Annotated in this window: 51 protein-coding genes (1 of these 51 running past the window's edge); 29 read left to right on the top strand and 22 right to left on the bottom strand. The window is 57.0% G+C overall.

Features of this window, described 5'->3' with window-relative positions:
- Both L8H52_RS21175 and L8H52_RS21170 read left to right on the top strand, forming a co-directional pair.
- On the top strand, positions 1–341 hold the end of the coding sequence (locus L8H52_RS21175; RefSeq protein ID WP_242208598.1) for an acyltransferase. It extends 706 nt beyond the left edge of the window; the window shows 341 of its 1,047 coding nt (coding positions 707–1,047); the start codon falls outside the window, past its left edge; the stop codon is at positions 339–341.
- A 110-nt stretch (positions 342–451) separates the two neighbouring features.
- Complete coding sequence (locus L8H52_RS21170; protein ID WP_242208597.1) at positions 452–1,579, top strand: GDSL-type esterase/lipase family protein; 1,128 nt, start codon at positions 452–454, stop codon at positions 1,577–1,579.
- Positions 1,580–1,702: 123 nt separating this feature from the next.
- Here the strand turns inward: L8H52_RS21170 and L8H52_RS21165 are convergent, their stop codons facing one another.
- Both L8H52_RS21165 and galU read right to left on the bottom strand, forming a co-directional pair.
- The gene (locus L8H52_RS21165) at positions 1,703–2,107 is read right to left on the bottom strand and encodes a mannose-1-phosphate guanylyltransferase (RefSeq protein WP_242208596.1); all 405 of its coding nucleotides are present in this window, start codon (positions 2,105–2,107) and stop codon (positions 1,703–1,705) included.
- A gap of 29 nt (positions 2,108–2,136) precedes the next feature.
- Positions 2,137–2,970 (bottom strand): UTP--glucose-1-phosphate uridylyltransferase GalU, encoded by an 834-nt coding sequence (gene galU / locus L8H52_RS21160; RefSeq protein WP_007910549.1) that lies wholly within the window; start codon positions 2,968–2,970, stop codon positions 2,137–2,139.
- 390 nt (positions 2,971–3,360) lie between these two features.
- On the opposite strand from galU, the gene galE reads away from it, so the two are divergent.
- The 6 genes from galE (at position 3,361) to L8H52_RS21130 (ending at position 9,560) form a co-directional block, all read left to right on the top strand.
- A complete protein-coding gene (gene galE / locus L8H52_RS21155; protein ID WP_242208595.1) occupies positions 3,361–4,377 on the top strand; it encodes a UDP-glucose 4-epimerase GalE in 1,017 nt (338 codons plus the stop codon).
- A gap of 230 nt (positions 4,378–4,607) precedes the next feature.
- Positions 4,608–4,844: a hypothetical protein gene (locus tag L8H52_RS21150; protein WP_007910552.1), complete on the top strand. Its 237-nt coding sequence runs from the start codon at positions 4,608–4,610 to the stop codon at positions 4,842–4,844.
- A gap of 144 nt (positions 4,845–4,988) precedes the next feature.
- Complete coding sequence (locus tag L8H52_RS21145; RefSeq protein WP_242208594.1) at positions 4,989–6,050, top strand: polysaccharide biosynthesis/export family protein; 1,062 nt, start codon at positions 4,989–4,991, stop codon at positions 6,048–6,050.
- Between the two features lie 11 nt (positions 6,051–6,061).
- Positions 6,062–6,727, top strand: coding sequence for a YjbF family lipoprotein (locus L8H52_RS21140; RefSeq protein WP_242208593.1), 666 nt, complete (start codon positions 6,062–6,064; stop codon positions 6,725–6,727).
- The gene (locus tag L8H52_RS21135) at positions 6,727–7,485 is read left to right on the top strand and encodes a capsule biosynthesis GfcC family protein (RefSeq protein ID WP_242208592.1); all 759 of its coding nucleotides are present in this window, start codon (positions 6,727–6,729) and stop codon (positions 7,483–7,485) included. Before L8H52_RS21140 ends, L8H52_RS21135 begins: the two co-directional genes overlap by 1 nt.
- Positions 7,482–9,560, top strand: a complete 2,079-nt coding sequence (locus tag L8H52_RS21130; protein ID WP_242208591.1) for a YjbH domain-containing protein — start codon at positions 7,482–7,484, stop codon at positions 9,558–9,560. The genes L8H52_RS21135 and L8H52_RS21130 overlap by 4 nt, the downstream gene beginning before the upstream one ends.
- Positions 9,561–10,689: 1,129 nt before the next feature.
- On the opposite strand, the gene L8H52_RS21125 is transcribed toward L8H52_RS21130, so the two are convergent.
- The 3 genes from L8H52_RS21125 to L8H52_RS21115 form a co-directional block, all read right to left on the bottom strand.
- Entirely contained in the window at positions 10,690–12,084 is a 1,395-nt protein-coding gene (locus L8H52_RS21125) for an undecaprenyl-phosphate glucose phosphotransferase (RefSeq protein WP_242208590.1), read from the bottom strand.
- 392 nt (positions 12,085–12,476) lie between these two features.
- Entirely contained in the window at positions 12,477–13,109 is a 633-nt protein-coding gene (locus tag L8H52_RS21120; protein WP_242208589.1) for a helix-turn-helix domain-containing protein, read from the bottom strand.
- A gap of 279 nt (positions 13,110–13,388) precedes the next feature.
- Complete coding sequence (locus tag L8H52_RS21115) at positions 13,389–14,129, bottom strand: winged helix-turn-helix domain-containing protein (protein WP_242208588.1); 741 nt, start codon at positions 14,127–14,129, stop codon at positions 13,389–13,391.
- 503 nt (positions 14,130–14,632) lie between these two features.
- Here L8H52_RS21115 and L8H52_RS21110 point away from each other — a divergent pair.
- Positions 14,633–15,466, top strand: coding sequence for an undecaprenyl-diphosphate phosphatase (locus L8H52_RS21110; protein WP_242208587.1), 834 nt, complete (start codon positions 14,633–14,635; stop codon positions 15,464–15,466).
- Here the strand turns inward: L8H52_RS21110 and L8H52_RS21105 are convergent, their stop codons facing one another.
- Positions 15,467–15,886 carry a DUF2388 domain-containing protein gene (locus tag L8H52_RS21105; protein WP_242208586.1) on the bottom strand — a complete coding sequence of 140 codons (420 nt, stop codon included), beginning with the start codon at positions 15,884–15,886 and terminating at the stop codon, positions 15,467–15,469.
- 26 nt (positions 15,887–15,912) lie between these two features.
- Positions 15,913–16,908, bottom strand: a complete 996-nt coding sequence (gene dusA / locus L8H52_RS21100; protein ID WP_242208585.1) for a tRNA dihydrouridine(20/20a) synthase DusA — start codon at positions 16,906–16,908, stop codon at positions 15,913–15,915.
- Between the two features lie 374 nt (positions 16,909–17,282).
- On the opposite strand from dusA, the gene L8H52_RS21095 reads away from it, so the two are divergent.
- Positions 17,283–18,386, top strand: a complete 1,104-nt coding sequence (locus L8H52_RS21095; protein ID WP_242208584.1) for a hypothetical protein — start codon at positions 17,283–17,285, stop codon at positions 18,384–18,386.
- A gap of 230 nt (positions 18,387–18,616) precedes the next feature.
- On the opposite strand, the gene L8H52_RS21090 is transcribed toward L8H52_RS21095, so the two are convergent.
- Entirely contained in the window at positions 18,617–21,067 is a 2,451-nt protein-coding gene (locus tag L8H52_RS21090; RefSeq protein ID WP_242208583.1) for an NERD domain-containing protein/DEAD/DEAH box helicase, read from the bottom strand.
- A gap of 680 nt (positions 21,068–21,747) precedes the next feature.
- Between L8H52_RS21090 and L8H52_RS21085 the strand changes: the two genes are divergently transcribed.
- Positions 21,748–22,110, top strand: a complete 363-nt coding sequence (locus L8H52_RS21085) for a DUF6124 family protein (protein WP_242208582.1) — start codon at positions 21,748–21,750, stop codon at positions 22,108–22,110.
- 108 nt (positions 22,111–22,218) lie between these two features.
- On the opposite strand, the gene L8H52_RS21080 is transcribed toward L8H52_RS21085, so the two are convergent.
- On the bottom strand, positions 22,219–22,623 hold the full coding sequence (locus L8H52_RS21080; RefSeq protein ID WP_242208581.1) for a hypothetical protein: 405 nt from the start codon (positions 22,621–22,623) through the stop codon (positions 22,219–22,221).
- Between the two features lie 638 nt (positions 22,624–23,261).
- Between L8H52_RS21080 and L8H52_RS21075 the strand changes: the two genes are divergently transcribed.
- The 4 genes from L8H52_RS21075 to lepB all read left to right on the top strand — a co-directional run bounded on the left by L8H52_RS21075 (position 23,262) and on the right by lepB (position 26,411).
- Positions 23,262–24,095, top strand: coding sequence for a hypothetical protein (locus L8H52_RS21075; protein ID WP_242208580.1), 834 nt, complete (start codon positions 23,262–23,264; stop codon positions 24,093–24,095).
- A 519-nt stretch (positions 24,096–24,614) separates the two neighbouring features.
- Positions 24,615–24,977 (top strand): DUF6124 family protein, encoded by a 363-nt coding sequence (locus tag L8H52_RS21070; RefSeq protein ID WP_242208579.1) that lies wholly within the window; start codon positions 24,615–24,617, stop codon positions 24,975–24,977.
- A 201-nt stretch (positions 24,978–25,178) separates the two neighbouring features.
- Positions 25,179–25,532 carry a hypothetical protein gene (locus L8H52_RS21065; protein WP_242208578.1) on the top strand — a complete coding sequence of 118 codons (354 nt, stop codon included), beginning with the start codon at positions 25,179–25,181 and terminating at the stop codon, positions 25,530–25,532.
- 81 nt (positions 25,533–25,613) lie between these two features.
- The gene (gene lepB / locus L8H52_RS21060) at positions 25,614–26,411 is read left to right on the top strand and encodes a signal peptidase I (protein WP_242208577.1); all 798 of its coding nucleotides are present in this window, start codon (positions 25,614–25,616) and stop codon (positions 26,409–26,411) included.
- Positions 26,412–26,454: 43 nt separating this feature from the next.
- Here lepB and L8H52_RS21055 read toward each other — a convergent pair whose 3' ends face one another.
- From L8H52_RS21055 to L8H52_RS21045, 3 genes are all read right to left on the bottom strand, one after another.
- A complete protein-coding gene (locus L8H52_RS21055; RefSeq protein ID WP_242208576.1) occupies positions 26,455–27,870 on the bottom strand; it encodes an amino acid permease in 1,416 nt (471 codons plus the stop codon).
- Between the two features lie 125 nt (positions 27,871–27,995).
- Complete coding sequence (locus tag L8H52_RS21050) at positions 27,996–29,048, bottom strand: ornithine cyclodeaminase (RefSeq protein ID WP_242208575.1); 1,053 nt, start codon at positions 29,046–29,048, stop codon at positions 27,996–27,998.
- A 51-nt stretch (positions 29,049–29,099) separates the two neighbouring features.
- The gene (locus tag L8H52_RS21045) at positions 29,100–30,134 is read right to left on the bottom strand and encodes a histone deacetylase family protein (protein ID WP_242208574.1); all 1,035 of its coding nucleotides are present in this window, start codon (positions 30,132–30,134) and stop codon (positions 29,100–29,102) included.
- 119 nt (positions 30,135–30,253) lie between these two features.
- Here L8H52_RS21045 and L8H52_RS21040 point away from each other — a divergent pair, with 119 nt between their 5' ends.
- A complete protein-coding gene (locus tag L8H52_RS21040; protein WP_093433799.1) occupies positions 30,254–30,754 on the top strand; it encodes an Lrp/AsnC family transcriptional regulator in 501 nt (166 codons plus the stop codon).
- Between the two features lie 119 nt (positions 30,755–30,873).
- Positions 30,874–31,086, top strand: coding sequence for a hypothetical protein (locus tag L8H52_RS21035; protein WP_242208573.1), 213 nt, complete (start codon positions 30,874–30,876; stop codon positions 31,084–31,086).
- Between the two features lie 3 nt (positions 31,087–31,089).
- On the opposite strand, the gene L8H52_RS21030 is transcribed toward L8H52_RS21035, so the two are convergent.
- From L8H52_RS21030 to L8H52_RS21005, 6 genes are all read right to left on the bottom strand, one after another.
- Complete coding sequence (locus L8H52_RS21030) at positions 31,090–31,881, bottom strand: transporter substrate-binding domain-containing protein (RefSeq protein ID WP_242208572.1); 792 nt, start codon at positions 31,879–31,881, stop codon at positions 31,090–31,092.
- Between the two features lie 59 nt (positions 31,882–31,940).
- Positions 31,941–32,810: a copper homeostasis membrane protein CopD gene (gene copD, locus L8H52_RS21025; protein WP_242208571.1), complete on the bottom strand. Its 870-nt coding sequence runs from the start codon at positions 32,808–32,810 to the stop codon at positions 31,941–31,943.
- 3 nt (positions 32,811–32,813) lie between these two features.
- A complete protein-coding gene (gene copC / locus L8H52_RS21020) occupies positions 32,814–33,188 on the bottom strand; it encodes a copper homeostasis periplasmic binding protein CopC (RefSeq protein WP_242208570.1) in 375 nt (124 codons plus the stop codon).
- Between the two features lie 31 nt (positions 33,189–33,219).
- The gene (locus L8H52_RS21015) at positions 33,220–34,089 is read right to left on the bottom strand and encodes a copper resistance protein B (RefSeq protein WP_242208569.1); all 870 of its coding nucleotides are present in this window, start codon (positions 34,087–34,089) and stop codon (positions 33,220–33,222) included.
- Between the two features lie 11 nt (positions 34,090–34,100).
- Positions 34,101–35,798, bottom strand: a complete 1,698-nt coding sequence (locus L8H52_RS21010; RefSeq protein WP_242208568.1) for a copper resistance system multicopper oxidase — start codon at positions 35,796–35,798, stop codon at positions 34,101–34,103.
- A gap of 102 nt (positions 35,799–35,900) precedes the next feature.
- On the bottom strand, positions 35,901–36,371 hold the full coding sequence (locus L8H52_RS21005; protein ID WP_242208567.1) for a hypothetical protein: 471 nt from the start codon (positions 36,369–36,371) through the stop codon (positions 35,901–35,903).
- Between the two features lie 164 nt (positions 36,372–36,535).
- Here L8H52_RS21005 and L8H52_RS21000 point away from each other — a divergent pair, with 164 nt between their 5' ends.
- The 5 genes from L8H52_RS21000 to L8H52_RS20980 all read left to right on the top strand — a co-directional run bounded on the left by L8H52_RS21000 (position 36,536) and on the right by L8H52_RS20980 (position 40,995).
- The gene (locus L8H52_RS21000) at positions 36,536–37,201 is read left to right on the top strand and encodes a ribonuclease T2 (RefSeq protein ID WP_242208566.1); all 666 of its coding nucleotides are present in this window, start codon (positions 36,536–36,538) and stop codon (positions 37,199–37,201) included.
- A gap of 135 nt (positions 37,202–37,336) precedes the next feature.
- Positions 37,337–37,834 (top strand): PAAR domain-containing protein, encoded by a 498-nt coding sequence (locus L8H52_RS20995; protein WP_242208565.1) that lies wholly within the window; start codon positions 37,337–37,339, stop codon positions 37,832–37,834.
- Between the two features lie 3 nt (positions 37,835–37,837).
- The gene (locus tag L8H52_RS20990; protein WP_242208564.1) at positions 37,838–38,566 is read left to right on the top strand and encodes an alpha/beta hydrolase; all 729 of its coding nucleotides are present in this window, start codon (positions 37,838–37,840) and stop codon (positions 38,564–38,566) included.
- The gene (locus L8H52_RS20985) at positions 38,566–39,087 is read left to right on the top strand and encodes a hypothetical protein (RefSeq protein ID WP_242208563.1); all 522 of its coding nucleotides are present in this window, start codon (positions 38,566–38,568) and stop codon (positions 39,085–39,087) included. Before L8H52_RS20990 ends, L8H52_RS20985 begins: the two co-directional genes overlap by 1 nt.
- 336 nt (positions 39,088–39,423) lie before the next feature.
- On the top strand, positions 39,424–40,995 hold the full coding sequence (locus tag L8H52_RS20980) for a GGDEF domain-containing protein (RefSeq protein WP_242208562.1): 1,572 nt from the start codon (positions 39,424–39,426) through the stop codon (positions 40,993–40,995).
- 144 nt (positions 40,996–41,139) lie between these two features.
- On the opposite strand, the gene L8H52_RS20975 is transcribed toward L8H52_RS20980, so the two are convergent.
- On the bottom strand, positions 41,140–41,463 hold the full coding sequence (locus L8H52_RS20975; protein ID WP_242208561.1) for a hypothetical protein: 324 nt from the start codon (positions 41,461–41,463) through the stop codon (positions 41,140–41,142).
- 186 nt (positions 41,464–41,649) lie between these two features.
- Between L8H52_RS20975 and L8H52_RS20970 the strand changes: the two genes are divergently transcribed.
- Complete coding sequence (locus L8H52_RS20970; protein WP_242208560.1) at positions 41,650–42,090, top strand: carboxymuconolactone decarboxylase family protein; 441 nt, start codon at positions 41,650–41,652, stop codon at positions 42,088–42,090.
- A gap of 138 nt (positions 42,091–42,228) precedes the next feature.
- On the opposite strand, the gene L8H52_RS20965 is transcribed toward L8H52_RS20970, so the two are convergent.
- On the bottom strand, positions 42,229–43,821 hold the full coding sequence (locus tag L8H52_RS20965; protein ID WP_242208559.1) for a DHA2 family efflux MFS transporter permease subunit: 1,593 nt from the start codon (positions 43,819–43,821) through the stop codon (positions 42,229–42,231).
- Entirely contained in the window at positions 43,818–44,927 is a 1,110-nt protein-coding gene (locus L8H52_RS20960) for an HlyD family secretion protein (protein ID WP_242208558.1), read from the bottom strand. Before L8H52_RS20960 ends, L8H52_RS20965 begins: the two co-directional genes overlap by 4 nt.
- A gap of 251 nt (positions 44,928–45,178) precedes the next feature.
- Here L8H52_RS20960 and L8H52_RS20955 point away from each other — a divergent pair, with 251 nt between their 5' ends.
- The 6 genes from L8H52_RS20955 (at position 45,179) to L8H52_RS20930 (ending at position 56,202) form a co-directional block, all read left to right on the top strand.
- Positions 45,179–46,906: a ShlB/FhaC/HecB family hemolysin secretion/activation protein gene (locus L8H52_RS20955; RefSeq protein WP_242208557.1), complete on the top strand. Its 1,728-nt coding sequence runs from the start codon at positions 45,179–45,181 to the stop codon at positions 46,904–46,906.
- Positions 46,907–47,003: 97 nt separating this feature from the next.
- Positions 47,004–51,473 (top strand): hemagglutinin repeat-containing protein, encoded by a 4,470-nt coding sequence (locus L8H52_RS20950; RefSeq protein ID WP_242208556.1) that lies wholly within the window; start codon positions 47,004–47,006, stop codon positions 51,471–51,473.
- Between the two features lie 205 nt (positions 51,474–51,678).
- Positions 51,679–52,056, top strand: a complete 378-nt coding sequence (locus L8H52_RS20945; RefSeq protein WP_242208555.1) for a c-type cytochrome — start codon at positions 51,679–51,681, stop codon at positions 52,054–52,056.
- A 105-nt stretch (positions 52,057–52,161) separates the two neighbouring features.
- On the top strand, positions 52,162–52,653 hold the full coding sequence (locus tag L8H52_RS20940; protein WP_242208554.1) for a sigma-70 family RNA polymerase sigma factor: 492 nt from the start codon (positions 52,162–52,164) through the stop codon (positions 52,651–52,653).
- 40 nt (positions 52,654–52,693) lie between these two features.
- Positions 52,694–53,677 (top strand): FecR family protein, encoded by a 984-nt coding sequence (locus L8H52_RS20935; protein ID WP_242208553.1) that lies wholly within the window; start codon positions 52,694–52,696, stop codon positions 53,675–53,677.
- A gap of 98 nt (positions 53,678–53,775) precedes the next feature.
- Positions 53,776–56,202, top strand: a complete 2,427-nt coding sequence (locus L8H52_RS20930) for a TonB-dependent receptor (RefSeq protein WP_242208552.1) — start codon at positions 53,776–53,778, stop codon at positions 56,200–56,202.
- A gap of 84 nt (positions 56,203–56,286) precedes the next feature.
- Here the strand turns inward: L8H52_RS20930 and L8H52_RS20925 are convergent, their stop codons facing one another.
- Positions 56,287–57,438, bottom strand: coding sequence for an MFS transporter (locus tag L8H52_RS20925; RefSeq protein ID WP_242208551.1), 1,152 nt, complete (start codon positions 57,436–57,438; stop codon positions 56,287–56,289).
- Positions 57,439–57,671 lie beyond the last annotated feature (233 nt).

Here is a 57,671-nt window from a genome sequence, read left to right as displayed (position 1 = left end):
GTCTGATCGGTCTGACTGTGGGTTGTGTGTCTTGTATCGCGTTGCTGTCGAGTGACATGCGCTCGAAGGCGCTGACCTGGTTGGGCGGTTATTCCTATGCGATTTTCCTGTTTCATGTGTTATTCGCGGCGACGTCGCGGTTTGTGCTGGGGCGGTTGGGGGTGAAGGATGAGAGCTTGCTGGTGCTCGGTGGGTTGAGCTTTGGCTTGCTCGGGCCGGTGGTGTTGTCGATGGTTTTCAGTCGGTTCAATTTCACCTCGGTGTTGTTTCTTGGTGAGCGGGCGGCGAAGAAGAAACCATTGGTGCCCGTCACTCCGGTGGTGCAAACCCACAGCAGCTAAGAGCTTCGCGAGCAGGCTCGCTCCCACAGGGATGGTGTGACTTGCAGAGATCCACTGTGGGAGCGAGCCTGCTCGCGAAGGGGCCATTCCAGACTGAAGGAAATTTTTGCATGTTGGCAGTAGATGACGCGCAACCCGTCGCAGCGTCGGTGGTTCAGGTGGGCGATGCCCGTGAGCGTTTTGCGCAGTGGCGTGAAGGCAAGGCCGGCAAGGTCTTGTCGGTCTCGGTGATCGGCGACAGCTACAGCGCCGGGCAGGATTTCTACCTGAACAAACTGGTGCAACGCGTGGCCGGGGAAGCGGGGTTTGCCGGGCCGGGTTACGTCGGTTTCAACCACGGTGCAGCACTGGGCGGCACACATTTCAAATACACCCGCAGCAGTGACAAATACTTCGGCGGTGACTGGAAGGTTTCAGACCTGGGACAGGCGAGTCCGGACAGTCGCACGGTGACAGGCCGGCCCGGTGCATGGTTGCAAGTGGATGCGAGTCCGACGCCGCGCATCGATACCGCTGTCACTCAGGCGAAACTGCTTTATCTGGGCAACGGCGAATCCAGCGAGATCCGCTATCGCTGGGCGCCCGGGCAAGACTGGCAACCGTTGAAGCTTGAGGGTTCGGGCGTTCAGGAAGTGCCACTGACAGGACTCTCGGCAGCGAAAGGCTGGTCATTCAAACTGGAAGTGGTGAAGGGCGCGCCGACGTTGTTCGGGCTGTGGATGAGTAACGATCAGAACGGCGTGCGGGTCTCGAAACTGGCAGCATCGGGTGCGGCGTCTGCGGATTTCTATCACAAGGATCCGCAGTGGCAGGTGCAGTGGAAAGCTGCGGTATCGAAGATTCCTGCGGACGTTTATCTGATCATGCTCGGTGGCAACGATCAGGGCTTCGGCGTGAAGCCTGCGCAGTACCTGCAGAACGTTCAGGGGCTGGTGGGCATGCTGCGTGAGATTCAACCGCAGGCGAGCATCAACCTGATCATGCGTCAGGACACTACGCGCTCCAGCGCTTATCCGATGTCGGCGTATGCGCAGGTGCTTGAACCGTGGGCGCGTGAGCAGCATCTGGGGTACGCCAATCTTCAGTGTGCGTTTGGTCCCGACATCAAACGCTACGCGGCGGCGATGATCGGCCCGGACAAGATTCATCCGGTACCGGCCACGGGCGGGAAGGTGATTGCTGATTACTTCTATGGCTGGATCATGGGCGCCAAGGATCGCTGCGACGCCGCCCAGTAATGATCGTTCCCACGCTCTGCGTGGGAATGCCACCCGGGACGCTCCGCGTCCCTTCGCTGGGTGACGCAGAGCGTCACTGGATGCATTCCCACGCGGAGCGTGGGAATGATCAGGTGAGGGGAGTTATTCGAAGGCGTCTACTTGCTCGAGCAATTCCGCAATCTTCTGCGGCATCAACCGCGTATCGCACCGGGTTTCGACGTTAATGATGATCGCCGGGTCGTTACAGCAAATCCGCACGCGAAAACGCCAGTCACCGAAGATCACCTTCAGCCCATCACTGTCATCCATTTCCAGCGCCTGCTCGCCATAGAGCTTTTTCAAATGCGCGAGCAGCGGATAGGGATCGCGCAGCGGCCGGCGAATGTCCCCGGACGCCGGAAACACGCCAATCCGCTCCACCAGCAGAATCGTGCCCAGCCAAGACTCGTTGGCGCTGGGCAACGGCTGATGGCGTGACAACCAGCTCATCACCCCGAGGTTACCCACCTCGCGTTCAATCTCTACGGAATGTTGTGCAATGTTCATGGTGGCCTCGTTGGGTGAAGGGAGCCGTCTCAGCGGCCCTTGAGATAAACGTTTTCGTAGCAGAAATTGGTCGCCTGCAAGTAACCCTCGGCGTCACCGCAGTCAAAGCGCAGACCTTTGAATTTGTAGGCCAGCACGCAACCGTTCTGCGCTTGTTTCATCAACGCGTCGGTGATCTGGATTTCGCCGCCCTTGCCCGGTTGGGTGTCGGCGATCAGGTCGAAAATGTCCGGCGTGAGGATGTAGCGGCCGATGATCGCCAGGTTCGACGGTGCGTCTTGCGGGGCCGGTTTTTCCACCATGTTGTTGACCCGGTAAATGCCGTCGGACATCAGTTCGCCGGCAATCACCCCATACTTGTGGGTCTGGTCGGCCGGGACTTCCTGGATGGCGACGATCGAGCAGCGGAATTTCTTGTACAGCTCAATCATCTGGGTGAGTACGCCGTCACCTTCCAGGTTCAGGCACAGGTCATCGGCCAGCACCACGGCGAAGGGCTCGTCGCCGATCAGTGGGCGACCGCTGAGAATCGCGTGGCCCAGACCTTTCATTTCCACCTGACGGGTGTAGGAGAAGGTGCAGGTGTCGATCAGCTCGCGGGTGCCGGCGAGGAACTTCTCTTTCTCGGTACCACGGATCTGGTGTTCGAGTTCGTAGCTGATGTCGAAATGGTCTTCCAGCGCACGCTTGCCACGACCGGTAACGATGGCCATGTGTTGCAGACCGGCGTCCCGCGCTTCTTCAACGGCGTATTCGATCAACGGCTTGTTGACGATCGGCAGCATCTCTTTCGGCATGGCTTTGGTCGCCGGCAAGAAACGCGTGCCGTAGCCGGCAGCAGGGAACAAACATTTACGAATCATAAAAGTATCCTGGACAGTCATGGAACAGTCAGCGGGTGCACTGCACTAATGAAGTGCAAGCAAGTTTCAAACATTATTGAACGACTGCTTTAATACCTGAGTCAGGTTGTTAATGGCAATTGCGGGTGGCGGTAAAGCGCGACAATGTTATGAGATGTCGGTTAGTTGCTTGATAGTTATTTTTAGTCGGTATCTGTTGGTAGTGATGAGTGCACAGGGAGTGCTAATAAGTAGCGGGCAATACAGTGTGACCTGCAAAAATATTTATTGCCAGTCATTGAACTAGTTTTGTTTTCGGTTGTTGTCGCCTCATTTGTGTGGATTGTGACACATCTTCAATGAATCAGGCTTGACACGCTACTTGTCACTCATTCAAAGACGGATCGCACTATGAAGATTCTGGTAACGGGTGGTGCCGGCTATATCGGCTCGCATACCACACTTGCATTGCTTGAAGCAGGTTATGAAGTTGTCGTGCTGGATAATCTTTGCAACAGCAGCGAAGCCGCGTTGCACGCCGTTGAAACCATTTGCGGCAAGAGTGCCTGGATGATCCGTGGTGATGTCTGTGACCGGGCACTGCTCGACCGGATTTTCCGCGAGCACAACATTGAAGCGGTGCTGCATTTTGCCGGCCTGAAAGCGGTCGGCGAGAGCGTGCGCAAGCCGCTCGAGTACTACGAGACCAACGTCAGCGGCAGCATCACCCTGTGCCAGGCGATGGCGGCGGCGGGGGTGTTCCGGCTGGTGTTCAGCTCGTCGGCCACCGTGTATGGCGAGCCTGAACAGATGCCGATCCGCGAAGATTTCCCCACTGGCAATCCGACCAATCCCTACGGCCAGTCCAAGCTGATCGTCGAGAACGTCCTGCGTGACCTCAGCCAGGCCGAGCCGCGCTGGAGCATCGCCCTGCTGCGCTACTTCAATCCGATCGGCGCCCACGCCAGCGGCCACATGGGCGAAGACCCCAACGGCATTCCCAATAATCTGGTGCCTTACATCAGTCAGGTCGCAGTCGGCAGCCTGCAAGAGCTGTCGATCTTCGGCAACGATTACCCGACGGTGGATGGCACCGGCGTGCGCGATTACATCCACGTCGTCGATCTGGCCGACGGCCACTTGAAGGCCTTGCAGTCGATCTCCGGGCGTACCGGCATTCATACCTGGAACCTCGGCACGGGTGATGGCTACAGCGTGCTGCAAGTGCTCCAGGCCTTCGAGCAGGCCTGCGGGCAAGCGGTGCCGTATCGGATGATGCCGCGCCGTTCCGGAGATACCGCCGAAAGTTGGGCCGATGCCTCCAAGGCGGCAAAAGAACTGGGCTGGAAAGCCACACGCAGTTTGCAGGATATGGTCACTGATACTTGGCGCTGGCAATCCAACCATCCCAATGGTTACTTGCGATGATGGCCATTTAGTCCAATGTTATTTTCAGTCAGGTTGTTAGATAACGTCGGGAAATTACACTGGCAATGCCTTTTGCAAGTCCGTAGATATAAACCTGCCGTTCGACTTTTATCAGTTGGGTAAGACTGTGAAAGAACAACGGATCTTGTTCGCGCTTTTTGCGGACTTGAACTCACCACCGCTAACTCAGGCCGGTTTTTTAACAGGTCGAATGTTAGAAAGGAGTTGATATGAAAAAAGTGATGGCAGTTGCCCTGTTGACGATGTTGAGCAACTGGGCTGCCGCCGCTGAAGCACCGCTGACAGCGGTAACCAATGTAGGTGGCAACGTGGCGGCTTCTCAAGCGCCCGCTGCCAGTACTGCAATGGTTGCCAGTGCTGTAGCGGCGTCTAACAGCGGTGGCAGTGCCAACGGCGGTACCACCGGTACGACGGGTACCACCGGTACAACCGGCACGCATAACTAACAGGAAGTTCTGTTAGTGCAGTACAGGGTCGCCCGACGCAAGTCGGGTGACTTTGTTTTTGGATTCGCCCTTGAATAGCGTAGTGCCATTATGACTCGTAGTGTTTATCTTTTAATGTTGGCAAGTCTCGCTTTGCAAGGTTGCATGTTTTCTCCCGGTCAATACCTCAGCACCAGCAGCATCACCCGTCAGGGTGCCAGCGAAAGCAGCCGGGTCGAGCTGATTCCGATCACGCCCAAACTGATCGCCATGAACCGCTCCACACAAAAGCGTGAGTCGCTGCCGGCGGAACTGCTGGCGACCCCGGCCGAATACCGCATCGGCAACAACGATGTTCTGTACATCACGGTATGGGATCACCCTGAGCTGACGGCCCCGTCCGGCGCGCAACAACAGATCGATGCCAACGGCCGACTGGTGCGTTCCGACGGCACGCTCTACTACCCGTTCATCAAGGAAGTCCAGGCCACCGGCCGGACCATCCAGCAACTGCGCTCGGACATCGAGCAGCGCTTGTCGGCATTCATCGCCGAGCCACAAGTCGATGTCGCGGTGTTGCGTTTCGCCAGCCAGAAAGTCGTGGTCACCGGCGCGGTGGCCAAGGCCGGTCCGCAAGCGATTTCCACCAATCCGCTGAGCGTGGTTGAAGCACTCGGCTCGGCGGGTATCGATACCAACAACGCCGATTTGTCCGGGCTGCTGCTGACGCGTAACGGCCGCACTTATCCGCTCAATCTCGACTCGCTCAATCAGCAGGATTCCGAGTTGCAGAACGTCTTCCTCAAGGGCGGCGATCAGCTGTACCTGCCATACAACGACAACAAGCGCATCTACGTGATGGGCGAGGTCAACCAGCCGCGTGCGCTGAGCTTCAAGACCGCGACGATGAACCTCACCGATGTGCTCGGCTCGGTTGGCGGCTTGAGCCAGACCACCTCCAACGGCAACGCGGTGTACGTCATTCGCGGCGTGGAAAACCTCGATGTCGAACCGGCGAAGATCTACCAGCTGGAAGCCGAATCGCCGACCGCGATGGCGCTCGCTTCGCACTTCGAAGTGCGCCCGCAGGACGTGGTGTATGTCGGCCCTGCCAACGTGACTCGCTGGAACCGTCTGATCAGTCAATTGGTGCCGTCGGCATCGATTGTCGGCACCGGCGCTTCCGCTGCGAAGAACTGGAGCGAATTCAGTAACAACAACAAATAAGGTCGCCGACTTTGAACATTTTGAAAGTTGGCGTCTGCTTGATGGCGGCCGCGTTGTTGTGCGGCTGTAACCCGCTGATGAGCGCTTCGTTGAACAACCTTAAAGCGGCAGTCGTCGGTCCGGATGAAGTCGACGTGTCGGCGGCCGAAGTGGCCGGGGTCAACTATCCGCAAATGAAACTGACCACGCCGTCCGGCTCCGGGGTGCTGGCGCTGGTGCGCGAGCGTGAAGACCTGCAGTTCTGGGTCGCCTCCGGTAAACAAGTGTTGCTGCTGCGCAATGGCCTCGCCGTGCGCAGCATTGGCCTGGGCCTGGAGGGCGATCTCGATGGCACGCGGCTGGCCGATGACTCGCCCTTCAAGCAAGGCCTGCATCACGTCGCGGACGGTTTCACCACGCGGCGCTGGATCGACCTCTACAAGGGTCAGGAAGTCGGGGTGATCGTCAACAGCCGCTTCTCGCGCCGATCCGAACAGACCCTGAAGATTCTCGACAAGGAATACACGGTGCTGCGTGTCGATGAACACATTGACGCCCCGGCCATCGGTCTGAGCGCGACCAATCGTTACTGGGTCGACCCGCGTGACGGTTTCATCTTGCAGAGCGAGCAGCAACTGACGTCGCAGTTGCGCGTCAAGGTTGTGCAACTGACCCCAGATCGCAGGCACCTGCCGTGATGCGCCTGAAAATGTTATCGGCGGGCTTGATACTGGTCGCGAGTGTGAGTCAGGCGGCCGTCACCGTGTCGGGTGATGTCGCCAATCCCGGGCCGGTCAAGTTGCCACCGGGCGGGCGCTTGCTCGATGTGATCAGCGAAGCCGTGCCGAATGCCGAAGGCTATTGGCTGGCGGGCGGGTTGCTGCGGCAGTCGCTGATCGAGGAGCAGACGCGGCTCAAGGTCGGCGTGCTGTTCGATCTCGACGTGCTGCAACGCATGTCGATGCTGTTCGACCGGCCGAGTCGGGCGGCGCTGGCGCAGCGCATTGCCGAAGAAGTGCGGCAGATGCCGGTAACGGGGCGGCAGATTGCCGATCTTGATCCGGTGGCGCTGGAAGTCGGCTTCGCGCGCAACATTCGCCTCGATGACGGCGATCGTCTGATCTACCCGAAACGCGTCGACGAAGTGCAAGTGCTGGGCGCCGTGGCCGAACCGTGCCACTTGCCGTATCAGCCGTTGCAGGAGGCCCGTGAATACCTGCAAGGCTGTTCGATTCTGGCCGATGCCGAAGCCGATTACCTGTGGCTGATCCAGCCCAACGGCGCTGCGCAACGTGTCGGCATCGCCCATTGGAATCGCGAGTCCGGACACTTTCCCGTGGCCGGCAGCAAGATTCTGGTGCCGTTGAAAAATGATGATCTTGATCCGCCTCTTCCTGAACTGAATCAGCAGTTGGCCGAATTCATTGCCACGCAGCTGGCCGAGGTGGTTCGTTGAAGTTACGTTTTGCAGCTGTATTGTTATTGCCCTGCGGTCTGGCCCATGCCGAGCCGCGCATTACCCAGAATGACTTCGGTGGCACCGGTCTGTTGCAGACGCCGACCGCGCGCATGGACCCGGCCGGCGAGTTGAGCGTCAACGCCAACCGCACCGATCCGTACAGCCGCTACAGCGTGTCGTTGCAGCCGCTGGACTGGCTCGAAGGCTCGTTTCGCTACACCGCGATCACCAACCGGCCGTACGGCTCGGAGGCCCTCAGCGGCAGCCAAAGCTATAAGGACAAGGCGGTCGACGTCAAAGTCCGGCTGTGGCAGGAAAGTCACTGGCTGCCCGACGTGGCGCTGGGCTTCCGAGATATCGGTGGTACCGGTTTGTTCTCCAGTGAATTTTTCGTCGCCAACAAGCGTTACGACAACTTCGATTTCAGCGCCGGTATTGCTTGGGGTTATCTCGGTAATCGCGGCGATATCGACAACCCGTTGGGCTACGTCAGCGATCGCTTCGATACCCGTCCGGCTCTTGAAGGCACCGGTGACGTCAACTCGGGTTCGTACTTTCGTGGCCGGCCGTCGTTCTTCGGTGGCGTGAGCTATCAGACGCCGTGGGATCGCCTCAGCCTGAAACTCGAATTCGAAGGCAACGACTACAAGCACGAGCCGAAGGACAACGAGATCAAGCAGGACTCGCCGATCAACCTTGGCGCGGTGTTCAAAGTCACCGATTCGGTCGATGTCAGCGCGGCGTGGGAGCGCGGTAATACGGCGATGTTCGGCGTGACTTTCCATACCAATTTCGTCAGCCGCAAGGCTCCGGCCAAGACCTACGATCCGACCCCGGAACCGCTGCCGGCGAAGGCTCCGACCACGGCGATGGATCAGGTCAACTGGGCCAACGTCTCGCAACGCTTGCAGCAGAATGCCGGCTACAAAGTCGAGCGTATCACCCAGCGTGATTCCGAGCTGATCGTGTATGGCGAGCAGCAGCGCTACTTCCATTCGTCCAAGGCTGTGGGGCGGGCGAGCCGGATTCTCGACAACAGTGTCAACGACGACATCGACTGGTTCACCGTGGTCAACAAGCGCTATGACCTGCCGCTGGAAGAAACCAGCGTGCCGCGTCAGACCTTCCGCGAAGTGATCAACAACGAAGAGCCGCTGCAGTCGCTGCACCGCACCACTGAGATCAATCCGGCGATGCCGCACAACGAGAAGACCCTCTACACCGAAGCGCCGCAGCATTTCAGCTATGGCGTGGGGTTGGGCTTCAAGCAGAACGTTGGTGGCCCGGATGGCTTGCTCTATCAATTGAGCGCCGATGCCGACGCCGAATACCGCTTCAATCGCAACACCTGGTGGAGCGGTTTGCTCAGTGCCAACCTGGCCAACAACTTCGACAAATTCACCTACGACGCGCCGAGCGGTCTGCCGCGTGTGCGCACGGATTTGCGTCAGTACCTGACCACCTCTAACACGACCATGCCGTTGTTCCAGGTGAGTCATGCCGAGCAATTGGATAAAGACTGGTATGGCATGGTCTATGGCGGTTATCTGGAGTCGATGTTTGCCGGTGTTGGCGGTGAAGTGTTGTTCCGCCCGACCGGTGAGCGCTGGTCGGTGGGCGCGGATCTGAACTGGGTGCGGCAGCGCGATTTCGATCAAGGCTTTGCGCTGCGTGATTACTCGGTGGTGACCGGGCATGTCACGGCGTATACCGATTTGCCTTTCGATACGCTGGCGGCGGTGAGCGTCGGGCGTTATCTGGCCGGCGATTGGGGCGGTACGCTGGACATCTCGCGCGAGTTCTTCAATGGTGTGCGCTTTGGCGCGTGGGCGACGATCACCACGGCGGGCAGTGCCGAGTATGGCGAAGGTAGTTTCGACAAAGGCATCTACCTGTCGATCCCGTTCGACGAAATGATGAGCATGTCGACCATGCGCCGCGCCAACCTGGTCTGGGCCCCGCTGACCCGAGACGGTGGCGCGCGACTCAATCGCAGCTACCAGTTGCACTCGATGACCGATAGCCGCGAAGGGGATATGTTCTATCGGAATTTTGAGAAGATTACTGAGTAAGCGCGGATCTCCGAAGCACCGCATAAACCTGTGGGAGCGAGCCTGCTCGCGAAGGCGCCGGATCAGCCAGCATCATCGCTGCCTGACCCACCGCTTTCGCGAGCAAGCTCGCTCCCACATTGGCTATTTGTCACGCCCAAAATCCCGATGTCATCCCAGATCCCTGTGGGAGCGAGCTTGCTCGCGAAGACGTCAGCACATCCAGCATCAATGTTGCCTGACCCACCGCTTTCGCGAGCAGGCTCACTCCTACAATGGATACCTGTCACGCCAAAAATCCCGATGCCATCCCAAATCCCTGTGGGAGCGAGCTTGCTCGCGAAGGCGTCAGCACATCCAGCATCAATGTTGCCTGACCCACCGCTTTCGAGAGCAAGCTCGCTCCCACATTGGTTATCTGTCTCACCAAAAGTCCCGATGCCATCCCAGATCCCTGTGGGAGCGAGCCTGCTCGCGAAGGCGTCAGATCAGCCAGCATCAATGTTGCCTGACCCACCGCTTTCGCGAGCAAGCTCGCTCCCACATTGGCTATTTGTCACACCCAAAATCCCGATGCCATCCCGAATCCCTGTGGGAGCGAGCTTGCTCGCGAAGACGTCAGCACATCCAGCATCAATGGTGCCTGACCCACCGCTTTCGCGAGCAAGCTCACTCCCACATTGGTTATCTGTCACGCCCAAAATCCCGATGCCATCCCAGATCTCTGTGGGAGCGAGCTTGCTCGCGAAGACGTCAGCACATCCAGCATCAATGGTGCCTGACCCACCGCTTTCGCGAGCAGGCTCGCTCCCACATTGGCTATTTGTCACGCCCAAAATCCCGATGTCATCCCAGATCCCTGTGGGAGCGAGCCTGCTCGCGAAGGCGTCAGCACATCCAACAACAATGTTGCCTGACCCACCGCTTTCGCGAGCAAGCTCGCTCCCACATTGGCTATTTGTCACACCCAAAATCCCGATGTCATCCCAGATCCCTGTGGGAGCGAGCCTGCTCGCGAAGACGTCAGCACATCCAGCATCAATGTTGCCTGACCCACAGTTTTTGCACTCACCCGCAATCCAGCGCCACACCCAAATCCCACGCACAAAAAAGGGGACTTTCGTCCCCTTGCGGTATCCAGCTTCGAACCTCAGTAAATATCCTTCGACAGCAATGTAAACGGCGTCTTCACCAGGATTTTCAGATCCAGCCACAACGACCAGCTGTTGATGTATTGCAGGTCAATCTCGACACGCTTCTGCATCTTGTCGATGGTGTCTGTCTCACCGCGGCAGCCGCTGATCTGGGCCAGCCCGGTGATCCCCGGTTTAATCCGGTGGCGCGCCATGTACGCGAGGATTTTCCCCGAGTAGTAGTTGTTGTGCGCGACGGCGTGCGGGCGTGGGCCGACCAGGGCCATGTGCCCTTGCAACACGTTGAACAGTTGCGGCAACTCGTCCAGCGAAGTGCGGCGAATAAAGCGGCCGACTGCGGTAATGCGCGAGTCATTACGGCTGGCCTGCTTCACGTCACGGTCATCGTGAACACGCATCGAACGGAACTTCCAGACCTTGATCACCTTGCCGTTCCAGCCATGGCGATCCTGCTTGAAAAACACCGGACCAGGCGAGTTGATCTTCACCGCCAAGGCAATGATCAGCAGGATCGGACTCAGCGCGATGATCGCCAGAAACGCCACGGTTTTCTCGACCAGACTCTTGCTCAAAGCAGCGGTCGGTCGACTGGTCAGCGGGCTCTCGTTCAAGTAGATCGCCGGCAGACCGTCCACGACCTTCACCGAGTGATTGAGCAGCGTCAGACTGTTCAGGTCCGGCACCCACACCACATCGACGTTGGCACCGAGCAAGTCGCTATAAATCGCCTCGATCTTTGCGGCTTCACACAGCGGCAGGGTGATGTACAAGCGGCGGATGTCATGCGCTTCGATCAGCTCCAGCAATTGTTCCTGATCGCCCACAACGCGCGGTGCATCCGAGCCCAGCGCAGACACATCACCATTGCTGACCAAACCTACCAACGGCAGGTTTTCCAGTTGGCTGAGCTTCTTCGCCAGACCCAACGCCAGTTCGCCAGTGCCGACGATCAGCGTCTTGTGTTCGCTTTTACGCGAACGCTGGTAGTACTTGGAAAACGCGTGCAGCGGCGCGTAAAGAAATGCCTGACCGAGGAAGCCATACACCGCCCAGCTCAGAATCACCTGGCGCGAAAACAGCTCATCGGCTTGGCAGACAAAGGCGATGCACGCTAGCGCCGCCATGGTCATCGACCAACCCATGAACAGTCGACCGAGGCCGGTCAGGTAGTTGTCACGCTTGCGATAAACACCGCTAAACGTATAAGCCGGCACCGACGCCAGTACCGCCAGCGTTGCACACATCCGGTAGTAAAACGCGACCGTCCCGGTGTGCTGCTCGGCGAGTATGAACAACAGCGTCACGACAAAGCCTTGTGCCAGCGCCCATTGGCCCCAAAAGGTCAGTCCCTTGAGGCCTGTGCTTCGATTGATACTTAGAGAAAGATCCATACGGTATCCCCAAAAGACGTCCATTCAGGTTTCAACAGTTGAAATCCGAGTTGTTATGCAGACTTATTGTTTTTGTTGTAACGAGTGTCCTGAGGTAACAACATCGATATGCCGAACTGTCGTCAGTCAATAGACTAAGTTATTGGCTGGAATGGTGTCTGACGAGTTCTAACAAGATGGCACAGTGCCAACTTTTTAATAATTAAATAGAACAGTGTTAGAAAAGGTCGCAGAGGAGGGGGTGAATAAATGATGTTGTATTTGTTACTGTTGGAGGGGTGGAGGCAGGGAATTTTTAATTCAGGGAGGAAGATGAAGCCAAACAGAGTGCTCTTGTTGTTTTTGTAATCGCACTTTGGTCTGTTTGTTCTGTTCGTGGATATCGATCGGGGTTACGCGACGATTTCCTGAATCAGGCAATAACCGCGGTTTCTGACGGCACGAAACAGTCGCTCACCCTGACTGGCGCTTTTGAATTTGTCTTGCAAACGACTCAAGCACATTTCCAGGCCGCGATATTGTTCCGGCTCGCGACCGATGCTGAGAATCAGCTCGTCACGACTGACAACACGCTCTTCATGGCTGAGCATTTTCTTGACCAGTGCTGTTTCCAGGCCCGTGAGACTGATCTCGACACCTTCTTTGACCAATGCACCCTGGTCCGGATCAAGATGCCAGGTTTCATTGCCAGGCATATCACCTTCAACGGCAGGCGGCATGTTGCGGGTTTCCCCGGTAATGGCCGGGACATTCTGGAAAGGATTGGCCGATTGCGCTGCCCGCCATTCGGATTCGAGCGTGGCCAATATTCGCTGAGTATCGTGTTCAATACTGCGCGCGACATTTTTGCGACTGATGCCTGGATATGTGAACTCCATCACCATTGGAGCGGAAGAGGGTGAATCAACCCCTTCAAACGAATTGAAACGTTCACTGGACAGCATGCTCTCCAGTTCTCGTTGCGACGTTGTACTGTGAGTCACGACAACAAAATATTTCCTTGGGAGGGTTGTACTAGTTTCCATGTCTCTCTCCTAAATACATACCAAAATTGGCTAAAAGAAAAATCGGCAGGCGAGCAATGACTTCCTCGGAAGTAATCGATAGGCAGGGTCTGGGTCCAAGAATGGCCCTCGATAAATTCCACTCGAACTGCTGCTATGTTATGGAGTTTTATTGTTATGGGTCGTGTTGTCGCGCTCATTCAATTGCTTGATTTCAAACAGGCGTGAAGCAGAACGGGAGCTATATGGTTGCATCAGACGATCCTTCGTACGTATGCAAATGGGATGGCTGCCCGAGAGTCAGGCAGTCGATATCAGACCCCGCAGCAGGCGATAGCCATAGCCGCGAATACTCTGAATCGCGTTTGTACCATACATGTCCTTGATTTTTCCACGCAAGCGACTGATTGATTTTTCCAGTGCTCGAGGGTCGTAGAAATTGCTGTTGAGGCCCATGATGCTGGCGATTTCATCATGGCTCAGAATGTGATTGCTGGTTTGCGCGAAGGCTTCGAGGATCTTCATTTCGGCAAACGAGATGTCGAGTTTCTTGCTGGCATCCATCAGGCAGATGCGCGTCGGATCAAGCGTCAGGTTGATATCGCGCTGCCATTCTTCACTGTTGAAGAACTCCCCCAGCAACTCCGCGCCATCGTCGGAAAGGGTATTGAGCTTGATACAAACATCCGCGCCAGCCAGATAATATTTGATCTTGTTGAAGGCGCCGCGACCGGTGATGACCGCGCAAATGATCGGCTTCAAGTTGTCGCTGCGCAGGTTCTCGACCAGCGCAAGATTGTCTTCAAGAGCCTGCGGGCTGTCGATCACCAGAAAGATGGCGCGATACGAACCAGACTGTTCATTCAACTGATATGAACTAGTGTACGCATCGGCTTCGAGCGCCATATCAGTGCGTAAATGCTGGGCGACTAGCGCTTTGAAATGTTCAGCCACGCCACGGGTACGACCCAGAGTAAGAACACCAGGTTCGTCGTTTTTCGGGCGCGGGCTTCTAGTCGCTAAGTTCCCTGAGAGCATCATGCATTGACTCGAATTAGGTGCTGACATCGGGATGTTAAAGCACCGGTTCTCATCTGTGACTGACAATTGGTAACATTCACGCGATTTTTAGACGTGGCTCCCGAGTTTTCTAACAATAATTAAGCTTTTCAAGCTTTTAGTTGATTTTCTCGGAGGGGTGAACTACTGCTTAGATGGTGGCGATATGCAATGGTGCCACTATTTTGAGCTTATTGCGATGGCTTCGTCTATGTCTATCTGCCACTGTCTGGCCATCTCTGAATAATGTGATTTTGATCACACTTTATTGTCAGAGCAACTTTTTTCTGCAAAAGGCCTAAATATTTTCTGCGTAGTTCGTCGGCCGACGATTACTAACATGGCTTGAGTGTGTCTTTTAATAAGACGTAATCTTTGTGGCTGATGAACTTTTGCGTTTATTTATGTCAATGGTCTCACTGCAGATACTCAACCCCTGAGTGTTATTACCCGGTCGCTTATCAAGAGCGCCTGACGGAGGATTAATGGATTTCTGGACCCTTTTCCAGGTGTTGATATTAGGTGCGGTAGAAGGCCTGACCGAGTTCTTGCCGATCTCGAGTACCGGCCACCAGATCATTGTCGCCGACTTGCTGGAATTCGGCGGCGAACGCGCCATGGCGTTCAACATCATTATTCAACTGGGGGCCATCCTTGCCGTCGTCTGGGAGTTTCGACCGAAGATCTTCGACATCATCAAAGGCCTGCCCACCGAACGTAATGCCCAACGCTTCACCCTCAACTTGCTGATCGCCTTTCTGCCCGCCGTGGTCCTGGGCGTGTTGTTCGCCGACGCCATCCACGAATACTTGTTTAACCCGATCACCGTCGCCGTGGCACTGGTTGTCGGCGGCGTCATCATGTTGTGGGCCGAACAGCGCAGCCATGTGATCAGCGTCGAACACGTCGACGACATGCGCTGGTCTCACGCACTGAAAGTCGGATTCGTACAATGCCTGGCGATGATTCCCGGCACCTCACGCTCCGGCTCGACCATCATCGGCGGCCTGCTCTTCGGTCTGTCGCGCAAAGCCGCCACCGAGTTCTCGTTCTTCCTCGCCATGCCGACCATGGTCGGTGCCGCCGTCTACTCCGGCTACAAATACCGCGACCTGTTCCAGCCCAACGACCTGCCGGTCTTTGCCCTCGGTTTCGTCACCGCGTTCATCTTCGCGATGATCGCCGTGCGCGGCTTGCTCAAGTTTATTGCCAACCATAGCTACGCCGCGTTTGCTTGGTATCGGATCGCGTTTGGTTTGTTGATTCTGGCGACGTGGCTGTTTGGCTGGGTCAACTGGACCGCCGCAGCGGCGGCCTGATCACTGAGCGCTGATCAACGCCGCAATGGCGAGATCGTTTAACGCCGAATCCGGCGACTCCTGGCGATAGCGCTGCAAGGCCGAGGTGAAGTACGCGGCCTGCAGCATGCCGTCGCTAGCCAGATAGAGTCGCGCGTCTTCCTGCTCCTCGGCGGAGTAAACACGCTTGTGACTGTCGGTCGTTTCCTGGCTAGCCGAAAAAGGTGCGAGAAATAAAGACACCAAGGTGAGCCCGGAAATCTGCGTCACCTCCCACGGCGTATCGGTACGGCCCATGCAAAAGCCATCGCAGTGTGCATAAACGTCGGAAGTGAAGCTGAACAAGGCGAGGAGGGTGAAGCGCTTGAAAGCAGAAAAAGTAAACGCGGGCATAACCAAAAGACATCCTGTCAGTACAACAAAAAACCGGGCAACGCTCATGCATCGCCCGCCACTCAAACCATCAATCAACGACCTTCAAGCAACTCGGCCGCCTGATCCAGCAACGCCAGCGGATCCTTGGCCTTGTGAATATCCACCGACAACAACTGACGGAATTTCCGCGCCCCCGGGAACCCCGTGCCCAAGCCCAGCACATGCCGCGTGATGTGATGCATCGCCCCACCCGCCAGCAAATGCTCAGCTATATAAGGACGCAACTGCGCCAACGCCTCAGCCCGACTGATCACCGGCGCCGAACTGCCAAACAACTGCTGATCCACCTCCGCCAGCAAATACGGATTGTGATAAGCCTCACGCCCCAACATCACACCGTCGAACGTCTGCAAATGCTCATGGCAAGCCTCCATCGTCTTGATCCCGCCATTCAGCACAATCTCCAACGCCGGAAAATCCGCCTTCAGCTGCGCCGCCACGTCATAGCGCAACGGCGGAATGTCGCGATTCTCCTTCGGCGACAACCCCTCCAGAATCGCAATCCGCGCATGCACGGTAAAACTCGTGCACCCGGCATCGCGCACGGTGCCGACGAAATCACACAGTTCCGAGTAACTGTCCCGACCGTTGATGCCTATGCGGTGCTTTACCGTTACTGGAATTGTCACTGCGTCTTGCATTGCCTTCACACAATCCGCCACCAGTTGCGGATGACCCATCAGGCAGGCGCCGATCATGTTGTTCTGCACACGATCGCTTGGGCAGCCGACGTTCAGGTTTACCTCGTCGTAGCCGTGTTCCTGAGCCATGCGGGCGCAGGCGGCCAGATCCAACGGAACGCTACCACCCAACTGCAAGGCCAGAGGATGCTCGGCTTCGTTGTGACGGAGGAAACGCTCGTGATCGCCGTTGAGCAGCGCGCCGGTGGTGACCATTTCGGTGTAGAGCAGGGCGTTCTTCGATAGGAGGCGTAGGAAGAAACGGCAATGGCGGTCGGTCCAATCCATCATCGGGGCGACAGAGAAGCGGCGGGAGAGTGGGGCGGGTGTGGCGGTGATAGGGGACATTGGCGATTCTGGATTGGGTGGGGCTGGGAGGTGGGGAGTTTATCAGGTATGACCGGTGAACTTAGCGATATCCGCTAGAAGAATAAACTTGAAACAAGTGTGGGATTAGGCGAGACAGTCATGAATGGTGCTGATAGCATCTGGCTATCAGCGATGATGGGGGGGATGGCTCCCATGCCTGAAAAACTGCGTCATCTATTTTCGTTTCGTGAGTCATGCTTGTGTCCGTTGAAGGGGCTATCGCCAAATGGAATTATTGAATTTACTTTTAAGAGAACTCGCTGGCGAGTTTCGGAGATCAGCCTGATTTGGCGAAAGAATGATTGTTGAAGTTGATTTTATATCGTTTTTGATTTTAATTTGAGTGATTATTGGTGTCTAAGATTTTTTTAAGTAGTCAAATTAAGCATTTTTCAGAAGTTTCTAATGGAGATAGTCTGGATGGTACACTGGTGGATGAGGTTCTGTTTACCGGTAAGTCTGCGATTATATATTATTCAGGTTTTCGGGTTTGTTATTCTGTTACTAATATTGATCCAATTGCGGCGTTAAAGCTTAATGCGCTGGACTCAATAATTGCGAGTGCTACAAAGAAGTTTAGATATATAAATGTTGATATAACAAATGGCCATATTGTCTCGGTATTGTCTCTTGTGCTGATAAGCGGTTGTAGGGACGAAAGCTCCATTGTTGCGGTTGATACAGCCATGAGTTCGTTTGCGAAATACGTGCGGGAGGAGCCTGATCCTGGTACGCTTGTTGATTATACAGATGATTTTATTGTTTATTTAGATGCTGAAGGCTTGGTGAAATATAATATTCGGCGGGAGTTAAGGAAGCGATATAGCGTTTTCTCAGAGTTTTATAGACTAAAGGCTTGGGGGACTGTGGTTTTAAGCAAATCGAGAATAAAGTTGTTTAATTATAAGCTGGCAACATGTTTGGCAATTGGCTTGAGGGCTGAATCAATAGCGCCGATAAGCGATCTGGCCAAGGTCTTTGAGCCGGTTGTAAGGTACGTCGATAAAAATGTTGCGGATGATGCGATATTTAATCTGATATTGTATGTCATGCTTTTTTCTTTTTTTATTCTGCTTGTCGCAGGGAGCTTGTTTCTTATATTGGGTGCGGGAGTCTCTAAAAATCATATAACGCTTTTAATGGGGCTTTCCGGTGGTGTGTGTGGTGCGCTGATTTCTGTGCTGCAGCGTTCTAAGAGTCTTCAGGTTGGCATGTATGAGTCTACAAGGATAATAGTTTTGCACGGGGTGGTTCGTGTTTGTTTGGGGTGTGCTTTTGGAGTTATTTCTTTAGTGGCATGCAAGGCTGGCTTGCTGCTAGGGCTCATGGGAGAAAGTAACAGTAGGTTATTGATTCTTGCAATAGTTGCTGGTTTCAGTGAACGGTTGGTACCAGATTTTATCGCTAAAACTGTAGGGGAACAGGTAAGCGTCAAGGCAGTAAAGGGTTCGGAGTGAAGTGTAAGGGGGGATATTCGATAGGGGCGCGAGTTGTGTCAATAAACTAGTCGCTGACTTTATTCGATGTATGGCGTTGGTGCAGTATGCATTTATCCTTAGGCTAAACAGCGATACCTATGTTTGATTAACAATGCTTAATAAAAGAAAAAGTTACGGATTTATATAGGGGGTAGGGGGGAGGAAGCAAATAATTTCGTCCCCCTTTTTTCGAGATTTTTGAAGAGTGACTAATCTTGGTTGGTCTTTATTATAAATTTTTCACGTTTTATTATTCTTATGCCTTTAGCCCCTTTAGTGATCAATCCGTTGTTTTCTAGTTTTACGAAGGCGTCATTAATAAAGCCTTGCCATTGTTGAAAAGAAAAAGCATGGAGTTTTTTATTCCAGCTGTATGTCTTTTTTGAAATCTCACTTATCTTGAATTCGGTTTTGTTTTTATTGTGTCCAATCGTCAAGTCCCTAATTGTCAATGCCATGGCAACTCTGCCTTCAAGGCTCAATTGGGTAAAAGCTGCAATTAACTCGCTTTGGGTGGTGTCGTATTTGCTTTTTAATAGTGCGCCTATTGAGTATATTTGAATGGGAAGATTTTCAACGGCTTCAGTTGAATGCTTTGTTCTGTTGGTAAGTATACTTATTATTTGAAGTGTATGATTTTCAAAATCTGGATTTCGCTCATTGCGAGGGTTTATGCACGCATGGCAAATTCCAGTTGACGAATTACCTACATTGTGAGGAGTTAGTTTAAGGCATGTGTGGCAGTATTTTAGTTCTAAGGTCAATGAGTAGGTGTTCTCCTCTGTACCTATCATCGAGACTGTATTTCTTGAGTCCGGTCTCCAAGTATATATCGTGGGAGTGTCAGAATGGATAAGAAAGGCTTCAACCAGGAGTCTGGTTATTTCGCATTTCTGGACGGGTAATATGTATGCGTGCCAGGTTTCCGACCATGCGATGTGGAATACGGAATTTTGCGGAGTGATATCGATAGTTGAGTGGCTTTCGATCATTGTTTTTGTTAGTGACTTGGATGCTTCAGAATCAACATGTTCCATGTTTTTCAGATAAAGTTCTCTACCTAAATTTTCGTATTTTCCTTTTTGGACATCATAGGCATCTAAAATTACGATGCAGCGTGATGTTGAACGTGAGTAGGCGCAAAAGAATTCTATATTTGACATGTCTGTATATGCCAAAATAATGATAACAGGGCTTTCCATGCCCCTGAATCGTCCTATGGACTCAACTTTAATGCCTTGAGGAACTAAACTCTCGGGGATTCGCATGTAAGTTGGTGTTAATACGATAATGTGCGCGGGCAGCAATCCTTGAGCTAATGTTTGGGCGATTATTTGGCGTAGAATGTTTGTTTGGTTGCTGGTGATTATCTCTGTAAGGGTGTCTTCATCATTTTGCCTTGAGTTTATAATGGAGTGCGTAGGTTGCTGAAAGATTTTTAACCGTTCGCAAACGCGTTTAGGCATGCGGAGACTTTCAGTAAGAAAGTATGCTTGCACATCAAGATATTTTTCTATCTGTGCAAGGCTGACTGGTTTTTCGTATGGAAATGCTTGAGCTGCATCACACATGGCGATAATTTTTTTTGTTGAGAAATTCTCTATTAGTATTTCCCAGAGTTCTCTCCGAATTACTTGACCTTCATCGATGATGAGAGCTGAGTATTTATTCAGGAACCCACTATCGCAAGCTTTTTTTAGACTGGTTGCTGCTTGCTTCTCAAACCACTCGGCCGTGAAAATCACTTTTTCACCATTGTAAGTTGAAGCTTTTGAGCACAATGAGTAGATAGTTGTAGCGAGCGTGTTGGAGTGGTCAATTAATTCGCTTGATATTTTTTTGGCAAGGAGCGAGTTGAATGTAATGCAGAGTACCGACGTTTCTGAAGTGGATAGCCTACGTGCAGTTTCAATTGCTATAATTGTTTTCCCCGTCCCTGGCCAACCGCTAATTAAAAACCGATCCTTTTCCAATGCCCAATGAATGCACTCTTGTTGTTCGGGTGTCAGCCGAAGCCATAATTTGTTGTCGCTATTTATTTTTGAGTGCCAACAAGGCGTATAGTTGGCTGTCGGGATCAGCATTTCAATGATTGCCTCAATTTTGAGCTTGCTGAACGGTGCGGTGTTTAGAAGTTTTTTAAAGTAATTCATGATTGAGCGGACTCTTTCGTCAACTCGATCTAGATCTTTAATGTCCAGGATTAATTTGATTGGCAATAGATGGTTGTTGTCTACCACGCTGGGAGGCAATTGTGAGGTGTTTGTTTCTGAGCCTGGAAAGAAATAAGCACGTCCAATTTGAACCGTCACGCCATTGTTTCTCATCCATTCCTGAATGGCAAATATACCGCGGTTCAACTGGGCTACGGGGTCAACGCTTGTTTTGCTGTAATAGAATCCTGATGAGTTATGCCCGATCACACCTCCTTTTACCTCAAGCGCAAGTATTCCGAGGTCTGGATGTAGTATGAGAAAATCAATTTCTCCAACTGGACTTTTGTTGTTTTGTAGCTCATCTATAAATGAAGATAGCCATGGAATGCTATGGATAATATGGAAATCATCATTTAGCTGCTCTTCAAGTAGACGATAAACAATAGGCTCTGCCACATGGCTGTCGTTGAATTTTGGTCCGTGGGGGGGATGCATTATTGCCATGTGATTATCCGTATCAATAAATACAACGTCATTTGTGCGGGGTTGTTTGTTTTATTTGGGGGTAAGCAACTATTTGCACGATTCGTTGAAATGCGCTGTTTGCATTCGTAAGATTTTGAATTCCCCGAATCTTAGTCAGATTTCATGTGATTCTATGTTGCTTGGTTTTCATCGTCCAGTCGAAAGTGTTTTTGTCATTTTAACGGAAATTGCAACTCCTAAGGTAATGCTGGATTTTTAGTCTCTACATGTAATCGCCCAGAGGCTCATGAATGGCTGGCAAACGTTGGCTGGATCAGTGAAGTACCACGATATCTCAATCTAAACAGAAAACAGGTTATGTTTAAGCTGTGCCAGTCTGCTCGGCCTCTACCCTACACCACCTTGCGCCTCCCCCTACACCTAAGACAGAATCCACCGGCTTGTGCGTCTAGCTAGCGGGTTCTATTGTTCCTAGGTCACTGAAAACCAGTGATCGGGTTTGGTAGACCCGCAGCACTGATGCATCGCGTCACTTCATGCAGTCGCATTTTTGCGCCTGGATTATGGTGACCATGCTCAGGGCTTCTTCGGAAGCGCCGGTTCCAGTGCTCCGGTCTACCAACCTGTGTATGGTCACCACCCTTCGTTTGGTAGCGAGAGTGGATGGCTCCCATTTTGTAAGTGCTGGAGTTCCATCAATGTTCAAAGTAACGCCCAACCCACCAGAAACCGATCCCGCATCCCCCTACGAATCCCCCAACTCCAAAAAACTCCACGAAGCCGCGGAGCGCGCGCTCGATCACTACCTCCTTCCCGCCGGCCACATCATGGCCAGCGTCAACGAACCCGAACGCATGTACCTCGCCAATACAAAGTACGACTCGGAATCTCTGCTGGCCAATGCCAGTGAAACGCTGAGTTCCGCCTCGGAAATGCTCAACAACTTCGCCGCAGTGCTCGACCCCTCGCACCGCAAAACCGCGCTGGGCATTGCGCAGGTGGTGATGTTGGGTGAGCTGGCGGTGAATCAGGCGTTGGATAACGTTGAGGTTAAAGCTTAAATCCTATCCCACTGTGGCGAGCGGCTTAACCGGCGCCACGGTGGGACTGGTAGCGCTGTGATCGAAAGGGATCTCGGTGGTAACCGGAGCTATCGAGCACGGCAGCGCTCATTTTCGGTAATGCCTGGATATCTCTTTCCATACGTATTTGTATCGAAACTCAAGCCAGCGAATCAGCAATTTGTCTAGCTGACGTCTGAAGCGGCTTCGTTCTCGAGCTTTCAATGTTTCTGCGATGTCAGCCTTCAATTGCTCCAGGTTGAACGCTGACCAAATTATTGGGATCACGGTCTCGAGATTTGTATGGCAAACCGGTGCCACTTCTTCATAGAGGATTCGCTTGATCTCTCGCCGATCGTAATCCTCGGTTTGGCGCGCGATGAATTCGTAGTTGACCTCATTGTCGACAAACGCGTCGGATAACGACCAATAGACATCGGAGCGCTCTTTTTCAGTCGCTGATGCCCAGCTTCGCTTGGCGGGGGCAGTGTTGGAGGAGGTTGGTTTGTCCATCTTTGACTTCCTGTCTCAATGGGAGCGAGCGTATCAAGCCTGAGCGAGCCACACCTCAAAAAAGCAATCTTTGGTAGATCACTACGTCTACTCCTTTGGCTTCTGATTTCGCTGCTTGCGACGGCCTTGGCGTTTTTCGCTTGGCAGAGTTTCTACCCGGTATAGGCTGCCTGGAAGTGAAGCTATCGAGTGGTTTATCGCGACATGCCCAAAGCGGCCCCTCCATTCGTGATGGACGGAGGTGGGAAAAGGGGAACAGTTTTTTTTTGACGCTGGTTGGACGTGCAAATTTGTACCCAGTCGGTTGATACCCCATGTACCAAACTCATCATGGCGCCAGCGAGGTCGAGTGCGTGTAGGCCGCGAATCCGAAGTACGACACCGAATCCAAGCTTGCGATGTGAGCAAATCCTGGTTCAGGCACCGAAATGTTCAACAACTTCTCTGTAGCGCTGGCTCCCGCACAACAAAGGCCGTGCGGGCATTGCTGAGGGAGTGGCGGGAACGTTAGGGGGCAGGCTCTGTATCCATTCGATTCGTTGAAGCGGCCCGTTTTGTGAAAAAATAGTGTGTGGCGTCCGGATCTCTTTGATCCGGCCCAAGATAACCAAGCAATGAAAATTTGGAAGGAACTAAAATTGAACAGTAAGCAGGATAGCAATTTCGAGCTGAGTGGGCGTCAGCGCTTCGCCAAATGGCTTATGGATAAGAACGCTGTATTTTGTTCAACGGCATCAAGAAGTCAAAAACTGTATGCGTTTGGTTACTCTATCGCATTCAGTGTAATTGTAATGCGACTTGTTGGGTTTCATGGGGGTGTTAATCTTCTGTATTTTGTAATGCTGATGCTAGGGCTTGGAGTTACTTCAGATCTTGTCATGGTTTATAAGCGGATATGGGCGTCTTCCTTAGGTAAGGCGTTCTTGCTTGTTGTTTATTTCTTACTGTCTAATATCGCCCTTGGGCTGTCGGAGAATGCTATCAATATCGTAACGAAAGTAGACTTCATATCAGTTACCTACACAAAGGCGATACTCACGGTAATAATGATTCCGTTGTTTGCGTGGGTTGTTTCGGTTTTTTTGTTGACTATGAGTTTTGTTTTTCTTCCAATAGTTTTCCTGTTTTTACTTATGGGTAAAGACTTGGCTCAGAATCCTTGCTTTAGTTTTGTTGGAAAGATCTTTAGCAGTTTTCTTGCCAAGACAACGCTGGCTGCTCGTTTTTTTGCTTTTTTACTACTGTTCGCATTTGTGAAGACTGAAGGGAAAGAATGGGCTCGTGACTATGACAGTTTTTTGGATAAACAATTGCCATTTTCATTGTACTTATTAGAAGGTAGGAGCTTTACAAATTGCACGCTGGGTGAGAAAGAGCGAGGTATAAAAGGAGAGGATGGACAGTATTTGATAATAAAGGAAGGTGCGCAAGGTTACTCGTTCAGGACGGATGTTTGTAAAAAGGAAAAATAGATCTACGCGTGCCGAGTGCTATGTGCTCGACACTTTTTCTTTGGTGACTCATGGCAGGAATCGCGCATCTTGGTCTTCCCAATTAGTCTCGAGTTGCATTTTTAAGCTCTAGGTGTGTGACGTAGAAATTCCTTTATCCACTTGGAAGCCAAACATGATGAAGCTGCATTTGTTTAAAGGATACTGCTCGTCATAAGCAAAACCCTACAACACCTTGCGCCTCCCCCTACACCTAAGACAGAATCCCCCGGCTTGTGCGTCTAGCCCGCGGGTTCTATCGTCCCCACATCACTGAAATCCAGTGATCGGGTTTGGTAGCCCGCTTCGTGTCTAGATGCATTGCATCACCAATTTCAGTCGCTTTCCCAGGACTCGGATTTCATGGTGGTCATGCGTGGGGCCCATTCGTGGGCGCCGGGTTCTAGTGCGACCGGTCTACCAACCCGCGTATGGCCGCCACCCATCGTTTGGTAGCGTGGGTGATGGCTCCTTTTAGTAATCGCGCTAGAGGTTCCATCTATGTTCAAAGTAACGCCCAACCCACCAGAAACCGATCCCGCATCCCCCTACGATTCCCTCAACCCCAAAAAACTCCACGAAGCCGCCGAGCGCGCCCTCGATCACTACCTCCTCCCCGCCGGCCACATCATGGCCAGCGTCAACGAGCCCGAGCGCATGTACTTCGCCAACCCAAAGTACGACTCGGAATCCCTGCTGGCCAATGCCAGTGAAACGCTGAGCTCCGCCTCGGAAATGCTCAACAACTTCGCCGCAGCACTCGACCCCTCGCACCGCAAAACCGCGTTGGGCATCGCGCAAGTGGTGATGCTGGGCGAGTTGGCGGTGAATCAGGCGTTGGATAACGTTGAGGTGAAGGCGTAAATCAGCTCCCTTTGTGGCGAACGGCTTAGCCGTTGCCACGGAGGGGTTGTTGGCACTGAGCAAAAAAGTCGAGAGGAGGGTGAGTAAATGGACAGGGTGATGGCCATTTAGTAGCATTGCGCGCCTTTACTCAGGAGTCGCCGCACCATGGAAGCTACATCGTCCCAAGCTTGGTACAACACACGTCCCGCCGTCGTCTTTATGGCCGTTTTTTATTGCTTTGTCGTATTGATTCAGGCCGGTTTGTGGGTGGCTCATGACGGGTTTCAGCAAGCGCGGGAAGGGGATATTTCGTTTCTGATGCTGCTGAACGTCTGCGTGGTGGCGTTGTTGATGTTTGTCGGCGGCTTGCTGTTGCTGGCGAGAAAGAAGATCAGCTCGCTGTGCTTTGTTCTGGCGTTGATTCTGGGGATTGCCTTTTCTCTGTCGCAGATGAACAGCGGTTCGGTTGTGCATCTGCTCACTCTGCCGATGTTCAAAGAATATGCACTGGTGTTTGGTATCTGGGTGTACAGCCTGCAATTGCGCACGACGGGTTATTTTTCCGCTAAATAACCCCCTCTGCATTGCCCGTAGCGCCCTGTTGGCTGAATAGGCCGGGCGCTTGATTGTCAGCTATTTACGTGAAGAGAATTTATGTCTGCTCCTGACAAGCCGAAGCTGCCGCTGCAAGCATTTGGGATGTCGTGCCTGGTGGCCGGCTGGGGTCTGGTGTACGCCGGTCAGGTGAAGTGGGCGGTGCGTGTTGCCGCTTTGCTTTATCTGGGTGTGATTTTACTCGGCGTCTGCGGGGTGCCTGCCACGCCAGTGGGCCTGTATGTCTTCGCTACGTTTATCGTCCTGGTGAAACTCTGTTCGGCCACGGCAGCTGCGATATCGGTGCGTAGAAACGACCATCCGGTGCACAGCCCCAGCACCCGCTTCCATGTGCTTTACGTGGTGGCGCTGGTCATCCTCACGCTGATTCTTTTGGGGCCATTGAGAGGCCCGACGCTGGGCTTCAAGACTTACTTCATCCCCTCTGGCTCGATGGTTCCGACTCTTTCGATCGGTGACTATATCGTCACCAAAATGCGCATCGACGCGCCCCAGGTGGGCGACATTGTGACTTATCGCTACAACGGCACGGAGGCGGTCAAACGTGTGGCGGCAGTGGGTGGCGATACCTTGTCGATTGTTGACGGTAAGGTCATTCGCAACGGCGAAAACATGGGGCTGTTCTTTGCACCGCCAGATCGGGTGAAGGATCCTCGTTATCTGCAAACGCCGCCGACGGTGGTCGAGAAGGACCATGTTTATCTGCTCGGTGATAACCGCGATGTCAGTAACGACAGCCGCTTTATGGGCCAGGTCGCACTCGAAGACATTACCGGTAAAGTCACCGGAATCTGGTTTTCTTCTGATCGATCGAGGATTGGCACAGCCTTTCAGTGAGACTAAAAGCCGTCACTTTAGGTGACGGCTTTCGCTCGCAGCTCTAGCCAAACTGCCCCGCCGACTCAACCGCAGATTTCGGCTTCCTCAACCGCGTCAACTGATAAGCAATCCCCAACCAGACAAACCACCCAGGCATCACCATCAGCGCAATCCGTGTGTCAGGCCGCAACGCCAGCAACCCCAGCACAACCCCCAAAAACGCCAACGAGAACCAAGCCATCGGCACGCCGCCGGGCATCTTGTAAGCCGACTTCGCATGCAGATCCGGACGTTTTTTCCGGTAGGCGATGTAGGACGCAAGGATGGTCGACCAAGTGAAAATCACCAGAATCGCCGACACGGTGGAGACGATGGTGAAGGCGGTCATGACTTCCGGCACGATGAACAGCACCAGCACGCCGACCAACATCAACAGCGTGGTAAACGCCAGGCTCAGCAGCGGCACGCTGTTGTTCGACAGTCTGCGGAATATACCGGGGGCGTTGTCCTGATTGGCCAGCCCGAACAACATGCGGCTCGATGAAAACACGCCGCTGTTGGCCGAAGATGCCGCCGAGGTCAGGACGACGAAGTTGACGATACCGGCCGCTGCGGGAAACCCGGCGACGAGGAACAGTTCGACGAAGGGGCTCTTGACGGGGGAGACCTGTTGCCACGAGGTCACGGCAATAATGCAGGTCAGTGCCAGGACGTAGAACAGGATGATCCGCAGCGGAATCGAGTTGATCGCTTTGGGCAGGGTCTTCTCCGGCGAGCGGGTTTCGGCGGCGGCGGTGCCGATCAGCTCGGTGCCGGCGAAGGAGAAGATCGCCATTTGAAATCCGGCGAAGAAGCCGAACAAGCCGTTAGGGAACGCTGCTTGTTTGTCCACCAGATGACTCAGGGACGCGGTGACGCCACTGGGCGAGACGAACGAGCTGGCGATCAGCACGCTGCTGACGCCGATCAGGGTTACGACGGCGATGATCTTGATGATCGCGAACCAGAATTCCACTTCACCGAACAGCCTGACGGTCAGCACGTTTAGCGCGAACAGGGTTGCCAGCATGCCGACGGCGGGTATCCACGCCGGTACGTCGGGGAACCAGTACTGGAAGAATCCGCCGACCACGACGGCATCGCCGATCACCGCCACGCTCCAGCTCAGCCAGTACGACCAGCCGAGGAAGAACGCCGCGCGCGGGCCGAGGTAGGCGCCGGCGAAGTCGGCGAAGGTTTTGAAGTTGAGGTTGGACAGAAGCATTTCGCCCATGGCGCGCATGACGAAAAACACGAACAGGCCGATGATCATGTAGATGAGGATGATCGACGTCCCGGAGAGGGCGATGATCTTCCCGGAGCCCATGAACAGGCCGGTGCCGATGGCGCCGCCCATGGCCATTAACTGGATGTGACGATTGCTGAGCGTGCGCTGCAGCGCGGGCTGTTCAGGCAGCCCGGAAGGGGTCGATTTCATTGCAAAACCTCTTGATTTTATGTTTTTGAGTTTTGGCAGAAAGTAGGTGTCGAGCGTTCTTGTTAGGGGTGCAGCGGCTGATCACAAGGTGAATCGCCCCCTGTGGTGGGGGCGGCGATTAGCGATCAACTGACGGTGCGCAGACGCGAGGTTTTGGCCGGTTGCGTATCGAGCAGTTGAAAGAGGTTTTTGATGTTGGCCGGCGTCGGCACCAAGTGGATGCGCTGGCCGATTTGCTGTGCCTGCGCCAGGTCTTTCAGGTAGCGCAATGACGAAAAGTCTTCCAGGGCAAAACCCACCGAATCGAACACCGTCACCTGCGCGTCGTTCTCGCGTCCGGCCACTTCGCCCAGCACAATGCGGAAAAATTCGATCACCGGGGAATCGGTTTCCAGTTGCTGAATGTCGCCCTCAATGCGCGTTTGCGGCTCGAATTCGACGATGACCCGGGCGTTGCGCAGGATGTCGGTGTGCAGTTCGGTTTTACCCGGGCAGTCACCGCCGACTGCATTGATGTGCATGCCGGGCTCGATCATTTCGGGCGTCAGAATGGTTGCGTAGGCTTTGTCGGCGGTGACCGTGGTGACGATATCGGCGCCTTTGACCGCATCCTTCACCGAGCTGGCCAGAATCACTTCGATGTCCGGGAACGCGGCGAGGTTTTGCTTCAACTTGAGCGAAGCGTCTCGATCGATATCGAAGATACGTATTTCGTTGATGCCCAACATTTCATGAAAGGCCAGCGCCTGAAATTCACTTTGCGCACCGTTGCCGATCAAGGCCATCGAGGTCGCACCCGGGCGAGCCAGCGATTGCGCGACCAGCGCGGAAGTGGCCGCCGTGCGAACGGCGGTGGTCAGGGTCAGTTCGCTGAGCAGGGTCGGATAGCCACTCTGCACATCCGCCAGCAGACCGAAAGCCATGACCGTCAGCAAGTTCTGCTGGCCGTTGTTCGGGTGGCCATTCACGTATTTGAACGAGTACTGCTGGCCGTCGTCGGTGGGCATCAACTCGATCACGCCGTCTGCCGAGTGATTGGCCGTGCGCGGCGATTTATCAAACTGTGCCCAGCGTGCGTAGTCCGCTTCGATGTAGCCGGCCATTTCGCGAATGGCGCGGCGGATACCGACTTGGGTGAACAGGCGTGCAGCATCATCGACATCAATAAAAAGCGTCATGTTCTTGTTCTCCGATCCAGTCATTGAAAGGTTGTAGAGCGGCGAGCCGGTTCAGCTGCGTTTGCTCTCGAAACCGTGCAGCACGTTGACGGCATTGATGCCGATTTCATCGACCATGTAGCCGCCCTCCATCACGAACAGGGTCGGGCAGCCGACGCTCGCGATCAGTTCACCGATGCCGATGAAGTCATCGCTTTCGAGCAGGAAGTGGCTGATGGGGTCGTCCTTGAACGTGTCGACACCGAGGGAAATCACCAGCACTTCAGGGGCGAACTGCTGGAGTTTTTTGCAGGCGTGGAGCAGGGCATTGCGGTAGCTCTCCCAGGTGGTGTTTTTCGGCAGGGGATAGTTGAGGTTGTAACCCTCGCCGACACCCGCGCCGACTTCGTGGCTGTACCCCGAGAAGTACGGATAGGACACCGCCGGTTCGCCGTGCAGCGACACGAACATGACGTCGCTGCGCTGGTAAAAAATGTTCTGCGTGCCGTTGCCGTGGTGGAAGTCGACGTCCAGCACTGCGACACGTTTGGCGCCTTGGGTGATGGCTTGTTGCGCGGCAATCGCGGCGTTGTTGAGGTAGCAATAACCGCCCATGTATTCGCGCGCGGCGTGATGGCCGGGCGGGCGGCACAGGGCAAAGGCACTGTCGTGGCCTTCATCGAGCAGGGCCAGGCCAGTGAGGGCGACGTCGGCGCTGGTTTTCACCGCTTGCCAGGTCGTGGCCGTGATCGGTGAGCCGGCATCCATGGCATAGAAGCCGAGCTTGCCGTCGATGAATGTTGGCACCTCTTCGCCGGCCAGATCGCGCACCGGCCAGACCAGCGGCAAGGCGTCGTGAGTGCGACCGGTTGCGCACCATTCGCCCCAGGCAGTTTCGAGAAAACTGACGTAGCGCTCGCTGTGCGCATTGACGTAGCACGAGCGATCAAACGCGCGCGGTTCGACGATCTGCCCGAGGCCGACCTGTTTGACTCGGTTATGCACGGTGTCGGCCCGACTCGGTTGCTCGAACGAGGGTTTGAGCACGCCGTCCTTCAATTCGGTGCCGTGGTGCAACCGGTGGGAATCACTGAAAACTGTAAACATTGTGCGCATCCGTTATTGTTAGCCAGTGCAAATATTCTGTTCCGGCTAGACTGCGCTTTCTTTGCTTTGTGTTCGGGATTCAGTCGATTATTCGGGCGTTTTTACTCAGGAATGGCGTTGTGCAGAAAAAAATATCCAAACGCATCAGTCTCGACGAAACCGACCTGGCGATACTTGAGTTGTTGCAGGAGGACGCCAGCATTTCCAACGCTGAACTCAGCGAGCGACTGTCGCTGAGCCTTACGCCGTGTTGGCGACGGCGCAAGCGCATGGAGGAGGCCGGGGTGATCAAGGGCTATCAGGCCAACCTTGATCGGCGAATGCTCGGGCTGGATATCATGGCGTTTGTGCACATTCGCTTTTCCACCCATGCCGACCACGCGCCGGACGCTTTCGAGGCGGTGATTGCGCAATTGCCGCAGGTGGTGGCCTGCCACAAGATCACCGGCGATGCCGATTATGTGTTGCAGGTGTTGGCGGAGGATCTTGATAGCTACAGCGATTTCATCGAGCAGGTGCTCAGGCGTCAGGTGGGGATTGCCTCGATTCAGTCCAGCCTGGCGTTGCGCGAGGTCAAGACCGGTAGCCGGATTGCGATCCCCAAACCGGGAAAGGATTGAACGGGCAGGCAATGCTGAACCGCCGCTGTCGATCAGCAAAGTTTCATCTTGCCGTGTGCAAAGCAGGCCTAGGATGCTGAGACAAGATCGTCGTTGTTCATCCCTAGGGGAATCGTGCCATGCGCCTTAATGTCGTCAAAGTGCTGTTGATCGCTGCAGCGGTATCGGTGTTGAGTGCCTGTTCGGGCGCGGGTGGCCTGACCACTACTAGTTGTTTCTCCAGCGACTGTCAGTCGCCGGAGGCCCGCAACGCCAACACGTTGAAGTTCGGTGGCAACAGTATCGGCAGCAGTCTCAATCAATACAGCTCCGGCATGTTGCATGACGATTGAGGATTACTGCGCGGCCGGTACGGCAATCCATTCGCTGAGGGTTTGCTGATACTTGCCGGTGACTTTGCTCAGATGCAGCCACTGATCGACATACAACTTCCAGCTGATGTCATCGCGCGGTAGCAAGTAAGCCTTCTCGCCATACTGCATGTACTGATGCGGATTCACCGCGCATAAGCCCGGTTTGAGTTTCTGCTGATACAGCGCTTCCGAGGCGTCGGTGATCATCACATCGGCCTGGTTGTCGAGCAGTTGCTGGAAGATCGTCACGTTGTCATGCAGGGCCAGTTGCGCCTTGGGCAGGAAAGCGTGGACGAAGGCTTCGTTGGTGCCGCCGGCGGGTTCGACCAGGCGCACGTTAGGCTGGTTGATCTGTTCGACGGTCTGGTACTTGCTGACATCAGCGCAGCGCACCAGCGGGATCTTGCCGTCGGTGTCGAGGGTGTTGCTGAAGTAGGCTTTTTTCTGCCGTTCCAGCGTCACCGAAATACCGCCCATACCGATGTCGCACTTGCCGGCCTGCATGTCCGGCATCAGGGTTTTCCAGGTGGTTTGCACCCATTGCACTTTGACCCCGAGGCTGTCGGCCAGCGAGCGGGCCATGGCGATGTCGATGCCTTCGAAGTCGCCGTCGGTGCGTTTGAAGGTGTAGGGCTTGTAGTCGCCCGTGGTGCAGACGCGCAATTGGCCTTGTTGCTGGATGCTGTCGAGGTGCGAAGGGGGTTCCTGCGCTTGAACGGCAGTGGCCAATGTGAGCGCGCCGCAGAAGATCATCGTGCTTTTTGGAATTGTCATTGAGATCGCAGTTCCGAGAAGGAAGGGTGGCCCAGTGTAGTGAAAGGCTTTCCCGGGTGTCATCCCGCGTCCGGGCTTAACGTGCCGAGCCACGCCACCAGTGCCACGATCAGCAATGCGATTGCCAGTTCAACGACAACGCTGCGTTTTAGCGCATTCGCCGCGACGACATGTTGTCCATCGCGCAATGCCTGCTGCAATGCCGGACCAAGATGAAAGCGATTCAACGCTGCCAACACCAACATTCCGGCAAACAGTAAAACCTTGATCGTCAGCAGCACCCCGTACGTGCCGAGCAACACTTCATCCAGCCTCGGGCCGACGATGAACAAGTAATTCACCACGCCGGTGATCGACAGCGTCAGCACAATCGCTGCGCCGACCCACTCAAAGCGCCGAACCGCAAACGCCAGCGAACGAATGCGCGCTTCATCAACCAGCCCCCGTGCCATCAACACCAGCGCCAGCATCGCACCCAGCCACGCACCCGCTGCAAGCAGGTGCAGAATGTCGCTGAGAAAATGCCAGAACCGCAGCGCTCCCTCGTCCATCGCCCCATGCCCGCTCCAGGCCAGAGAGGCGAGGGCAACGGCGCCGACAATCGACGCAAGCCAAGCCCCCGGCCTGAACAACACCACGATCAGCGCAATCATTCGTACTGCCCACGCCAGCCCGACGTCGGTTTCCAGCAGCATCATTTGCAGATGCGGCCACAGCGCCGCGAACGCCGTTTTGCCACTCATGGTGCGGGTCATCAGCACCAGACCAGCCACCGACAGCAGCGCCCCGATCAACGCCATTCCGCGCAACAGCGGCCGAAAGCGCAGCAGCGCATCACCGCTGTACAGCGCAAACAATGCCAGCCCGAACACCAGCAGCAAATCCACATACAACGCAAACCGCAGGAGGATGTTGATCAGTTCGCCCATCGCTTACTTCACTTTGAACGTGACGTTGCCGGTGATCGGGTGCGTATCGGAGGACACCGCGCGCCATTCGACTTGATAAGTGCCGGTGGGCAATGGAGAGAGCGGGGTGATCAGCATGCTTTTCGGGTCGCTGCCGGCGCTGACCTTGGCTTTCATCGGCATCGGCGAATGGGCCATGCCGGGCATTTCGGTCATGACCAGTTTGGCGCCGGAGAACTGGGTCAGCAGGTTCTCCGAAAAGTGCAGTTCAATCTTGCCGGGCGCGGCGCCATCGGCACCTTCGGCCGGGCTCGACGAGAGCAGTTTCGAGTGGGCCTGGGCGAGGCTGCTCAGGAGCAAGCCGCTGGTGAGTACAAGGGTGATTTTCAAGCTGCGCATGCAAGACCTCTGGGTTGTTTTCTAAGGGGATTCAGAACCACAGCCGCACGCCGAGCACGAGCCGCGCTTCGCTGCGATCCTCGCCTTCTTCGCGGGCGTAATCGGCGCTGTTGCCGTAAGTGCGGTTCCACGTCACGCCGATGTAGGGCGCAAATTCGCGGCGGATTTCATAGCGCAAACGCAGGCCGGCTTCGGTATTGGCAAGGCCGGAACCGATGCCTCGCTGCGGATCGTTTTTGCCGTAAATGTTGAGTTCAGCGGTGGGCTGCAAGATCAGGCGATTGCTCAGCAGGATGTCGTAATCACCCTCGAATCGCAGAGCGCTCCGGCCGCCTTCACCGATAAACGCCGTGGCCTCGGCTTCGAAGTTGTACAGCGCCATGCCCTGCAGACCGAACGCGGCCCAGGTCTGCGGCGCGCCGGGTTTGAAGTCCTGACGCACGCCGCTGACCACATCCCACCATGGCGAAATCGCATGGCCCCACAGCGCCTGAATCTCGGCGTCTTCGGTCTTGCCGTTACTGCGTTCGCCTTCGGAACGCAGCCACAGACGATCGATGTCGCCACCGATCCAGCCGGACAGATCCCAGGCCAACGCACTGCCGTTATCGGCGTCCTGCCATTCGAGTTTGTCGGCGAGGAAGTAGCTGTTGATCGCGCTGTCATGGACCTGATGGCCGCCGGGGCTGGTGAACACGGCGGCGCGGTCGGCGTCGGTCAGCGGCGGGATCTGCGTGCGACTTTCGGTCGGCGCGGCAGGCTGCATCATGCCGTCGTCCATGCTTTGCATCGTCGAGTGATCCATGCCGGGCATCTGGCTGTGATCCATGCCCGGCATGTCGCTGGCGGCCATCGCCGGACTGCCGATCAGCAGCAAGGTAAACGCAGTAAGTCGAGTCATCAGCGGCCCCTTCATTCTTCCACCCGCACTTCGCGGAACATGCCCATTTCCATGTGGTACAGGAGATGGCAGTGATAGGCCCAGCGGCCGAGTGCATCGGCGGTCACGCGGTAGGTACGGCGCGTGCCGGGCGGCATGTCGACGGTGTGTTTACGTACCTGGAAGTCGCCGTTTTCGTCTTCCAGATCGCTCCACATGCCGTGCAGATGAATCGGGTGGGTCATCATCGTGTCGTTGACCAGCACCAGGCGGATGCGCTCGCCGTACTTCAGGCGCAAAGGCTCGGCATCGGAGAATTTGATGCCGTTGAACGACCAGGCGAATTTCTCCATGTGGCCGGTCAGGTGCAGTTCGATTGTGCGGCTCGGGTCGCGGCCATCCGGGTCTGCGAAGGTGCTGCGCAGGTCGGCGTAGGTGAGCACGCGACGGCCGTTGTTGCGCAAGCCGAGGCCCGGGTCGTTGAGTTTTGGTGCGGTGGTCATGGCTTGCATGTCGACCAGCGGATTGTCTTTTTCGCTGGCGGGATGGGATTGCATCGGCCCCATCGCCGAGTGATCCATGGTGCTCATGTCCATTGAACCGTGATCCATGCCGCCCATGCCCATGTCGTCCATGGTCACCAACGGGCGCGGATCCAGAACCGGTACCGGCGCAGATAACCCGGCGCGAGTGGCGAGGGTGCCACGGGCATAACCGCTGCGATCCATGGCCTGGGCAAACAGCGTGTACGCGTCGGCATCCGGCTCGACGATGACGTCGTAGGTCTCGGCCACGGCGATGCGGAACTCATCAACGCTGACCGGTTTGACGTGCAGGCCATCCGCCGCGACCACGGTCATTTTCAGTCCGGGAATGCGCACGTCGAAGTAGGTCATCGCCGAACCATTGATCAGGCGCAACCGCAGTTTTTCACCGGGGCGAAACAGGCCGGTCCAGTTGTTATCCGGTGCGTGGCCATTCATCAGGAAGGTGTAGGTCGCGCCACTGACGTCGGCAATGTCAGTGGGGTTCATGTTCATTTCTGCCCACATCTTGCGATCGGCCACGGTGGCGCCCCAGCCTTTCTCGCTGACGTCATCGATGAAATCGCCGACGGTGCGTTTGTGGAAGTTGTAATAGTCGGACTGCTTTTTCAGGGTCTTCAGCAGGCTGGCCGGGTCTTCGTCGCTCCAGTCGCTGAGCATCACCACGAACTCGCGGTCGTACTGGAACGGCTCGGGTTCCAGAGCGTCGATCACCAGTGGCCCGTAGACACCGGCCTGTTCCTGTAACCCGGAGTGGCTGTGATACCAGTAGGTGCCGTTCTGCCGCACCTTGAATTGATAGACGTACACGCCGCCCGGTTCGATGCCGTGGAAACTCAGACCGGGCACGCCGTCCATGTTCGCCGGCAGCAGAACGCCGTGCCAGTGGATCGAGGTGCTGGCGCTGAGCCGGTTACGCACCCGCAGCGTCACGGTGTCGCCTTCGCGCCAACGCAGCAGCGGGCCGGGCAGGCTGCCGTTGATGGTCATCGCCGTGCGCGGGCTGCCGGTGAAGTTGACCGGGGTCTCACCGATGAACAGCTCGAAGTCGCTGCCGCTCAGTTCATTCAAATGACCAGGCGCATAGAGCGCCCAGACCGGCGTGCGCCACAGGCCCAAGCCGCCGAGCAGACTGCCGGCGGCGAGACCTTTGACGAAGGTGCGTCGTGATGGGTTGGAAGGCATGCGCTGGAAATCCCCGTTTGACTCATGACGGGGAGGCTAACCAGCGCCAGCTTTCAGTTGGCTGAGGCGTGGATTACAGTTTTGACAGTTTGATCGTTTGCCCTACAGGCCGAGGCCTTCCTGCACCGCCAGCAACAGATTGTTTTCGGTCAGCGCGATGGCATCCAGTTGCTGACCGGTTTCAATCGACTGCACCCACCAATGGCTTTCACCGTGCTCATCCACGGTACGCAGCAAATAGGTGTCCGTGGCTGACGGGATGATCTGCACACGGCCGGCGCCATCCTCGGTAAACCGCGCAATGGGATCAAATGTCAGGGTTTGATGATTGGCTTCGATCACCAGTTGATCGATCGCGTAGTCGTGCGCTTCACCGTCCGGTGAAGTTTCGCAAACGTGCGTAGGATTGCGCCGAATCTTCAGTCCTACCTCGGTGACTGGCTGTAACCAGGCCTCAATGCGGTGGTACAAGTCGTACACCTGAGCTGGCCAGCAATCGATCTCCAGCGTGGCATCGGCATGGGTGTGCCGGGTTTGCTTGAGTTTGGCGGCGAGTTCGTCTGCTTTACTCATTTCGGATCCCTTGGTTTGGTGTCTGCCTGTTAATCGTAGACCTTACAACGGCGTACGGCGTTGCCTTGCGTCATGCGCTTGCAACACAAGCGTGGCGAAATCAGCGCTGGCCAAGTCGGTCAGGATCGAAAACCATGGACGCAGGCGTCCCAAGGAGTGGGTACATGAAAAAGCTGTTTACAATTTTGGCGGTGATTGCGCTGACGGCCGGTAGCATCGGTTTGAGTTCGGCGCGGCAATCACAGTCGAGCAAGGCGCAGACGGAGTCGGTGGCGGGGGTGTTCGATTACTACCTGCTGGCGTTGTCCTGGTCGCCGACCTTTTGCCTTACGCATAAAGATGACTCGCAGTGCACTGGCAAGGGCTACGGCTTTGTGTTGCACGGTTTGTGGCCGCAATACGCCAAGGGTGGCTGGCCGGAGTCCTGTCCACCGCTGACCACGCTGAACGCGGCACAAACCAGCCAGGGCCTGACGCTGTTCCCGACCAAAAAACTGCTCGACCACGAATGGTCCAAGCACGGCACCTGCAGCGGCCTCGGCGCGATGGGTTATCTCGATGAAGCGGACAAAGCCGTGGCGGCGGTGAAAATCCCCGATGAGCTGCAACCGTTCAGCTCCTCGTATTACTTCGAGGCCCAGGAAATCGCCGACTTGTTCCGTAAAGCCAACCCGGGGATTCCGGCCGATGGCATCGCGGTCATTTGCAGCGGCCCGGAACTGTCGGAAGTGCGCGTGTGCATGGGCAAGGATCTGCAGTTCGGCGCCTGTGGCAAAGGCGTGAAAACCCAGTGCCGGGCGGGGGATATTCGCGTGCCGCCGTCGCGCTGATACCAGCAGTTTCCATAGTCAGGAAAGGCGCCCGATCGGGCGCCTTTTTTTGCCTGCAGGTTTGAAGTACCCGGCGAACTCCCGCATGCTTGCGCCCCCGAAAGGATGACCACGTAACATTGCAAGGAGCTGTTCATGAGCGGAAAACCCGCCGCCCGCGTCACCGATCCAACCGCCTGCCCATTGCCGGGACATGGCACCAATCCCATTGTCAGTGGCTCCCCGAATGTGAATTTCGACGGCTTGGCGGCTGCGCGGATGACTGACAAATCCGCCTGCGGCAGCCCGATTACCGGTGCTGTTGCGTCGACGGTGTTCATCAATGGTTTGAACGCCGCGACACTGGACAGCACCGGTGGTCACGGCAATGTCGTCATCGGCGGTTCAGGCACGGTCATCATCGGTGACACAGTGACAGCGGCTCCCTTCAGTGGCTTGTTGCCGATGCCGGTGCATTTCACTGACAGGCTGAAACTGGTCAATGACGTGACCGGTGAGCCCATGCCTGATCATCCTTACGTTATTCAGCGCGCTGACGGACGTCTGGAACATGGGGGGTCTGACGCGAACGGATTTACTCACCAAGTCAGCTCGCACCTGCCGGAAACCATCAAGTTGTTTTTGGAGGAGTAAGGCATGACGGCTGAAACGGTAACGTGCGCGAAGGGCAACAATTACAAGCTGCACAAGGAACATGCGCTGACGGACAAGAAAGATGTCAGCGACAAGCCTGTGCCGGTGGAGAGTACCAAGGCGATTGTGGTTTTTATTGGCGGTGCGGGAGATAAGGAGAGTTATTATTTTTCGGGGCCTTATGAAAACATCCAGGATGCACGGCTTGCATTTGATAGGCGCACTGAGACATTAAAGGGAGAAGGAAAATATAAATCGGAATGGTTGGGTTACAACGAAGTCAGGGGAAAGCAGGACATTCAACGGCACGTGCTAAGCCTTATTCCGTATAAAAGCTGTCCCGTCTATATCGTGGGCCATAGCCTCGGCGGCTGGAATGGTGCGCACCTGTCCAAAATAATGTCGGATTGGGGTTACAGGGTTCAGATGCTGATCACCCTGGATCCTGTGGGTGAAGGGGCTTTGGTTTGGCTGGGCTCAGACATTTATCGCGAACGTCCCACGCCAGTTTCGGTTGATTGGATCAATATCAAGGCAACACCTTCCAAGAGAGACCCATCAGATGGGGTCGCGGACTTCGGGGAAAAATGGATTATCTCCTGCGGACCGTCAATTAACGTAAATGTCGACACGAATCACGCTAACGCACTGGGATTGCTAAACGCCCCAATCGCTGATGGTAAATCTGCAAGTGACTTGTTGTTTGATTCAATCATGAAGGAGTTTCCGTGATGTATAGATTGTTCCTTTGTGTGGTTCTGGCTGTCTGTTCGGGATGTGCAAAGGACCATTCACAGCCTCCGGCAAATTTGAGTTATGTGTCCGTAGACAGGTCGAGCCCCCTTCTATATGTCATCAAATATCAATCCGATGTGGATGTTTTGAACCTGTTTGGCCGAGGCGAAAGGCAAGGGATGGCTTCGGGGACATTGAGGTGCGCGTTAGCGGATGACCACGATTTTTCGGTTGGTAAAGCTATTCAGTATTCTGCGGTGGGGCTGGTGGATTCTGATACAGGCGAAAGCGGCAGCTCCAAATTCTCCTTTTCGACCAGTACATTTATCACTGAAACCTCCAGCGACCGAAGTACGGAGAGAGATCTGTCAGCGTCAGAACTGAACCAACTCCTCGCCAACAAACAACAAATCCCCTGCAAAGTCGTCGTCACCGCCTACGGCTACAAACCTTATTACTCAAATACCATGAATGTCCCCGTCGCGGATCTACTGCGGGAAATCAATAAACCCCGGTAGCAGAAACGGGGGAATTTCAGGCGAATCCCCCGCATCCACGCCCAACTCCTGCCCCACGCGATTGCGCAACGGGCCTATGAGCAGATGCGCGAAAGCGATCCGGCCAGTGCGCGGGCACACCTGCACAGTGCGATGCGGCGCCTGGCCCTTCACAACTGACTAACCGTAAAGGAGCAATCGAAAATAAATCGTCGAACAGCGATCATCCAATCTCGTTGCGCGCCGATATAACTGGGCGGGACCGGGGCGTTTGCCCCGTACATCCCGGTGGGCTACGCTCACAGACATAAGGGTTTACCCGCTGGCGCCCTTGCCGTACCTGCCCAGGACTTGCTTTTGCCTATCCCCATTCACGATCCGCATCAGGCCCCCGGAGGCACCCTTAAACGCCTGCCGCTGCGCAAAGCGGCGGTGCTGTTTATCGTTGCGGTGGGGTTGTGCCTGTCCGGTTTGCTGTACCTGCAACTGGAGCAGTCGCGGCGCCAGGATCTGGCGGTGGCGAAAGTGGCGTCGAGCAACTTGACCCGGGCCATGGCGCAGCAGGCAGAGGACACGTTTCTGGCCGCCGATCTGGTGATGACCAGCCTGGTCGACTGGATTCAGGAGGACGGTTACGGCGCCGCGCAGAAACCACGCTTGCAGAGAACCTTTGCCCGTCGGGTGCAGCAACTCGATCAGTTGCATGGCATGTTCCTCTTCGACACGCAGGGTCAGTGGGTGATTACCTCGTTCGCCGATCTGCCCCGTGGCAACGGCGTGGCTGACCGCGAGTACTTCAAATTCCACCAGCAGAACGCCTCGACGCTGGCGCACATCGGACCGGCGATTCGCAGTCGCGAGAACGGCGAGTGGATCATCCCGATTTCCAAACGCATCAATGATCACGCCGGCAATTTTCAGGGCGTGCTGCTGGCCGGGATCAAGATGTCGTACTTCGACCGTTTCTTCGAAAGCTTCAGCCTCGATGATCAAGGCATCATGTTTCTTGGCCTGAGCGACGGCACCTTGCTCGCCCGCCGACCGTTTGATGAAAAGCTGATCGGCACTTCGCTGGCGCAGGGGCGGATCTATCAGAAGTTGCTGCCGGAGGCGGCTGCGGGCACGGCGATGATCCATTCAGTGGTCGATGGCGTGGTGCGTTTGTACGGTTATCGACGTTTGTCGGCGTATCCGTTGGTGGTGTCGGCGGCGACCTCGCGCGATACGATTCTCAAGGGTTGGTACGAGCGTGCGTTCCAAGCGAGCGTGATTGTCGCGCTGGTGATTCTCGGTGTCGGCCTGTTTGGCTGGGTGTTCATTCATCAAGTGCGCGACGGCGAACGCATCGAGAAGAACTTGCGCAAGGCCCAGCGCGCACTGGAGCAGATTGCGACTCACGACAGCCTGACCGGGTTGGCCAATCGCCGCTTGTTCGAACGATCGCTGGAGATCGAATTCGCACGCGGCGCGCGGCAGGTCAGCCCGGTCAGCCTGATCATGCTCGATATCGATTTCTTCAAGCGCTACAACGATGCCTACGGGCATGTGGCGGGGGACCATTGTCTGACTCAGGTCGCTCAGGTGCTGCGGGCGTGCTGTCAGCGCAAGGCTGATCTGGCGGTGCGCTATGGTGGTGAGGAATTTGCGGTGCTGTTACCGGACACCGATATCAATGGAGCGCTGGCGATCGCCGGGCAGATTCGCCGTAGCGTGATCGATAAACACATCATCCATAGCGGCTCGCCGACCGGGTATCTGACGGTGAGTCTGGGCTGCTATTCGTTTATCCCGAGCGGCAATGACAGCCTGGAAGTGTTTATCCAGCGTGCCGATGCGGCGCTGTATCAGGCGAAAAATGCCGGACGCAATCGCGCGGCGGTGTTGTCGCTGGACAGCGGCCTGGCCGAGTTGATGCGCTCCGATCGCTAACCCAGGCACGACACAAACCCTGTGGGAGCGAGCCTGCTCGCGAAGAGGTCGTGTCAGGCGAATAAAGGTTATCTGACACAACGCCTTCGCGAGCAGGCTCGCTCCCACATGGGACCTTGTCTAATCGGGATGGCTCTTGTTCGTTCAGCCGCCAGTGCCACCGCCCGCACCGCCAGTCCCGCCGCCGGCCGACCCGGTGCCGCCGCCCGCACCCGAACCCGAACCGCTGGCACCACCGTTGGTGCCAGTGCCGCTGTCCATGCCAGTGCCGGAGTTGGCACCGGAACCGCTGCTGGAGCTACCGCCAGAAGGTGCGCCGGGCGTGTTGTCCGGCGGCATGGTCGAACTGCTCGGGCCACCGGATTTAGTGCCTGTGGCGTCAGCGCCGTCGTTGGCGGCGAAGCTGGCGGCCGATGCCGTGGCGAGCAGGCCGGCGAGCAATAACGAGGTGAGTTTGCGCGTGATCATGATCCGTCTCCAGAAAGGGCATGTACCTGATATTGGTCTGACGCGCAGAACCCTTGGTGCCCAGTGGCTGACGAGCGGTCAGCGAGGAAACCGAGTGGCCTCCTGATCTTCTGGAATATTGGCTATTTGCCGAACCGGGTGCGAGGACTAACGTAGCCACACATTCACTTGCTGCCCGGAGCCACCATGAAACCTCGTACCGATTTCTACACCGCCTCCCCAGACGCCCTGAAAGCGATGATCGCCCTGGAAACCGCCGTCTCCAAACTGCCGCTGGAAAAGACCTTGATCGAACTGGTCAAACTGCGTGCTTCGCAGATCAACGGCTGCGCGTTCTGCATCGATATGCACACCGCCGATGCGATCAAGGGCGGCGAAACCCCACGTCGTTTGTTCGCAGTGACTGCATGGCGTGAAGCGCCGTTCTTCAGCGACCGCGAACGCGCTGCGCTGCTGTGGACTGAATCGCTGACCCAACTGAGCCTGACCCATGCGCCGGATGAAGATTACGACGTGGTCGCGGCCCAGTTCTCGCCCAAGGAAATGGTCGACCTGACCGTGGCGATCAGCACCATCAACAGCTGGAACCGTCTGGCCGTAGGTTTCCGCAAAACCCCACAGGCTTAAGCCCAAACGCATAACCCCTGTGGGAGCGAGCCTGCTCGCGAAAGCGGAGTGTCAGATAACAACCATGGTGACTGACACGACGCCTTCGCGAGCAGGCTCGCTCCCACAGGGGAAATGGGCATGGCCAGAAAATAGTGATCAATGCCCATCCGCACTCGGCGCCGCCGGTGGTTGCACCTTGCGCATCAAGGGCACCATCGCGGTGGCGATGACGAAGCACACGCCGATCATCAGAAAGGTGTCGCCGTAGGTCTGCGTCTGCGCCTCACGGTAGGTCAGCAACCACAACTGGCGCAGGCTGGCGGTGACGCCGACGTCGCCGCTCTGGCCCAGATTCGCGAGGTTGCCGCCGACCTGCGACAGCCACTGATTCATCGCTTCATTGCTGCTGTTCAGATGCTCGGCCAGCCGCGTGAAGTGCAGGTTGGTGCGGTCATTGAGAATGGTCGCGCATGCCGCAATACCAATCGCCCCGCCCAGATTGCGCATCAGATTGAACAGGCCCGACGCATGTTTCAGCCGCGCCGGCGCCAACCCTCCCAAGGTCAACGTCACTGCTGGCGGCACTGCCAGTTGCTGGGCGATCCCGCGCAACGCTTGCGGCAACATTAATTGTCCCGCGCCCCAGTCGTGGGTGATCGGGCTGAACTCCCACATCGACACCGCGAACAGACCCAGACCGACCATCATGATCCAGCGCAGATCAACGCGATTGGCCAGAAAGGCATACAGCGGAATCGCCATGATCTGGAACACGCCGGTGGAGAAAACCGCCAGACCAATGTCCAGCGCGCTGTAGCCGCGCACCCGGCCGAGGAACAGCGGCGTCAGGTAAATTGTCGCAAACAGGCCGATGCCAGTGACGAACGAAAAGAAGCAGCCGAGGGCGAAATTGCGATCCTTGAGTGCGCGCAGATCGACGATCGGATTGGCCACGTGCAAGGTGCGGCCAATGAACGCCAATCCCGCGAGGCCGCTGATCCACGCCGTGGTCAGAATGGTCTGGTCGCTGAACCAGTTCCAGCGCGGGCCTTCTTCGAGGGTGTACTCCAGGCAACCAAGAAACAGCGCGAGAAACACCATGCTCAAATAGTCCGCGCCCTTGAGCAGCGACAGTTCCGGCTGGTCGATTTTCACCAGCATCGGCACCGCCACGGCGACGAAAATTCCCGGCACCAGGTTGATATAGAACAGCCAGTGCCACGAGGAAATGTCGGTGATCCAGCCACCGATCACCGGCCCCAGTGTCGGCGCCAATGACGCGACCGCGCCGATGGTCGCGGCGGCGATTACCCGTTGTTTGCCGGTGAAGAAAAAGAACGCCGTGGTGAACACCAGCGGAATCATCGAGCCACCGAGAAAACCTTGCAGCGCCCGAAAGGCAATCATGCTCTGGATGTTCCAGGCCACGCCGCAGAGCAGGCTGGCGAGGGTGAAACCGACCGCCGACGCGCAGAACAACCAGCGTGTCGAGAACACGCGCGACAGCCAGCCCGACAATGGAATCACGATGATTTCGGCGATCAGGTAACTGGTCTGCACCCACGCGGTTTCGTCGGTGCCGGCGGACAGTCCGCCGCCAATATCGCGCAGCGACGCCGAGACAATCTGGATATCCAGCAACGCGATGAACATGCCAATGCACATCGTCGCGAAGGCGAACACCTTGGTCGCGGTCGCCATGTCCGCCGCGTTGAATGGCTGTGCAGGGGCGGCGAGGGTGCTGCTCATGGCGCGACGGCCACGGCAGTGGTTTCAGGTTGCGCGCGGGTGTCGACTTCCGCCGTTACCGACAGGCCCGGGCGCAAGTGCCCGAGTACGCCGTCAGCCGGGTCGAGGAGGATCCGTACTGGCACACGCTGGACGATTTTGGTGAAGTTGCCGGTGGCGTTTTCCGGCGGCAGCACACTGAATTGTGAGCCGGTCGCCGGGGCAAGGCTGTCGAGGCGGCCGTGGAACTCCTGACCGGAGAGCACGTCGGCGCGGATGCTTACGCGCTGTCCGGGTTTCATCCGCGCCAGTTGGTCTTCCTTGAAATTGGCATCGACCCACAGGCCGCTGGCCGGCACCACTGACAACTGCTGTGAACCGGCCTGGGCGTAAGCGCCAACGCGTGCACGACGGTTGCCGATCACCCCATCGACCGGCGCGCGCAGTTCGGTGTAGCCGACGTTCAACTGCGCCAGATCACGTTCGGCGCGGGCTTGCTGGAGGGCTGCGCGGGCCTGTTGTTTCTGCGTATCGATCACCGCCAGTTGGCGTTGCGCGGCGAGCAGTTCGGCCTGGGCGCGGGCGCTCAGGGCTTGCGCGGTTTTGAAGGTGGCGTCGGCGCGTTGTGCGCTTTCCACGGACACGGCATTGGTGGTCACCAGGCGTTTGTAGCGCGCGTTGTCATCTCGCGAACGCGCGGTTTCTGCGCCGGCGGCATCGATGCCGGCGCGGGCCTGACCGATCACTGCTTGTTGCAGTTGTTCGGTGGCGTCGAGGTTGGCCAGCAGCGCTTCTTCTGCAGCGACGGCACCTTCGGCCTTGGCCAGATTGGCGCGATAGTCGCGGGCGTCGAGGCGGATCAACACGTCGCCGGCCTTTACGTGCTGGTTGTCGCTGACCAGCACTTCGTCGATGTAGCCGGCGACTTTCGGCCCGATCACCGTAACATCGCCACCAATATAGGCATCGTCGGTTTCTTCAAGAAAACGCCCGGCACCCCACCAATGCACGGTGTAGACCCCGGCGAAGATCAGCGCGAGCAAACCGATACCGGGAAGCAACAGACGTTTAAGCAGCGGCGGCTTGGTCTTTACCGCAACAGGTTCGAGAGTGGGCATGCTGGTCATCGCGTCATTCCTGCAGAAATGGATCGTTATTACGGCCGTAATATTACGCGAGTAATATTTTGTGGCAATTCATTTTTGGCGCCGATCGTCAGTTCGCGGCATTCAAAAAAGCTGCATTTCTAAAAAGCTGATCATTTGTTTAAGAAATGTAAGCGCTGTAGGAAGCGTCTTGCTTTTGTGTGGGATGGCTCCGACTATCACGATCATTGATGACATGGCATTACGCCATTTGATGATCGCAAGGAAGTTGCGTGCCGTTTCCGTTTCGCGCTGTTTTTCGCCGTCGTTCCACGCTTTGCCCGCTGCTGTCGGCCTTTGTGTTGAGTGTCTGTGCCTCCTCGATTGAAGCTGCCGAACCTGTCGCGCCGGGCCAGGAAGTGCTGCGCCAGCAACAACAGCAACAGCGCGATCTGCAACAACTGCAACTTGAACAAAGAAAACGGCAATTGCAGCGCGGCGCGTTCGGCCCGACGCCGATCACCCCAGCCATCCCGCCAACCGTTGCCCCCGATGAACGTTGCTGGCCGTTGAGCGGCACGCGCATTGGCGGCGTCACGCTGATCGACAGCGACAAGCTCAATGCGCGGATCAAACCGCTGCTGGCGCCGTGCATGGGCGTCGGTCAGATCAATCATCTGCTCGCGACCATCACCGCGAGCTACGTCGACAAGGGCTACATCGCCAGCCGCCCGTATCTGGTCAGCGCACCGGCAGCGGGACAGTCGCTGGATATTCGTGTTGACGAAGGCTACATCGAGTCCATCGAACTGGCCGATCAAAGTCTGCCGGTTTCGTTGGCTGGCGCGTTCCCGGGAATGCTCGGCGAGCCGTTGAACCTGCGCGATCTGGAGCAGGGCCTCGATCAGTTGAATCGCCTGCGCTCGATCGATCTCACCGCCGACATCGCCCCCGGCAGCCAGCCCGGCGCCTCGCGCATCATTCTGCGCTCGCGCGGTGCCACGCCGTCACGCTGGGCTTTGAATGCCGGGATCGACAACCTCGGCAGCGCCAGCACCGGACGTGATCGCGACACGGTCAGCCTGAGTCTCGACAGCCCGCTGCAACTCAACGATTTGTTGAGCCTCAGCGCCAGCGACACGCTCAATCAGGGCGATCGTTACAGCCGCAACGCCAGCCTGTATTACGCGATCCCCTACGGCTACTGGACCTACAGCGTGTTCGCCAGCCACGCCGAATATCGTGCGCCGTTCAAACTGCCGAGCGTGACCTTTCACAGCACTGGCATCACCGACCAGGTCAGCCTGCGCGCCGACCGCGTGTTGTGGCGCGACCAGAGCCGTCAGCTCAGCGCCAACCTGCAACTGGCGCACAAGGATGTCGACAGCTATCTGCAAGACGTTCGCCTCGGGATTCAGAGCCCGACGCTGACGGTGGCCGAGGCCGGACTCAATCTGTTCTGGCTCGACCGCGCGGTGTGGAACCTCGACGTCAATTACGCCCAGGGCCTGCGCTGGTTTGGCGCTGACGACGATTCACAACAGCAGATCAACAATCTGCCCAAGGCGCAGTTTCGCAAGTACCGCGCCGGCCTCAGCCAATGGCGCAATGGCCAGTTCGGCGCGCAGGCGTGGCAATGGCAGAGCCAACTCAATATGCAGTACAGCCCGGACCCGTTGCCGGCCATCGAACAGTTGCTCGGCACCGACGATTCGGCTGTGCGCGGCTATCGGGTCAGCAGTGCCTCCGGTGTCAGCGGTGCGATCTGGCGCAATACCTTGCGCCTGCCGCTGCGCAGTGAGTGGCCGCTGCAGATCACCCCGCGTGTGGGCCTCGACCACGGCTGGATCAAGGCTGATCACGGTGCTCAGGGGCAACGCCTGAGCGGTGCCAGTGTCGGTCTGAATCTGGGCTGGAAGAACCTGCAAGTGGATGTCGATTACCAACGCGCACTCAACACACCGAGCGGTTTGCAGCACGAGCCAGAGACCTGGCTGATGCGCGTAGGCCTGCAAATCTGAACAACGCAGTGAACAAACAGCCGTCGGATCTGAGCGCGTCAGCCACGGCCAAGACTAAACGCGCAACGTGATGCCGTACTCACATGGAGACGTTTTTATGCCAGCACACACCTTTGCATTTCATCTTTCGCCTCGGGGCAAATTGCGCTGGGCGATTGCCAGCCTGTTCTTCGCCGTACACCTGCCGAGCGCGCTCGCCGGCGGTGTCGTGGTTGCGCCGGGACCCGGTGGCACCGCGCAATTGCAGACCCAGGGCGGTGTGCCCATCGTCAACATCGTCGCGCCCAACGGTTCGGGCCTGTCGCACAACCAGTTCCTCGACTACAACGTCGACCGTCAGGGCCTGGTCCTGAACAACGCCCTGCAGGCCGGGCAGTCGCAATTGGCCGGGCAACTGGCGGCCAACCCGCAACTGCAAGGCCAGGCGGCGAGCGTGATCCTCAACGAAGTGATCAGCCGCAATCCGTCCGCCATCAACGGCGCGCAGGAAATCTTCGGCCGGCCCGCCGATTACGTGCTGGCCAACCCTAACGGCATCTCGGTCAATGGCGGCAGTTTCATCAATACGCCGAACGCTAATTTGGTGGTCGGTCGCCCGGAATTGAATGACGGCAAACTGCAAAGTCTGAACAGCCGCGATGCCAGCGGTCAGTTGCAGATTCACAGCGGCGGCCTGCGCAACGGCGAGGGCTCGATCAACCTGATCGCACCGCGTATCGACAGTCAGGGCGCGATCACGACGCGCGACCAATTGAACCTCACGGTCGGGCGCAATCAGGTTGATTACGCCAGCGGTCAGGTGAACAACGTCGATCCATCGGGCAATACTTCCGATCAACGCATCGACGCCAGCCTGTTCGGCGCGATGCAGGCCGGGCGCATCAATATTGTCAGCACCGCCGAAGGTGCCGGCGTGCGGGTTGGCGCGGTGCAAGTGGCCGGGCGTGACGGCGTGCAGATTCGTTCCGCCGGTGACTTGAGTGTCAGCGGTGAAGCGCTGACCAACAGCCTCGACGTGACCCGTGCCGGTATTCGCAGCAGTCAGGGCGATGTTGGTTTGCACAGCGGCAAGGACCTGACCCTGGCCGCGACTGATGTCAGCGCTCGCGACGTCACACTCGACGCCAAACGCAACCTGACCTTGTCGACGGTCGAAAGCCGCAAGCTGCAGGAAAAGCGCGAAAACTGGAACAACAGCACCATCGGCATCACTTGGGAAACCTACAATCGCACCCAGACCGACAGTGAGTCGCGCCAGCACGGCAGCCAGATTATCGCCAGCCGCGACGCTAAATTGTCGTCCGGCAAAGACACCGAACTCAAAGCCGCCAAAGTCGAAGCCGCGAACAATCTCGACGTGCAAAGCGGCGGCGATCTGCGCCTGACTGCGGCCACTGAAAGCCATACGCAAACCGATCAAGGCAATCACCGCAAACACCTGTGGAAAGCCGACTGGAACAGCAGCAGCGAAGAGCAGCGCAGTGTCACCAGCCAGCTGAAGGCCGGCAATATCGCCCTGCAAACCGCCGCACTTTTGCGCACCGAAGGCGCTGAGTTGAGCAGCGCCGGCGATGTGCAACTGGCCGGCAAACAGGTGGAAATCACCACCGCCACACGGACCAATCGCAGCAGCGACAATCGCTATTCCGGTGACCTGGTTGGCGGTGGTTTCTTCGGCAAGACCGGCGATGCCGACAAGGGCAAGACCCAGCATCAGGGCAGCAAGGTCAACGCCAGCGGCAAGTTGATCGTCAAGGCTGACGACGTGCGCATCAGCGGCAGCCAGGTGCGCGGCGGCAGCGACGCCAGCGTGATCAGCGATAAAGGTTCGCTGGTCATCGATGGCGTGCAGGACACCTCGCACAGCAACAACCATGACAAGGACAGCAAGTTCTTCGGCATCAGCAAGGACGAGTCGCGGCAGAACAGCAAAGACAGCAGCACCGTGCGCAGTGAGCTGGTGTCTGACAGCAATCTCAAGCTCAAAAGCGCCAAGGACATTGAAGTGGCGGGCTCGACGGTCAAGGCAGACGGTGCATTGACCGCCGATGCAGCGGGCGACATCAACGTGCATTCTGCGCAGAACACTCACGACAGCACCGACACCACGCAAACCCGTGGCTTCGATGCGTACGCCAAAGAGCAAACGCCGGAGCAATATCGCGCCGGGATTCACTACCAAGACAAACAGCAAACCGTCACCCGCAACGATGTTACCCAGCAGGGCTCCAGCCTCAGCGGTGGCAGTGTGCAGGTGAAGGCTGGCGGTGACGTCACGCTCAAAGGCGCAGAGGTGAAATCCACCGCAGGCGACACCAAGTTGAGCGGCAAGAATGTCTCGTTGCTCGCCGAAGCTGACAGTCACAAAACCGCTACCGACACCTCCAGCACTGGCGGTGGTTTCTACTACACCGGCGGCCTCGACCGTGCCGGCAGCGGCGTCGATTTCGCCCACAGCACGGCGCAGGATTCGACCAGCAAAACCACTGCGCAAACCAGCAGTGTGCAGAGCAACGGTGGCCTGACGATCAATGCTGACAAACTCGCCACCGAAGGCGCGCAACTCAAGGCTGGCAACGGTCTGAACGTCGCCGCCAACGAGATCGACAACCGCGCGGCCAGCAACAGCGAAAGCAGCACGCACAACGACAGCAACTGGTCGGCGGACATCGGCGCCAACGTCGAATACAAGGACATCGCCCGGCCGATCGCGGGCGCAGTCAAGGACGTGCTCAACGGCAAGGTGCCGGACAAGGACGCACTGGCCAAGCTCGGTCAGCCGAATGTCGGTATCGACGTTGCGGTCGGTCATGGCAGCGCGAGCAAAACCGAGCAGAGCAGCAACGCTGTGGTCAGCCGTTTTGACGGCGGCACTGTCGATGTGAAAACCACCGGCACGCTGCATGACCAAGGCACGCAATACAACGCAAGCGCCGGCCAAGTGAACATCAGCGCTGACCAACTGCTTGCCGATGCTGCGAGCAATACGCATAGCAGCAACGCTAACGCGGTGGATGCCAAGGTCGACGTGCGCGTCTACACCAAGACCGGTGAAGACGTGAACGTCGCTGGCAGCGGCGCGGGAGGCAGCAGTGCCTCGAGCAAGGAAAGTTCCAGCGCCGTCGTCGGCGCTTATGCCGGCAGCCAGGGTGTGAACATCAAGGTCGGTGGCGATGCGCAGTTCGCCGGCAGTCGTTTCGACGGCGGGCAGGGCGGTGTGAGCATCAAGACGGGCGGTGATCTGGCGCTGAATCAGGCCAGCGACCGCCAGACCAGCAATGACAGCAGCCTGCGTGGCAATGGCTCACTGACGGTCGGCACCTTGCCGGGCACCGACGGCACCAACGTCGACCTCGGCGCCGGTTTCCAGCTCGATCACACCGGCAAGCAAACCACTGACACCCAGGCCCGTGTGGCGAGCATCAGCGGCAACGGCCCGGTGCAACTCAGCAGCGGCGGTGATCAAGTCCAGCAAGGCACGAAAATCGACAGCGCCGGCGCCATCGATTTGCACGCCGACGGCAAGCTCGATCTGCAAGCGGCCACCGACACGCACACCGCCACCGGCAGCAACCTCGGCGGCGGCTTGAAGGGCGGCGGCAGCAAAACCAGCAGCGAGAAGAGTCGTGATCAGGGCGGCAATCTGAGCGGCAATTTCAATATCGGTCGGGTCAACGAGGATTCGAAAACCCTCAGCGGTGGCCAGCTCAGCAGCCAGAACGGCATCGTGTTGAGCGGTGATTCGATCCACCTGCAAGGCACTCAGGTCAGCGCATCGAACGTCAGCATCGACGCGCAGAAGGGTGGCTATGTGCAGGAATCGGCGCAGTCCAGCGACAACCGCAATAACTGGAATGTAGCGTTGAACGCCGGCGGCAACCTGAGCAGCAAAACTCCGACCGCTGAGGATGAGAAGGCCAGCAGCGATCACGGTTTCAATGCTGGGGCCAAGGTGGGCGTGGATTACTTGCAGGGCAGCGCCCAGCAGAACAGTCAGATCAAGGCTGACCATGTGGTGTTGAACAGTGCCGGTGATGTACAGCTTTCGGGTGCGCGGATCGACGCTAAAGATGTCAGCGGCAAGGTCGCGGGTGATCTAACTATCGAAAGCCGTCAGGACGTAACCAACCACGCCAATGTCGATGTCGATCTGGGCCTGACTGCGAAAAAAAATCCACCGAGCGATAAAGAGAAACTCGCCGGCACCGACTACAAACCGACGCTGAAAGTGCAGGGTGAGTACGCGCACAAGAGCAGTGTGGCGCAGGCGTCCGGGATCAGTGCCAGCCAAGGTGTAAACCTTACCGTAGGCGGCACGACACAACTGATCGGCGCGCGGATTTCGGCGACGGACGGGAAGGTTGAACTGGGTGGTTCGAAGGTCAGCAGCACTGACCTGAGCAACCGTGACTACGGTGTGAAAGCGGGCCTGGATCTACCGCATAAAGCCGAGGAAAACGCACCGAAGGTTTCCCTGGAAAACGGCAACCTGAAAGTCGGCCCGGTCACCCTGAGCGGGCATCTGGACACCCAGACCCTGCAAGCGGGCATCGACGAAAAAGGCTGATGCAATGGTCACTGGTGGATGCACTGAACCTGCACTCACCCAAAACCCTGTGGGAGCGAGCCTGCTCGCGAAAGCGTCCGTTCAGTCAATGCAGTAAATGACTGGCGGACCGCCTTCGCGAGCAAGCTCGCTCCCACTTTGTTTTGCGCCAAGCGTTAAATCTCGCGCATCATGCGCGACCTTAAATCCGCCAGGGAGGCAAACAATGAAGACAGCATTCGTCGCAGTACTCGGGGCAATGTGGATTGCTCAACCATCCGTGTCCTTCGCGGATAACAGCAATGGCAAAAACCTCTATTCGCAGCGCTGCGCTGTGTGCCACGGTGCCGATATAAAAGGCACCGGGCCGTTGGCGCATAAAAGCAATCCGCCTACACCTGACCTGACAACGCCTGCGTTCAAAAAACGCCTGAATGATTATCCGGGCGTGATTGTGTCGTCGATCATCCTTCGCCCGAACGGCAACCTGATTCCAAAAACGTTGCAGGAGAACGGGGTAAAAATACCGCCGCACGCCTGGAGCATTAAGGATCTGCGCGATCTGCATGACTACATGAGTGGTGTGATTGCGCTAGCACGCTGATCTTCAGTTGCTGCACTGAAGGTCGGTCGAGGAATCCATTGCTTCGCCTTAATAGGAAGCATTACTATTCACGCCCCTTTCCTCAGCACGCCACCCATACCCCCAATGCGTCCCCGCAGACCCGGCTTTTTCGAGCATTACGAAGAGTTGATCGGCACCTGGACTCGTCGCCTGCGCAATCGCGCGCAGGCCGAGGATCTGGCGCACGACACCTTTGTGCGGGTGCTTGAGTCGGATTCGGCGGCGGTGCAGCAGCCACGGGCGTATTTGCACCAGACCGCGCGCAATATTGCGGTCGACGGTTATCGGCGTGAGGATCGGCGCGGCGCCATGGAGTCACAGGCCCTTGATCACAGTGAGTCGTCATCCGGCGACCCGGAGCATTACATGCATGCGATCCAGTTGGCCGACTCCATCGAGCGGGCGCTCGCCGAGTTGCCGATCAATTGCCGGAAGATTTTTGTCTGGCAGAAGATCGAAGGCCTGACCCAGGCCGAAATCGCCGAACGCCTGGGGCTGTCCAAGAACATGGTCGAAAAGTATATGATCCGCACCCTGCGGCATCTGCGTGATCGCCTCGACGGGTTGCAGTCATGAGCCGCTGCGACATTTCCTCCCCAGCCCAACAGGACATTCCATGATGGATACGCGTGATTGCGCGTGCGGGCAAACAACGGTGCGCGATGACGCGGCTCGCTGGTTTGTGCGTTTGCAGGAGCCGGCCGTCAGTGCCGACGAGCAGCAGCGCTTTGACGCCTGGCTGAATGAACATCCGCAGCACCGTGACGAATTTCAGTTGCTGCAGGGCTTGTGGTCGGCGGCCGATCTGCTCCCGGCGCCACGCCTCAAAGCCCTCGCTGAAACCCCGCCGAACCGACGCCAACGCCGTCCGTTGTTGCGTTATGCCGTGGCCGCCAGTGTGCTGGCGGTGGCGCTCGGGCTGGGCTTGTTCAGTGGCTTGAATCATCCGGGCGGCTACAGCGCCGATTTCGCCACAGCGTTGGGCGAGCGTAAACATGTGGCGCTGCCGGACGGTTCGGTGATCGATCTGAACAGCCGCAGCCGTTTGCAGGTGCGTTTTGAAAAGGATCGTCGTGTCATCGAATTGAGCGAAGGCGAGGCGATGTTCAGCGTCGCGCACGACACTTCCCGTCCATTCGTGGTCGAGGCGGGCAGCGGCAAGGTCACGGTCACTGGCACTCGCTTTGACGTGCGCCGCGATGTCGCGCAAACCCGCGTGGCGGTGGAGCAGGGCACGGTGAAAGTGCAGGGGCGCGATGCAGCGGATGATCAGTTCATCAGCCTGACTGCCGGCCTCGGCACCCATGTCGATGCACAAGGCAAAGTCTCCGCAGCCTATGCGGTGAACCCGGCGGAGCTGACGGCGTGGCGTGGCGGCAAACTGGTGTTCAACAACGCCAGCCTCAGCGAAGTCGCCGCCGAAGTGTCGCGTTATCGTGAGAAGCCGCTGACTGTTGCCAATCCGGCAGTGGCCAGTCTGCGTCTGACCAGCGTGTTCAAATCCGACAACACCGATGCCTTGCTCAAAGCCTTGCCGAGCATCCTGCCGGTAGCCGTTCGCACCCTCGCGGATGGCACTGAGGAAATAATCGCAAAATAAAATTCAGGTTTTTTTCGAGTTCATCGTCTTCCTGTTCAACTGCAACTGGTTTGCATTAACAGCCGCACACTCTTGCGATCCACAGGACTACGTACGACGTGAAAAACACCCCTGCCAACAACAAAAAATTCCCTTGGTTGCCGCTGGCCCTTGCGTTGGCGGTCAACGCTGTCGTGCCGCTGGCGTTTGCCGGTGAAGCCATTCATATCCGTGCGCAGCCGTTGGGCCAGGCCCTGAGTGAACTGGGCCAGCAAACTTCGCTGCAAGTGTTTTTCAGCCCGGACCTGGTCGCCGGCAAACAGGCCCCGGCGGTCGACGGCGATATCTCTCCGGAGCAGGCTTTGCGCCAATTGCTGCAGGGCAGCGGTCTGGATTATCAGATCAACGAAGGGTCGGTGACCCTGTCGCCCGCCGCGACTTCCGCCGCCAGCAACGGCCCGCTGGAATTGGGCGTCACCGACATCAAAGTGGTCGGCGACTGGCTCGGCGATGCCAATGCCGCCGTGGTGCAGAACCATCCGGGCGCGCGCACGGTGATCCGCCGCGAAGCGATGGTCGAGCAGGGCGCAATGAACGTAAGTGACGTGCTCAAGCGTGTGCCGGGCGTGCAGGTGCAGGACTCCAACGGCACCGGCGGCAGCGATATTTCGCTGAACGTCGGCGTGCGCGGTCTGACCTCGCGTCTGTCGCCGCGCTCCACCGTGTTGATCGATGGTGTGCCGGCGGCGTTCGCCCCGTACGGCCAGCCGCAACTGTCGATGGCGCCAATTTCTTCGGGCAACCTCGACAGCATTGACGTGGTGCGCGGCGCCGGTTCGGTGCGTTATGGGCCGCAGAACGTCGGCGGCGTGATCAACTTCGTCACTCGCGCGATCCCGGAAAAAGCCACCGGTGAAATCGGCACCACCCTGGAAACCACCCAGTACGGTGGCTGGAAACACATCGACACCGCGTTCCTCGGCGGCACCGCCGACAACGGCATGGGCGTGGCGTTGCTGTATTCCGGCGTCAACGGCAACGGCTACCGCGAGCGCAACAACGGCAATGACATCGATGACGTGCTGCTCAAGACGCACTGGGCGCCGACCGATCAGGACGATTTCAGCCTCAACTTCCACTACTACGACGCCACGGCCGACATGCCCGGCGGTCTGACACAGAGGCAGTACGACGATAAACCGTACGACTCGGTGCGGGACTACGACCAATTCACCGGTCGGCGCAAAGATGTGTCGTTCAAGTGGATCCGCCAGATCGACGAGCGCACCCAAGCGGAAATCCTCACCTATTACACCGACAGCTTCCGTGGCAGCACCATCGCCGCTCGCGACCAGAAAACCCTCAGTTCATACCCGCGTTCGTATTACACGCTGGGCATCGAGCCACGGGTGTCGCGGGTTTTCGATGTCGGCCCGACCACCCAGGAAGTCAGTGTCGGTTATCGCTACCTGAAAGAGGCGATGCACGAATCGTCGAGCCGAGTGGCGCTGGTCAACAACCAGCCGGTGCTCACGCCGACCTCTGATGGCCACATATTCCAGGACCGCACCGGCGGCACCGAGGCCAACTCGGTTTACATCGATAACAAAATCGATGTCGGCAACTGGACCATCACCCCCGGCATTCGCTTCGAACACATCAGCACCGACTGGCATGAACGCGCGGTGCTCGATACGGCCGGCAAACCGGTGCAGGCGAAAAACCGCAGCATCGAGAGCAACGAACCGCTGCCGGCGCTGAGCGTGATGTATCACCTGTCGGACGCGTGGAAACTGTTCGCCAACTACGAAACCTCGTTTGGCAGCCTGCAGTATTTCCAGCTCGGTCAGGGCGGCTCGGGTGATCAGACCGCCAACGGTCTGGAGCCGGAAAAAGCCAAGACCTACGAGATCGGCACGCGCTACAACGATGACGTGTGGGGCGGTGAAGTGACGCTGTTCTACATCGACTTCGACGACGAACTGCAATACATCAGCAACGACGTGGGCTGGACCAACCTCGGCGCGACCAAGCACCAGGGTATCGAAGCCTCGGTGCACTACGACATGGCGGCGCTGGATCCGCGCCTCGATGGCTTGACCGCCAACGCGGGTTTCACTTACACCCGCGCTACTTATGAAGGCGAGATTCCGGGCTTCAAGGGCCGTGATCTGCCGTTCTATTCGCGGCAGGTGGCAACCGTCGGTTTGCGTTACGACATCAACCGCTGGACCTACAACCTCGACGGTTTTGCCCAGTCGAAACAGCGCTCGCCGGGCACCGGGGTTAACGCTGATGGCAGCTTCAACGGCAACTACATCACTGACGGCACCGCAGACGGGCAATACGGTGACATTCCGGGTTACGTGACCTGGAACGTGCGTGGTGGCTATGACTTCGGGCCGCAGGTGTCGAATTTGAAACTGGGCGCGGGGGTGAAGAACGTTTTCGACAAGCAGTACTTCACCCGATCGAGCGACAACAATTCGGGGATGTATGTGGGCGCACCAAGGACGTTCTTTGTGCAGGCAAGCGTCGGTTTCTGATAGACCGCATCAGCTTCTTCGCGAGCAGGCTCGCTCCCACATGGATCACTGAGTCCTGTGGGAGCGAGCCTGCTCGCGAAGCTTTTAGACTTTAAGGACTTTCCCGCCGATGGCCACCGCGACCAACAGCACCGCCATCAAGCCAAAGGCGAAACTCAAACTGCTGGCATGGGCGACAAAGCCGATCACCGCCGGCCCCGCCAGAATCCCTGCATAACCGAGCGTGGTAATGGCCGGCACGGCGATGCTCTCCGGCATCACCGTCTGCTTGCCCACCGCCGTGTACAGCACCGGCACGATGTTCGAGCAACCAGCGCCGACCAGCGCATACCCCACCAGCGCTGCTTCCCAGCTCGGCGCGAACGTCGCCAGAAACAGACCGGCAGCCGCCAATAGGCCACCAAACAGAATGATCCGCGTGGCACCGACCAGCCGCACAATCCGGTCACCCATCAAGCGTCCGGCTGTCATGGTCAGGGCAAACGCTGCGTAACCCAATCCCGCATACGCGGTGTCGATCCCGCGTTCCTGCGCCAGGAACACCGCGCTCCAGTCCAGCGCTGCGCCTTCGGTGAGAAAGACGATGAAGCACATCCCGCCGATAAACAGCACGATGCCGTGCGGGATGGCGAATGCCGGGCCCGAGCTTTCACTGCCGTAGGGCAACATGTGCGGCACGCATTTGAACAGCGCCGCGATCAGCACGACGACCACCACCAGCATCGCGGCGAGCGGCGTCAGTCCGAGGCCGAGCAAGGCACTGACCCCCGCCGCGCCGACAATCCCGCCGAGACTGAACAGACCGTGAAAACCCGACATCATGTTCTTGCCGCTGGCGCGCTCGACGATCACCGCTTGCAGGTTCACCGTCGAATCCACCGTACCGAGGCCGGCGCCGAACATGAACAGCGTGGCGATCAGCGCCGGTATCGACGACACCGTGGCCAGCAACGGCAACGCCGCGCAGATCAACAAGGTGCCGCCGGTGGCGACGCGCCGACAGCCGAAGCGCGTGGCCAGAATCCCCGCCAGTGGCATCGCCAGAATCGAACCGACACCGAGGCACAACAACAGCAAACCGAGTGTGCCTTCGTCGAGTCCGGCGCGCGCCTTGGCGTACGGCACCAAAGGGGCCCACGCGGCAATGCCGAGGCCGGCAATGAAAAAGGCGATGCGCGTGGACGTCTGTTGCAGGCGTCCGGGGACGAAGGTGTCTTGGGGGGGGAGGCTGGTCATATCGATCCTTGGCAAAAAACATCGCGTCCCCGAAGGACAGTGATATGGCGTCGAGGTTCGATCGCGGGGGTTCGGGGATCTGCAGACGACATCCTAACCTGTAGGAGTGAGCCTGCTCGCGATAGCGGCGTGTCAGATAAAGAAAATATCGGCTGACCCACCGCTTTCGCGAGCAAGCTCGCTCCCACATTGAATGGAGCGGGCTCACTAATCAGCGGTCATGCACATACCCC

Origin of the sequence: Pseudomonas sp. CROZ-RG-20F-R04-15 (assembly GCF_022662375.1) — a bacterium.
Lineage (GTDB): Bacteria > Pseudomonadota > Gammaproteobacteria > Pseudomonadales > Pseudomonadaceae > Aquipseudomonas.
Note: the sequence above shows the minus strand (reverse complement) of the source record. Positions and strands in the feature narration are given on the sequence as shown.

What these genes read in the sequence shown, in the direction of transcription:
- L8H52_RS21125 (WP_242208590.1), bottom strand. Translation starts at nt 12,084, where the DNA reads ATGGATCTTTCTCTAAGTATCAATCGAAGCACAGGCCTCAAGGGACTG.
- L8H52_RS21050 (WP_242208575.1), bottom strand. Translation starts at nt 29,048, where the DNA reads ATGACGCTTTTTATTGATGTCGATGATGCTGCACGCCTGTTCACCCAA.
- L8H52_RS21150 (WP_007910552.1), top strand. Translation starts at nt 4,608, where the DNA reads ATGAAAAAAGTGATGGCAGTTGCCCTGTTGACGATGTTGAGCAACTGG.
- L8H52_RS21035 (WP_242208573.1), top strand. Translation starts at nt 30,874, where the DNA reads ATGCGCCTTAATGTCGTCAAAGTGCTGTTGATCGCTGCAGCGGTATCG.
- L8H52_RS21010 (WP_242208568.1), bottom strand. Translation starts at nt 35,798, where the DNA reads ATGCCTTCCAACCCATCACGACGCACCTTCGTCAAAGGTCTCGCCGCC.
- L8H52_RS20945 (WP_242208555.1), top strand. Translation starts at nt 51,679, where the DNA reads ATGAAGACAGCATTCGTCGCAGTACTCGGGGCAATGTGGATTGCTCAA.
- L8H52_RS20975 (WP_242208561.1), bottom strand. Translation starts at nt 41,463, where the DNA reads ATGATCACGCGCAAACTCACCTCGTTATTGCTCGCCGGCCTGCTCGCC.
- L8H52_RS21080 (WP_242208581.1), bottom strand. Translation starts at nt 22,623, where the DNA reads ATGGACAAACCAACCTCCTCCAACACTGCCCCCGCCAAGCGAAGCTGG.
- L8H52_RS20965 (WP_242208559.1), bottom strand. Translation starts at nt 43,821, where the DNA reads ATGAGCAGCACCCTCGCCGCCCCTGCACAGCCATTCAACGCGGCGGAC.
- L8H52_RS21045 (WP_242208574.1), bottom strand. Translation starts at nt 30,134, where the DNA reads ATGTTTACAGTTTTCAGTGATTCCCACCGGTTGCACCACGGCACCGAA.
- L8H52_RS21030 (WP_242208572.1), bottom strand. Translation starts at nt 31,881, where the DNA reads ATGACAATTCCAAAAAGCACGATGATCTTCTGCGGCGCGCTCACATTG.
- L8H52_RS20990 (WP_242208564.1), top strand. Translation starts at nt 37,838, where the DNA reads ATGACGGCTGAAACGGTAACGTGCGCGAAGGGCAACAATTACAAGCTG.
- copD (WP_242208571.1), bottom strand. Translation starts at nt 32,810, where the DNA reads ATGGGCGAACTGATCAACATCCTCCTGCGGTTTGCGTTGTATGTGGAT.
- dusA (WP_242208585.1), bottom strand. Translation starts at nt 16,908, where the DNA reads ATGTCCCCTATCACCGCCACACCCGCCCCACTCTCCCGCCGCTTCTCT.
- L8H52_RS20995 (WP_242208565.1), top strand. Translation starts at nt 37,337, where the DNA reads ATGAGCGGAAAACCCGCCGCCCGCGTCACCGATCCAACCGCCTGCCCA.
- L8H52_RS21070 (WP_242208579.1), top strand. Translation starts at nt 24,615, where the DNA reads ATGTTCAAAGTAACGCCCAACCCACCAGAAACCGATCCCGCATCCCCC.
- galE (WP_242208595.1), top strand. Translation starts at nt 3,361, where the DNA reads ATGAAGATTCTGGTAACGGGTGGTGCCGGCTATATCGGCTCGCATACC.
- L8H52_RS21170 (WP_242208597.1), top strand. Translation starts at nt 452, where the DNA reads ATGTTGGCAGTAGATGACGCGCAACCCGTCGCAGCGTCGGTGGTTCAG.
- L8H52_RS21105 (WP_242208586.1), bottom strand. Translation starts at nt 15,886, where the DNA reads ATGAGCGTTGCCCGGTTTTTTGTTGTACTGACAGGATGTCTTTTGGTT.
- L8H52_RS20950 (WP_242208556.1), top strand. Translation starts at nt 47,004, where the DNA reads ATGCCAGCACACACCTTTGCATTTCATCTTTCGCCTCGGGGCAAATTG.
- L8H52_RS21085 (WP_242208582.1), top strand. Translation starts at nt 21,748, where the DNA reads ATGTTCAAAGTAACGCCCAACCCACCAGAAACCGATCCCGCATCCCCC.
- L8H52_RS20970 (WP_242208560.1), top strand. Translation starts at nt 41,650, where the DNA reads ATGAAACCTCGTACCGATTTCTACACCGCCTCCCCAGACGCCCTGAAA.
- L8H52_RS21090 (WP_242208583.1), bottom strand. Translation starts at nt 21,067, where the DNA reads ATGGCAATAATGCATCCCCCCCACGGACCAAAATTCAACGACAGCCAT.
- L8H52_RS21145 (WP_242208594.1), top strand. Translation starts at nt 4,989, where the DNA reads ATGTTTTCTCCCGGTCAATACCTCAGCACCAGCAGCATCACCCGTCAG.
- galU (WP_007910549.1), bottom strand. Translation starts at nt 2,970, where the DNA reads ATGATTCGTAAATGTTTGTTCCCTGCTGCCGGCTACGGCACGCGTTTC.
- L8H52_RS20925 (WP_242208551.1), bottom strand. Translation starts at nt 57,438, where the DNA reads ATGACCAGCCTCCCCCCCCAAGACACCTTCGTCCCCGGACGCCTGCAA.
- L8H52_RS21015 (WP_242208569.1), bottom strand. Translation starts at nt 34,089, where the DNA reads ATGACTCGACTTACTGCGTTTACCTTGCTGCTGATCGGCAGTCCGGCG.
- L8H52_RS20940 (WP_242208554.1), top strand. Translation starts at nt 52,162, where the DNA reads ATGCGTCCCCGCAGACCCGGCTTTTTCGAGCATTACGAAGAGTTGATC.
- L8H52_RS20960 (WP_242208558.1), bottom strand. Translation starts at nt 44,927, where the DNA reads ATGACCAGCATGCCCACTCTCGAACCTGTTGCGGTAAAGACCAAGCCG.
- L8H52_RS20985 (WP_242208563.1), top strand. Translation starts at nt 38,566, where the DNA reads ATGTATAGATTGTTCCTTTGTGTGGTTCTGGCTGTCTGTTCGGGATGT.
- L8H52_RS21110 (WP_242208587.1), top strand. Translation starts at nt 14,633, where the DNA reads ATGGATTTCTGGACCCTTTTCCAGGTGTTGATATTAGGTGCGGTAGAA.
- L8H52_RS21005 (WP_242208567.1), bottom strand. Translation starts at nt 36,371, where the DNA reads ATGAGTAAAGCAGACGAACTCGCCGCCAAACTCAAGCAAACCCGGCAC.
- L8H52_RS20935 (WP_242208553.1), top strand. Translation starts at nt 52,694, where the DNA reads ATGATGGATACGCGTGATTGCGCGTGCGGGCAAACAACGGTGCGCGAT.
- L8H52_RS21065 (WP_242208578.1), top strand. Translation starts at nt 25,179, where the DNA reads ATGGCCGTTTTTTATTGCTTTGTCGTATTGATTCAGGCCGGTTTGTGG.
- L8H52_RS21120 (WP_242208589.1), bottom strand. Translation starts at nt 13,109, where the DNA reads ATGGAAACTAGTACAACCCTCCCAAGGAAATATTTTGTTGTCGTGACT.
- lepB (WP_242208577.1), top strand. Translation starts at nt 25,614, where the DNA reads ATGTCTGCTCCTGACAAGCCGAAGCTGCCGCTGCAAGCATTTGGGATG.
- L8H52_RS21135 (WP_242208592.1), top strand. Translation starts at nt 6,727, where the DNA reads ATGCGCCTGAAAATGTTATCGGCGGGCTTGATACTGGTCGCGAGTGTG.
- L8H52_RS21115 (WP_242208588.1), bottom strand. Translation starts at nt 14,129, where the DNA reads ATGATGCTCTCAGGGAACTTAGCGACTAGAAGCCCGCGCCCGAAAAAC.
- L8H52_RS21055 (WP_242208576.1), bottom strand. Translation starts at nt 27,870, where the DNA reads ATGAAATCGACCCCTTCCGGGCTGCCTGAACAGCCCGCGCTGCAGCGC.
- L8H52_RS21165 (WP_242208596.1), bottom strand. Translation starts at nt 2,107, where the DNA reads ATGAACATTGCACAACATTCCGTAGAGATTGAACGCGAGGTGGGTAAC.
- L8H52_RS21000 (WP_242208566.1), top strand. Translation starts at nt 36,536, where the DNA reads ATGAAAAAGCTGTTTACAATTTTGGCGGTGATTGCGCTGACGGCCGGT.
- copC (WP_242208570.1), bottom strand. Translation starts at nt 33,188, where the DNA reads ATGCGCAGCTTGAAAATCACCCTTGTACTCACCAGCGGCTTGCTCCTG.